The organism is Bradyrhizobium sp. BLXBL-01 (genome assembly GCF_051853025.1).
Classification (GTDB): Bacteria; Pseudomonadota; Alphaproteobacteria; order Rhizobiales; family Xanthobacteraceae; genus Bradyrhizobium.
Genome location: NZ_CP182471.1, coordinates 7514036 through 7569336, shown reverse-complemented (window position 1 = coordinate 7569336; position 55301 = coordinate 7514036). Strand labels below are relative to the sequence as shown.

The window sequence follows — 55301 nt, the reverse complement described above, 5'->3', positions numbered from 1 at the left end:
GCACCTGATCGACCAGAACTTCGAGCGTCCGCTCCTTCTGCCGATGCGGGCTCATGTCGAGCGGCGGGTAGCGCGCATCTGTCTCCAGCGACAACAACGCCGCGAGCAGCGAAGCCACCGCGATGACGTGTTCGGTCGATAGCGCAAGCAGCGCCTCGAGTTTGTCGAGCCGGGTTGCAGCGGGATCGTCCGCAGCAAAGCCCGCTGCCCGCTCCAAAAGCCCGATCACCGGATAGAGTGGGCTGGTCTGATGGTGCGGTGAGCAGTAGTGACTCAGAGGCGTATGCGGCTCATGTTCCAGTCGCCCGCGCAGCGTCCGCACGAGGCGTGACTTGCCGATACCAGGCTCGCCCCCGAGCAGGACCACCTGGCCCTCACCCTCTTTGGCGCGCTCCCAGTGCTCGAGCAGGAGGCCGATCTCGTGGTCGCGACCGACCAGCGGCGTCAGGCCTGCGCCGTGCAACGCCTCGAACCGGCTCTCGGCGGCGCCTTCGCCGACCACACGCCACGCGCGCAGGGGATCGGGAAATCCCTTTAAGATCTGCAGGCCGAGCTCGGCGAGCTCGAACAGGCCGCCAATGAGCTCTCGGGTGCGTGTGGAGATCACCACGGTGTCGGGCTCGGCCAGGGTTTGCAGGCGCGCGGCAAGGTTCGGCGTGTCGCCGACCACCGTCTCCTCGCGCGCCGCGCCTTCGCCGATCAGCTCACCGACAACGACCGGGCCGGTCGCGATGCCGATGCGGACCGCCAGCGTCTCACCATGCGCCGATGCCAGACTATGTACCGCCGCGACCGCGGCGAGGCCGGCCCGCACCGCGCGTTCGGCCTCATCTTCGTGGGCGCGCGGATAGCCAAAATAGGCTAGGACACCGTCGCCCATGTACTTCGCGACATGCCCTTCGAACCTTCCGATCGCGCCCGTCACCGCGTTCTGATAGGTCCGCAGGACTTCGGCCCTCCGGGTCGAGCCGGGCCGCGAGCGCGGTCGAGTCGACAAGGTCGACAAACATCACAGTGAGTTGGCGGCGCTCGGCCTCGGGTGTGCAAGCGAAGCGTTTCCGGGGGTGATGGTAGGGAGGGGCGCAATGGTAGTAGCCGACATTGAACCGGCGGGCAGGGCAGCAATGGCGGCGAGCAGCTTGCGGCGATGGCCGATCGAGACGACCCCAAGACCGATCAGATCCTCCGCCGTGAGGTCCATGAGGACCTCGGCATCGATGTCGTTCTCCCGGAACGCCTGCTCATACTGTCCCAGCCCCAGACCGCACAGCCAGGCCCCGATAATCCATGGGCTCCTCCCGGCTCTCGTCTTCAGCGCTAAGGTGCTCCAGTCTAGCTCAAGATCGCGCGCGCTGCGCGATGAAACGCCAAGATACGAACTCCGAGCAAGAACAACTTCTGGCCCAGGCCGGACTCGAGGCGAGTTGCGCCAAAGCGCTGCGATCGGGGGCGGAGCACCACGGACGAAGCCGCGCTAGCTACACGGTCGGCTGACGTCCTGGCCGCGTCCAGCCCTCCCGCTCGGCGAACACCCGACTGACCTCCGCCATGTGCTCCGTGCCCCATGTGCAAAGCGGTACGAGGGCCTGGGCGAGGCTGTGACCCAGCGGGGTGAGGCTATAGTCCACCCGCGGAGGCACCTCCTTGTAGTCGGTCCGCTTCACGAGGCCATCGGCCTCCAGCTCCTTGAGCTGCTGGATCAGCACCTTGTCGCTGACGTCGCGTATGGCGCGCCGGAGCTCGCCGTAACGGGTCGGTCCGTCCTGGGCGACGAAGTACAGGATCAGCGGCTTCCACTTGCCCGAGACGACCCGCAGGGTCGCGTCGAGGCCGCAGGTGAAGCCGGGCAAAGTCGGCGTGCAACGTTGGACGTCTGCTTCAGCTTGCGCCGGCGGGGAGATGGGGTCTGAACGATCTGACATTTTTTGGGTACTTACCAAAAGGTGCATACTTGTCGATAGGTGGGTACGCCGCCAGCTCAGTGCAACCTCAATGAAGGGAGCACATCATGAGCAGACTACAAGGCAAGACGGCGGTGGTGACGGGCGGCGGAACGGGCATCGGGCTCGGAGCCGCCAAACGGTTCGTCGATGAGGGCGCATTCGTCTATCTGTTCGGGCGGCGGCAGGAGCCGCTCGACGCTGCGCTCGCGCAGCTGGGGTCTTCGGCACGCGCAGTCAAGGGATCGGTCACCGACTTGTCCGACCTCGACCGGCTGTATGCGACGGTGAAAGCCGAACGCGGCAACGTCGACGTCCTGTTCGCCAATGCCGGGACCGGCGCGTTTGCGCCGCTCGGCCAGATCACGGTCGAGCATTACGACCAGATCTTCGACGTCAACGTGAAAGGGCTGGTGTTCACCGTGCAGAAAGCCCTGCCGCTGATGCGCAGGGGATCGTCGATCATCCTGACCGGATCGAGCACGGGCGTGATGGGGACGCCGCAATTCAGCATCTACAGCGCGACCAAGGCGGCGATCCGCAATCTCGCGCGCAGCTGGGCGCAGGACCTGCGCGGCACGGGCATCCGCGTCAACGTGCTGTCGCCGGGGCCGACCAAGACGGAGCTGGCGCTGGAGGTCGTGGGCGAGGAAGCATTCGATGCACTCGGCAGCGCCACGCCCATCGGGCGCGTCGGTGACCCCAGCGAGACCGGAGCAGTGGCCGCATTCCTGGCGTCCGCGGACAGCAGCTACATGACCGGCGGCGAGGTCTTCGTCGACGGCGGCTTGGCGCAGGTCTGAGACTTTTTGAGCAAGAGGGCTTCGATCCGCGGGATCGAAGCCCTCGATGCTCTGCGTGCCTAATTCAGATCCCCAGCAGCTTCCGCGCGTTCGCCTTCAGCACCTTCGGCCGGATCTCGTCGCGGATCTCGATCTTGGCGAAATCCGACAGCCAGCGGTCCGGCGTGATCACCGGCCAGTCCGAGCCGAACAGCATCTTGTCCTGCAGAATCGAATTGATGTAGCGCACCAGGATCGGCGGGAAATATTTCGGCGACCAGCCCGACAGGTCGATGTAGACGTTGGGCTTGTGGGTCGCGACCGAGAGCGCCTCTTCCTGCCAGGGGAAGGAGGGGTGGGCGAGGATGATCTTGAGGTCGGGGAAATCGGCCGCGACGTCGTCCATGTACATCGGGTTGGAATATTTCAGCCGCATGCCCATGCCGCCGGGCATGCCGGAGCCGACGCCGGTCTGGCCGGTGTGGAATAGCGCGATCGCGCCGCCATTGTTGATCTCTTCATAGAGCGGATAGGCCATGCGGTCGTTGGCGTAGAAGCCCTGCATGGTCGGGTGGAATTTGAAGCCGCGCACGCCGTATTCCTCGATCAGCTTGCGCGCCTCGCGCGCGCCGAGCTTGCCCTTGTGCGGGTCGATCGAGACGAAGGGGATGAGCACGTCGAGATGCTCGGAGGCGATCTCCAGCATCTCCTCGTTCTTGTAGCGGCGGAAGCCGGTCTCGCGCTCGGCATCGACAGGGAAGATCACCGCGGCGATGTTCTTGGAGCGGTAATAGGCCGCGGTCTCCGGCACCGTCGGCGGATGCTTGTGCGGCGACTTGAAATACTCCGCCATCTGCGCCTGGAAATCGTCATAACCGTCGTCAGGATGGGTGCCGCAGGGCTCCTCGGCATGGGTGTGGATGTCGATCGCGACGACTTTGTCGATATCAGGCAGCTGCAGCTTTGGCATGGTGTCCTCCCGACGGGTTGCCGAATTGATTATAGTATATAACGAATTTGGCAAGGCGCTGGTGGCGGCGAAAGCGCTGGCGGCGAAAGTCTTTGTGGAGCCTGACCTCCCATGCGCCGGATCGGGCCGATCCGGCCGCTTCTACTGTGCATGGGGTTGTTTTCACGGATTTGCGGGAGCGTGGGGCAGTTAACATTGACATCACCTCCCGCCATGCCTTAAGAACCGCCCCGTCCCGGGCGGCTGGTCCGCCGGCGGGGAAAATCTCATTTTGCCACATTCGCGCGTGCCGAAACGGTAGTGCCGAACACGGCCTTTCGAACGTTCAGGATTCTGCCATGAAGGTCCGTAACTCGCTGAAATCGCTGCGCGGTCGCCATCGCGCCAACCGCCTGGTCCGCCGCAAGGGCCGGGTCTATGTGATCAACAAGGTGCAGCGCCGCTTCAAGGCGCGCCAGGGCTGACCTGAGCGGCTGATCCCCGCTGGGCGCCGCTGCGCGCCCGCAAGACCACGGTCTCACATGAGTTTGACGCCGCCTTTGCTTTGCAAGGGCGGCTTTGCGCGTTTAGACTTTCACCATGGCAGTGAGATTCCGTTTCGCGCGCACCCTGTGTCTGGCCCTCGTGCTGGGAACCGTCGGCCTTGCGCCGGCCGCCCTGGCCCAGCAGGTCGAGCCTCCCGGCAAGCAGAAGAAGCTGCCCGAGGCGCCGTCAAAGCTGCCAAAGGTCGACCGCAGCAAGAATCTCGATTTCCTGTTCGGCGCGCTGAAGGCGGCGCCCGACGAGGCCAGCGCCAAGCATGTCGAGGCGCGGATCTGGGCGATCTGGCTGCAGACCCCGAGCGACACCGCCGCGCTCCTGATGTCACGCGCCAAGACCGCGGTCGATGCGAAGAAGATCGACGTCGCGATCAAGCTCCTGGATTCGGTCATCAAGCTCAGGCCCGATTACATCGAGGCCTGGAACCGGCGTGCCACGCTCTATTACATGCAGAACGACTATGGCCGCTCGCTCGCGGACATCCAGCAAGTGCTGATCCGGGAACCGCGCCATTTCGGCGCGCTAGCCGGTCTTGGCATGATCATGCAGGAGGTCGGGGACGAGAGGCGCGCGCTCGAGGCCTATCGCAAGGCGCTCGCCGTCAATCCGCACCTGGAAAAGATCCCCGATCAGGTCAAGGCGCTGACCGAGAAGGTCGAAGGCCGCGACATCTAGCTATAAGTCGATGATTTCTCGAGCGATCGCGGCCGGCGCGGATTAACCACGATCCGAGCCAAGGCGTCGCAAGCACTATTGCGGGGCCTGTTGCAGGCCTACCTGCATGGCAGGAGCGAAAGCCATGAAGCGTTTGGTGGTCGCAGCTGTATTGCTGCTCGCGTCGGGAACGGTAGGCCTCGCCGACGGACTGTTCTGGGTGGTCGGCAACCGAGCCACCGGCAAATGCACCATCGTGACCAGCAATCCGGTCATCATCGGCGACATCTGGTTCGGCGACGGTCCCTACAAGTCCAGGGCCGATGCCAAGCTTGCCCGGTCGACGATCCGCGTCTGCCCCCCGGTCACGCCCGAGCAGGAAAAAGAAGAGGACGGGGCGAACTAGCCGGTCCTCAATGCAGGACGCTGCTGCCGCGCTCGACCAGGCCGCGGTCGGCGGCTGCGGCGTAAGCTCTTGCAAGCTCCGCCTCAAGATGCTCGTTGATCAGCAGCAGCGCCCGCACGGCACCGCGCAGGTCGCCGTTGCAGCTCGCGACGATTTCGTCGATTGCAGTGTCGTTCGATCTGAAGCTCATCAAAAATTCTCCGGTTCAAACCAGGACATATCCTGCCGGTCTTTCCCGCATCCCCTAAGCTGCGAGGAGGATCGGCGCCCATCCGCGCCTAGATGGCGGAACCGACCGTGGCGATTATATGGAAGCCGCGATGACGCCTGCATGAAGCTGGTCCGAAGCTTGCGTGCCGCTTGGAATAGCTCTGATTTCGTTGAGTTTTCTCGATCGACAATTATGCACATATCCACAGCCCCTGCATTTTCAGTGGAAGCGCTGACTGCCGGCGGCGAAACTGCCGCCCGATCAGACCCGTAACTGCCCCGTGCCCAGGATCACCCGGATTCTCTCCATGATCGTGATGTCAGTCGTGACGGCGCTGGTTCTGCTGGCGCTGCTCACGCAGGCCGGGGTCGTCGCCGTGCAGCGTGCCTTTCCGCCGCAGGGCCGCATGATCGAGGTCGATGGCGCGACGCTTCATCTCGTCGACATCGGCCCACGCGATTCCGGTCCTCCGATCGTGATGCTGCACGGCGCGAGCTCCAATCTCGAAGCGATGCGGCGGCCGCTCGGCGATCTCCTCGCCAGGGATCACCGCGTGATTCTGATCGACCGTCCCGGCCATGGCTGGAGCACGCGCGCGAGCCGGCAGGATTCGACGCCGCAGATCCAGGCGCGCATGATCGACGAGGCGCTTGGCAAGCTCGGGATCGATCGCGCGGTCTTCGTGGTGCATTCCTGGAGCGGCGCGCTCGGCGCGCGCATCGCGCTCGATCATCCGCACCGCGTTGCGGGTCTCGTGATGCTCGCGCCCGTCACGCATCCCTGGCGCGGCGGCGTCGGGCGCTACAACGAGATCATCGCAACGCCAGTCATTGGCCCGCTGCTCGCCTACACGATCACGCTGCCGCTCGGCTATTTCGTCACCGAAGCCGGGGCGCGCAACGTGTTCCTGCCGCAGACGATGCCGGACGGATTCGTGCAGGACTCCGCGACGCCGCTCTTGCTGCGCCCGCGCGAGTTCATCGCCAATGCCTATGATCTGGTGACGCTGAAAGAGTCGGTTGCCGCGCAAGTCGCGCGCTATGGCGAGATCAATGCGCCGGTCACGATCATCGCCGGCGAGCCCGACAAGACGGTGAGAACCAGCATCCACGCGCGCCCGTTCGCCGCGGCGGTGCCAAATGCAAAGCTGATCGTGCTGTCCGATCTCGGCCACATGGTGCAGAACGCCGTGCCGGATCTCGTGAAGGCGGAGATCGAGACGATGATCGGAAACATCGCCCCGGCGCAGGCGGCCGCCGACTAAAGCGTTTCGAGCGAAGTGGAAACCGCTTCGCGTGAAGAAAACGCGTCAAAGTAAGAAAGCTAGAGCTTCGATTCTGATCCAATCAGAACCGAAGCTCAGCGGCGGCCTCTTGCGCGCTTACTGCTTGGTCTTTCCGTCCTTGTCGTATTGGGCAAGGAAGGCCCAGAGATTGTTGATCTCGGTCTCGTTCTTGATGCCGGCGAACGCCATCTTGGTGCCGGGGATCTTGGCCTTGGGGTCCTTGATGTATTCCTTGAACGTGGCCTCGTCCCAGGTGATGCCGGAATTCTTGTTCGCGTCCGAGTAGCTATAGCCCTCTGCCGTGCCCGACTTGCGGCCGTTGAGGCCGTTGAGCTCGGGGCCGACCTTGTTCTTGGCGCCTTCGCCGATCGCGTGGCAGGCCAGGCACTTGTTGAACGAAGTCTTGCCGGCCGCGACATCCTGCGCCATCGCGGCGGGTGCGGTGGCAATGACGGTGAGGATCGTCAGCGCGCCGAAAGTCAGTTTTGTCATAAGTGTGCTCTTCGTCTCTTCCCGGGTCAGATGGAGGGTCGTGGTTTTGGCAGGTCCATTGCAAGGGGACAAGCCGCGAAACTTTGACAGGTTTCCTGCTAGCAGACTTGCCCCAGAGAGAACTTGCGCTGCAACAAAGCAATGGGACCTTCGGAGGACCTACCCAAGGACGGCAAGACATGATTGATTTGCCGAGACAATTCCATCCGTCGGACGAGGGCTTCTTAAAATGGCCATCATGATGCCCGCCAGCGACCAGGCCGTGCTAGCGCGTCGCAGCGAAATCGTCGCCGCCTTGCGCGCCATCTTGCCGGGCGAGGGCGTGATTGATACGCCTGCCGAAATGCGGGCCTATGAATCCGACGGGCTGACCGCCTATCGGCAGCCGCCGATGGTCGTGGTGTTGCCGGATACGACCGAGCAGGTCTCGCTCATCCTGAAATATTGCGCCGCGCAGGGCATCAAGGTGGTGCCGCGCGGCTCCGGCACCTCGCTGTCCGGCGGCGCGCTGCCGCTCGAGGACGGCGTGCTGCTCGGCCTCGGCAAGTTCAAGCGCATCCGCGAGATCGATTTCGACAACCGCGTCGTCGTCACCGAGCCCGGCGTCACCAACCTCGCCATCAGCCAGGCGGTCGCGCATGCCGGCTTCTATTACGCGCCCGATCCGTCCTCCCAGATCGCCTGCTCAATCGGCGGCAACGTGGCGGAAAATTCCGGCGGCGTGCACTGCCTGAAATACGGCATGACCACCAACAACGTGCTCGGCTGCGAGATCGTGCTGATGAGCGGCGAGATCCTGCGCATCGGGGGCAAGGGGTGCGAGAATCCCGGCTATGACCTGATGGGCGTCATCACCGGATCCGAAGGCCTGCTTGGCGTCATCACCGAGATCACGGTGCGCATCCTGCAGAAGCCGGAGACGGCGCGCGCGCTGATGGTCGGCTTCGCGCAAGTCGAGGCGGCCGGCGAATGCGTGGCGCGCATCATCGGCGCCGGCATCATCCCGGGCGGCATGGAGATGATGGACAAGCCCGCGATCCACGCGGCGGAGGCCTTCGTGCATGCCGGCTATCCGCTCGATGTGGACGCGCTGCTCATCATCGAGCTCGACGGGCCCAAGATCGAGGTCGACGAGCTGATCACCCGGGTCGAGAGCATCGCAAGAGGCTGCGGCTCGGTGACGCTGCAGATCTCCAATTCCGAGGCCGAGCGCAACCTGTTCTGGGCCGGCCGCAAGGCCGCGTTCCCCGCGGTGGGCCGCATCTCGCCCGATTATCTCTGCATGGACGGTACGATCCCGCGCGGCGCGCTGCCGAAGGCGCTCGCGCGTATCCGCGAGCTCGGCGAAAAATACCAGCTCGGCTGCGCCAACGTGTTCCACGCCGGCGACGGCAATCTGCACCCCTTGATCCTCTACGATGCCAACAAGCCCGGCGAGATCGAGCGCGCCGAAGCCTTCGGCGCCGACATCCTGCGCGCCTGCGTCGAGTTCGGCGGCGTGCTCACCGGCGAGCACGGCGTCGGCATCGAGAAGCGCGACCTGATGCCCGACATGTTCAGCGAGATCGACCTCAACCAGCAGCAGCGCCTGAAATGCGCCTTCGACGCGCAGGGCCTGCTCAATCCCGGAAAAGTGTTTCCGACCCTGCACCGCTGCGCCGAGCTCGGCCGCATGCACGTCCACGCGGGCAAGCTGGCGTTCCCGGATTTGCCGCGGTTTTAGATCCGCGATGAACGAATTGCTTTCCTTTGTGAACTTCGATACCGGCTCAGTGGTGGATACGCTCAAGGTCAGAGACGCCAAAGACGTCGAAGAGGTGGTGCGCGCGGCGATTGCCAATGAGCAGCCGCTCGAGATCATCGGCCATGGCGGCAAGCGCGGCATCGGCCATGCGATGGCGACCAACGCGGTGCTCGACGTCTCCGCGCTCAATGCCGTCACCTCCTACGAGCCGAACGAGCTCATCATCACGCTCCAGGCCGGCGCGCCGCTTGCCGACGTGCTGGCGCTGATCGACGCCAAGAACCAGCAATTCGCCTTCGAGCCGATGGATACCGCGCCGCTGCTCGGCACGCCGGTATCAGGAACCATCGGCGGCATGATCGCGGCCGGGCTTGCCGGGCCGCGGCGCATCCGGGCGGGCGGGGCGCGCGACCACCTGCTCGGCGCGCACGCCGTCTCCGGCTTCGGCGACAGCTTCAAGACCGGCGGCAAGGTGGTGAAGAACGTCACCGGCTACGACCTCTGCAAGCTGCTGGCGGGGTCTTGGGGCACGCTGTCGGTGATGACGGAAGTGACGCTGAAGGTGATGCCCAAGCCCGAGGCCGAGCGGACGCTGCTGCTGCGCGGGCTCGACGATGCCGCCGCCAACAAGGCCATGACCGCGGCGCTCGGCTCGCCCTTTGACGTCTCGGCTGCCGCGCATCTGCCGAAATCGGCGCTCCGGGCCAGGACCGAGGGGCTCGGCGATCTCGCAGGGGAGGGCGAGGCGCTGACGGTGCTGCGGCTCGAGGGCATCACCGCATCTGCTGCGCACCGCGCCGGCTCGCTGCGCGAATTGCTGGCGCCGTTTGGAACCGCGACGCTGATCGAGGACGCGGCATCCGCGGCGCTGTGGACCGCCATCCGCGACGTGCTGCCGTTTGCGGCCAGTGGTTCGCTCGGCGCCTGGCCAGTCTGGCGGATCGTCTGCCCGCCGGCCTCGGGCGCGGCGCTCGGCACTCAATTGGCGCGCGAGACGGGCGGCGATGTGATCTACGATTGGGGCGGCGGCCTGATCTGGGCGGCGCTCCCGCCGAAGCCGGACGCGCATGCCGTGCTCGTGCGGGCGCGCGCGAACGCGGTCGGTGGGCATGCCACGCTGATCCGGGCGACTGATGATGTCAGGCGCGACGTCGATGTGTTTCATCCGCAGGCACCGGGTATTGCCGCGCTGAGCGAGCGGGTGCGCGCCAGCTTCGATCCGAAGACCATTCTCAACCGGGGGCGGCTCACGCGGAGCGCTGGCCGATGAAGACCGAATTCTCACTCGCGCAGCTCGCCGACCCCGATATCGCGGAAGCCGACAAGATCCTGCGCGCCTGCGTCCATTGCGGCTTCTGCACCGCAACCTGCCCGACCTATGTGCTGCTTGGCGACGAGCTCGATAGCCCGCGCGGCCGCATCTATCTGATCAAGGAGATGCTGGAGAAGGACCAGGCGCCGACCGCCGATGTCGTCAAGCATATCGACCGCTGCCTGTCGTGCCTTGCCTGCATGACGACCTGCCCCTCGGGCGTGAACTACATGCACCTCGTCGACCAGGCCCGGGTCCGGATCGAGCAGCGCTACCAGCGGCCGCTGGCCGAGCGGCTGCTGCGCCAGGTGCTGGCCTTCGTCCTGCCGGACCCGCAGCGCTTTCGCATCAGCATGTGGCTGGCGCGGCTCGCCCGTCCGCTGGGCGACTTGCTGCCGACGCCCCGGCCTGCGGCGACGCCCGGCTTGATCCAGCGCATCAAGGCGATGCTGGCGCTGGCGCCGAACCGGCTGCCGCCCGCCGGACCCGCCGCCGGCAGCGTGTTCGCGGCGCTCGGCAAGAAGCGCGGACGCGTGGCGCTGCTCCAGGGCTGCGCCCAGCAGGTGCTGGCGCCCCGCATCAACCAGGCCGCCATCAGTCTCCTGACCCGCCATGGCATCGAGGTCGTCCTTGTCAGGGACGAGCAGTGCTGTGGCGCGCTGACCCATCACCTCGGCAACGACCAGGATGCGCTGGCGCGGGCTCGCGCCAACGTCGCGGCGTGGCGCAAGGAAATGGCCGGCGAGGGGCTCGATGCCATCCTGGTGACGACCTCCGGCTGCGGCACGGTGATCAAGGATTACGGCTATCTCCTGCGCGAGGACACTGCGTTCGCGGCCGATGCGGCGAAGGTGTCGGCGCTCGCCAAGGACATCACCGAATACGTCGCCGGCCTCGAGCTCGCGACGGCGGCGAGAGCGGACGACATCGTCGTCGCCTATCACTCCGCGTGTTCGTTGCAGCATGGACAGAAAATCACAGCCCTTCCGAAAGAATTGCTTTCCAAGAATGGATTCGTGGTGAAAGATGTACCCGAGAGCCATTTGTGTTGCGGTTCGGCGGGGACCTACAACATTCTCCAGCCCGAGCTTGCGGGCCGGTTGCGCGATCGCAAGGTCGCCAACATCGCGAGCGTCAAGCCGGACATGATTGCCGCGGGCAATATCGGCTGCATGGTGCAGATTGCCAGTGGCACGTCAGTTCCGGTCGTACACACGATTGAGCTTCTCGATTGGGCGACGGGCGGGGCGCGGCCGGCACTGAACGCGCAGGTTTGAGCTTTCAGGAGCCTGAACTGTCCTCCCGAGGTGACGACTGAAGACGCCCGATCGATCATTGTTCGGCGGCAACAGGAGGACCACGATGGCGAAAGCGAAGAAGAAGAAAAGCAAGAAGGCCAAGAAGGCCAAAAAGGCCGTAGCGGCGAAGAAGACCGCGAAGAAGGCGACGAAGAAGAAGGCAGCCAAGAAGACCGCGAAGAAGTCTGCCAAGAAGGCCGCCCCGAAGAAGGCTGCCAAGAAGACAGCAAAGAAGGCGGCGGCCAAGAAGGCTGCTCCGAAGAAGGCCGCGAAGAAGGCGGCACCGAAGAAGGCGAAGGCAGCGCCTGCTCCGAAGCCGTCGGCACCGGCGGAGACCCCGGCGCCCGCCGAGACAAGCTGGGCGATGCCTTCGTCTTCTGCGGAAGCGGCGCCTGCCGAGGGACAGGGGTAGGAAGGCGACCTTTCATCGCCTTCGGACTGTCACTTCAGACTGTCACTCAGACTGTCACTTGGACTACAGCTTGGGACTGTAACAAGAAGGCCGCGGCATCCTGATGCTGCGGCCTTTTTGCATCGCCGCAAGCCAGCCGCGGCCGCCGTGCCCGGCCCAGCCTGATTCGTAAGCGCAGATGTCACGCCGCCGGGTGGTCCCCGGCTTACACGGGTCTGCCGTGCCCTCTAGAGGGCAAATGATGTGATCGAGAAGCCACACCGGCTGACAACCTTTCTTGGAATCGTCAAAACGCCCAAAAAGTCGGCAGATGCCCGCGCTTTTTGCTTCACCGTTCCGATCCACCGATCCAAATTGCCGCAGTAACGCAATTTTGCAGGTAGGCCGCATGCCCCGGGGGGCTTCCGGGGGCGACTGCTGAGTAAGAACGGGTAAATGGGGACCGAAATGAAAAAAGTGGCTTTGTTGGCAACGGCGCTGGCAATTGTGACGACGGGCTCGGCTTTCGCGGCAGACTTGCGCGTAAAGGCACTGAAAGCCCCGCCGCCGCCGGCCTTCGATCCGTGGGATATCGCCTTCGGCGCCGGCATCATGAGCGATTACATCTTCCGCGGCATCACCCAGTCCAACCATAATCCGTCGGTCACGGCCTATTTCGAGCCGCGCTACAACGTCAACAAGGACCTCCAGCTCTACATCGGTACGTCTGCCTCGAGCATCTCGTTCCCGAACCGTGCTGCGGCCGAAGTCGACATCTACGGCGGTATCCGCCCGACCTTCGGCATGTTCGCCTTCGACTTCGGTGTCTGGGGCTACCTCTATCCGGGCGGAAGCTGCTTCGGCTCACAGGGCACCCTCGCCCAGGGCAATTGCGGCAGCGACATCGATTACTCGCAGGGCGCCATCGGCCTTCCCATCAACGGCAACTTCGCCAAGAAGGACGCGAGCTTCTTCGAGGCCTATGCCAAGCTGAACGTCACCCTCAACGATCAGTGGACGGTCGGCTTCAACGAGTACTACTCGCCGAACTTCCTGAACCTCGGTGCCTGGGGCAATTACGCCTCGGTCACCGCCAAGTGGACCGCGCCGAGCACGATCTTCGGCGCCAGTGGCGTCGGCATGTACGTGTCGGGTGAGTTCGGCCGGCAGTGGCTCGGCACTTCGGACATCTTCTACGGCATCGCGGGCGATCCGGTGTATGCGAACGGCATCAAGGAGCCGAGCTACAACACCTGGAACGTTGGCGTCGGCTTCACCTACAAGGTGTTCACGCTCGATCTGCGCTACTACGACACCGATCTGAACAAGGGCGACTGCAACGCCTTCACCAGCGATCACACCGCGAAGTTCAGCAGCAGCTTCACCCCCATCAACCCGGGCGGCTTCGGCTCCAACTGGTGCAGCGCGGCTGGCGTCGCCAAGCTCTCGTTCGACCTGACGGCGATGACCAACCTGAAGTAAGTTTCTTTCCGAAACGACTTCGCGAGGGCGGCAGGGCAACCTGCCGCCCTTTTGCTTTGGGCGGCGGAGGTAGGAAGAGACGGGGCGGGCCGGCCAAGATACTACTAAGCTGCGTTAGGGGCTTGCGAACCGGCAGGACGCCGCCGCTGCCTCACACTCCGTCATTGCGAGCGCAGCGAAGCAATCCAGAGTCTTTCCGCCTAGGCAGTCTGGATTGCTTCGTCGCAAAAGCTCCTCGCAATGACGAGGCCCAAGTTGGGGCCGTCCCTCAGACCGTAAGGACAGCGGGCGAGGCCGCCTGCGCCTCAGCGCGCCGCGCTCGGCTCCGCCGCCGCCCGCTCGCCGCCGACCACGTGGATCGCGCCGTCCTTCACCAGCGTCACCTTGCGGGTGTGGAAGGCGTCGAGCGTCGAGCGGTGGCCGATCGAGACGATGGTGGCTTGCGGCAGCTTCTCCGCCAGCAGCCGGTAGAGCCGGGCTTCCGACGGCTCGTCGAGCGAGGCGGTAGCCTCGTCCAGGAACAGATAGTCCGGCGCATGCAGCAGCGCGCGCGCAAGCCCGAGACGCTGCTGCTCGCCCAGCGAGAGCATCCGGTTCCAGTGGCCGTCCTCCGCGAGCCGTTCGGCGAGATCGGGCAGCCCGACCGCGATCAGGGCGTCGCGGACCTGCGTGGCCTCGAACGCGCCGGACGCTGCCGGATAGACCACGGCATCGCGCAACATGCCGAGCGGGAAATAGGGCCGCTGTGGCAGCATCATCAGCTTGGCCTTCTCCGGGATGACAACCGTGCCGGTGCCGAACGGCCAGATGCCGGCGATGGCCCGGAACAGCGTGGACTTGCCGGAGCCGGACGGCCCGGTCACCAGCACGCGCTCCGAGGCCTGAATGGTGAAGGCCTTGGCGGCCACCAGCGGGGTGCCGTTGGGCAGGTTCACGCAGAGCTGCGCGAGATCGACATGGCGCCCGGCGACCTCCAGCGTGATGGCCGGCTCATGCGCCGGCAAATTGACGGCCGAGGCGACCGACATCTCGAAGCCATCGAGACGGGCAACGATCGAGCGCCATTCCGCCAGCGACCGGTAGGCCGTGACGAAGAACGACAGCGCACCTTGGACGCTGGAGAAGGCGGATGCGGTCTGCATCATGTCGCCGAGCTGGATCTTCTTGGCGAAGAACGCCGGCGCCACCAGCACGTAGGGAAAGAGCACGGCGGCCTGCTGGTAGCTGGCCGTGAACGCGGTGAGGCGCTTGGTCCGGCTCATGATGCCGTACCAATTGGCGATCACGAAGCCGAAGCGATCGAGCAGGCGGGCACGTTCGGCGCCTTCACCCCTGAGCAGCGCGATCTGCTCGGAATTCTCGCGCACGCGGACGAGGTTGAAGCGGAAGTCGGCTTCATAACGCTGCTGCTCGAAATTGAGGTTGACCAGCGGCGAGCCGATCCAGTGCGTCAGCGCGGTGCCGAAGATCGCGTAGATCAGCGCGCCCCAGCACAGATAGCCGGGGATCGTGACATCGGTGCCGAACAGGCGCAGCGGCGCGGCGTTGGAAAGGCCCCAAAGGATGATCACGAAGGAAAACAGCGTCACGATCGACGAGAGCAGGCCGAGCCCGATGGTCAGCGTCTGCTCGACGAAGTTCTTGACGTCCTCGGTGATGCGCTGGTCCGGGTTGTCGGCCGCATCGCCCTTGAGCTGCATGCGATAATGCGTCGAGCCCGCCAGCCACTCGCCGAGATAATGTCGCGTCAGCCATTGCCGCCAGCGGATCTGGAGCCATTGGTTCAGGTACAGCTTGTAGACAGCCAGCGCGATATAGGTCGAGGCCAGCGCGACGAAGATCCAAATCTGCGTGACGAACGCGTCCCAGTCGCTGTTCTGGAGCGCGCTGTAGAACCGGTTCTGCCACTGGTTCACCAGCACGTCGATCGCGACCAGCGCCAGCTCCATCGCGACCACCGCCGCGAGCAGGCCGCGGCCGGCCCATTTGTCCTCGGATCGGAAATAGGGGGCGGCGATTCGCCAGACGATCGCGAGCGTGGCGCTGATGTTCTTCACAGAGCAGGATCTCCTCGGGGGATGTGCACAAATGCCCGGAGCCAAAGACCTGAGGCAACGGCGAAAATGGGCGCACTTAGACTAAAGTCGCAAGGTCTGCAATTTGCGTTGGCTTGTCGCAGCTTGCAACCCTAGCATGGGCTTCGATGCCGCGGGGTGGGGTGCCCCGGGATTTCGCGACCTTGTGAGCGGCCGGGAACCGCTGCATTCACGAGGAATTCACGTCCAACGCGGGGGTTATCGCTCTCAGCGTCAAGCAGGACCGGCTCTCCACGCGGGCCGCCTGCCGCAAACATGCGTGGGAGAGGAAGACCATGTGGAATCAAATCTATGACCCGCTGCACAGCCCGGTGCTGTCGACGATCGCGGCGGCGGTGCCCGTCGTCACGCTGCTGGTGCTGATCGCGAGCGGTCGCGTTCAGGCGCACATCGCCGCCGTCATCGCCGTGATCGTGACCAACCTGATCACGATCTTCGTCTTCACCATGCCGGCGAACATGTCGATCCGCGCTTCGATGCTGGGGATCGTCACCGGGTTCTTCCCGATCGGCTGGATCGTTCTCAACGTCATCTTCCTCTACCAGGTCACGGTGACCACCGGGCGCTTCGAGCTGCTCAAGCGCGCGGTCGGCGGGGTCACCGAGGACCGGCGGCTGCAATTGCTGCTGATCGCGTTCTCGTTCGGCGCGTTCTTCGAAGGCGCCTCGGGCTTCGGCACGCCGGTCGCGATCACGGGCGCGGTGCTGATCGGGCTCGGCTTCTCGCCGCTCGCGGCCTCCGGCCTGTCGCTGATCGCCAACACCGCGCCGGTCGCCTATGGCGCGCTGGGCACGCCGATCCAGGGCCTCGCCTCGGTCACCGGCCTCGATCCCTACATCCTCGGCGCGATGGTCGGACGGCAATTGCCCTTCTTCTCGCTGATCGTGCCGTTCTGGGTGGTGTGGGCCTTCGCGGGCTGGCGGGGCATGAAGGACGTCTGGCCGGCGATCCTCGTCACCGGCGTGTCGTTCGCGATCCCGCAATACGTGATCTCGAACCACATCAATCCCTGGATCGTCGACATCGGCGCCTCGCTGATCTCGATGGGCGCGCTGATCCTGTTCCTGAAGGTGTGGCAGCCGAGGCAGCTCTGGCTGTCGCCGGCGCTGCGCGGCCGCGACGAATCGGCCGCCACGATGGCGGCGGCGAAACCGCTCGACAAAACCCCGCTGACGCAGAGTGAGCTTTTCAATGCGCTGCTGCCGTGGATCATCGTCTGCATCGTGATGCTGGTCTGGGGCAACGGCGCCTTCAAGGCCTGGGCGAACGCGATCTTCGTCTGGAACTATCCCGTTCCCGAGCTGCACCAGATGATCAACAAGATGCCGCCGGTCGCGCCAGGGCCGACGAAAGAGAGCGCGGTGTTCGCCTTCACCTACCTGTCCTTCACCGGGACCGGCATGCTGATCGCCGCGATCATCTCCGGCCTGTTGATGGGCGTCGGTCCGGGCAAGCTTTTGACCGAATATGGCCGCACCATCCGGCTCTGCGCGATCTCGCTGATCACGATCTCGGCGATGCTCGCGATCGGCACCTTGACGCGCCTGTCCGGCGTAGACGCCACGCTTGGTTTGGCGTTCGCCGCCACCGGCGTGCTCTATCCCTTCTTCGGCACGCTGCTCGGCTGGCTGGGCGTCGCGCTGACCGGATCGGACACCGCCTCCAACGTGCTGTTCGGCAACCTGCAGAAGATCACCTCCGAGCAGCTCGGCCTGTCGCCGATCCTGATGGGCGCAGCGAACTCCTCCGGCGGCGTGATGGGCAAGATGATCGACGCGCAGTCGATCGTGGTCGCCTCCACGGCCACCAATTGGTACGGCCATGAAGGCACCATCCTGCGCTTCGTGTTCTGGCACTCGATCGTGCTGGCGTGCCTCGTCGGCGTGCTCGTGACGTTGCAGGCCTATGTCTGGCCGTTCACGGCGCTGGTTCTGAAGTAGCGGACTGCGCCGCGTCCACAAATCCCCGCGAGGTTCGTCCCCGCGGGGATTTTTTGCACCTTCCGCGAACCTTCTCAACGGCACGGCTGTCCTATAGAAGGTGCCGCAAATCAGGTCGGTCGAGAGGTCTCATGGTTTCGCTTCTGCGCTTGCTGTGTGCGGCGGTTGCAATGCTCGCGATGTCCACGCTCGCGCGTGCCGAGGAGGGGTTTCCTTTCGGCACCGAGATGACGCTGGAGGCGTTGCCGCAAGCGGGCTCGAAGCGGATTCCCAACATCGAGATCGGGGACAATGGCGAGGTCGTGCTGGAGCTCTGGTGCAAGGGCGGCAAGGGCCAGTTCTCGGTCGCCGGCAACACCGTGATCTTCGTCCCCGGCCAGATCCAGGACCGCAACTGCCCGCCGGCGAGAGCGCAGGCCGATGACGAGCTCGTCGCCGCCCTCGCCAGCGTCGAGACCTGGAAGCGCCAGGGCGACGTGCTGACGCTGATCGGCCCGAAGCCGCTGCGCTTCAGGACGACGGGGAACTAAAATCGCAGGCAGCGCTCTCGTGTCCCGGACGCGGTGCGGCACGAAGTGACGCTCCGCAGAGCCGGGACCCAGGCTCTTTCTACAATCTCGTGTGTGGCCTCTGGGCCCCGGCTCGCAGCGCTTCGCGCTACGTCCGGGGCACATCAGGTCACTTCCACACCGACTTGTCGGCATCCCAGCGCTGGCCCTTCAGCTCCTTGACGAGCGCCTCGATCGAGCCGTTGTCGTCGGGCAGATCGCCTTCCTCGTCGGCCGAAGCGTCGTCCGACAGATTGAGCCTCGCCCCGCTGCCCTCGTCGGCCGTCGTCGTCGCCGGGCTGCCGATCCAGAGCATGAGCTTGTCGGTGGTGCCCGGCTTGTCGGGCGAGACCAGCCCTGCGACCTCGATCGTGTCGGTGAGCTCGAGCGCCGGGAAATCCTGGTTCGGCCGCTTGAACACCAGCTTGAGCTTACCGGTGGCGGGGTTGAAGTTCTGCGAGACCGGCTTTGCCGCGAGCGTCCTGCTCAGCACGTTCGCGACCGCCGTTGCCAGCTTGCCCTTGTTGATCTTGTCGCCCTCGCGCCAGTCCGCCGCGGTGAAGCGGATGGTGCGGTCCATTTCGGTCATGCCCGCGGTCCAGCCTGCGGCGGTGACGCCGGGCATCGCCTTGAATTTCGCCAGCAGCGCGCCGGCGCGCTCCGGATCGACCGACATGGTGATGGTCTGCTCGCCCGCGCGCAGCGCGTCGCAACCGACATTGAGGCTCGCCAGCGTCACCTCGACCTCCTGGCCCTTCAGGCTCTTCAGGAAGTCGGTCGCCGCGTCGAGCTTGACCTTGACCGCGATCGCTTCCGGCGAGACGTCGGTGAAATCCTTCGGCTGCGGCGTGATGCCGTCGTCTGAGGTCTGACTGTCCAGGAATTCCTTTTCGCTGAGATCGGAATTGTCCGGCGAGGTGACCTCGGTCACCGCCTGGCCGATCGCGATCTGGCCGCGGAATTCGAACATGTCGCCGGACTGCTTGCGCGTCAGCTTGACGCTGACCGGCGACTTCTCGCCGACGCTTTGCGTCGTTCCCGTCAGCGTCTGGCCCGCGACCTGGAGGTTGACGACGAAGCGGTCCTTGCGGTCGGAATTTTTCGCGATGGGGTAGCAGACGTCGAGCACCGCCGCGGTCACAGTCTTGCCCTGGCGCGTCTCCTTCAGGATCACGTCGGCGTTGCCGTCCATCAGCCCGTCGATCGAGGTGAAATAGCGCGTCTCGGTTCCGCCCGGCGCGGTCGCCTTCGGCGACAGCTTCATCTGGGCGGACGCCTGCGGCGGAACGGCGAGCAGGGCCGCCAGAACGGCCGTCGAACAGACCAGAAGCGCACGCATTGATGACATCCTCGCGCAACGGGCATGATCCGGAAAAGTGTGAAGCGGTTTCCCGAGAGGATCATGCCCAAACAATCGAATCGGCGCGTCACCGTAGTGGGTTTTGGCCGCTGGTTGAATCGGAAAGCGAAACAGGCAGGATCGGCAAAAAAGAAGGCCGCCCGGAGGCGGCCTTCGCAACTCTGTCACGGAACGGAGGCTTAGAAGCCGCCCATGCCGCCGCCGGGGGGCATGGCGGGCGGAGCTTCCTTCTTCGGCAGCTCGGCGACCATGGCTTCGGTGGTCACCAAGAGGCCGGCCACGGAGGAGGCGTCCTGCAGCGCGGTGCGCACCACCTTGGCGGGATCGATGATGCCCTTCTCGACCATGTCGACATAGTCCTCGTTCTGGGCGTCGAAGCCGAAGGTCTCGGACTTGTTCTCCAGGATCCTGCCGACCACGATCGAGCCTTCCACGCCGGCGTTCTCGGAGATCTGGCGGATCGGGGCTTCCAGCGCCTTCAGCACGATGTTGATGCCGGCCTGGACGTCGTCATTGGCGTTGGTGAGACGGCCGACCGCCTTCTTGGCGCGGAGCAGCGCGACGCCGCCGCCGGGGACGATGCCTTCCTGCACCGCGGCGCGGGTGGCGTTGAGCGCGTCCTCGACCCGGTCCTTCTTCTCCTTGACCTCGATCTCGGTGGCGCCGCCGACGCGGATCACCGCGACGCCGCCGGCGAGCTTGGCGAGGCGCTCCTGCAGCTTCTCGCGGTCGTAGTCCGAGGTGGTCTCCTCGATCTGGGCCTTGATCTGGCCGACGCGGGCCTCGATGTCGGGCTTCTTGCCGGCGCCGTTGACGATCGTGGTGTTCTCCTTGTCGATCACCACCTTCTTGGCGCGGCCGAGCATCTTCACCGTGACGTTCTCGAGCTTGATGCCGAGCTCCTCGGAGATCAGCTGGCCGCCGGTCAGGATCGCGATGTCCTCCAGCATGGCCTTGCGGCGGTCGCCGAAGCCCGGCGCCTTGACGGCAGCGACCTTGAGGCCACCGCGCAGGCGGTTGACGACCAGGGTGGCCAGCGCCTCGCCCTCGACGTCCTCGGCGATGATGACGAGCGGCTTGCCCGACTGCACCACGGCTTCCAGCACCGGCAGCATGGCCTGCAGGCCCGAGAGCTTCTTCTCGTGCAGGAGGATGTAGGCGTCCTCGAGCTCGGCGGTCATCTTCTCGGCGTTGGTGACGAAGTAGGGGCTGAGATAGCCGCGGTCGAACTTCATGCCCTCGACGATATCAACCTCGGTCTCGAGCGACTTGTTCTCCTCGACGGTGATGACGCCCTCGTTGCCGACCTTCTGCATCGCCTGGGCGATCATCTTGCCGATGGCGGCATCGCCGTTGGCGGAGATGGTGCCGACCTGGGCGACCTCGGAGGAGGCGGCGACCGGCTTGGCGCGCTTCTCGATGTCCTTGATGACGGCGGCCACCGCGGTGTCGATGCCGCGCTTGAGGTCCATCGGGTTCATGCCGGCGGCGACGGCCTTGGCGCCTTCGCGCACGATCGCCTGGGCCAGCACGGTCGCGGTGGTGGTGCCGTCGCCGGCGAGGTCGTTGGTCTTGGAGGCGACCTCACGCACCATCTGGGCGCCCATGTTCTCGAACTTGTCCTCGAGCTCGATCTCCTTGGCGACGGTGACGCCGTCCTTGGTGATGCGGGGGGCGCCGAAGCTCTTCTCGATGACGACGTTGCGGCCCTTCGGGCCGAGCGTCACCTTGACGGCGTTGGCGAGAACGTCGACGCCGCGCAGCATGCGATCGCGCGCGTCTCCGGAAAACTTGACGTCTTTGGCAGCCATGGTCTGCAATCCCTCGTGTTACGTGATGTGTCTTGTCTAGTCGCGGCGGAACGATGGATGCCCGGATCGCCTGGATCCGGGCATGACATTCAGCGGCCGTTCAGGCGGATGGCCTTAGGCCAGCACGCCCATGATGTCCGACTCCTTCATGATCAGGAGCTCTTCGTTGTCGATCTTGACCTCGGTGCCCGACCACTTGCCGAACAGCACGCGGTCGCCGACCTTGAGGTCGATCGGGATCAGCTTGCCGGTCTCGTCGCGGCCGCCGGGGCCGACGGCGACGACCTCGCCCTGGGACGGCTTTTCCTTGGCGGTGTCCGGAATGATGATGCCGCCCTTGGTCTTTTCCTCGGCGTCGATACGTTTGACCACGACACGGTCATGCAGCGGACGAAATTTGGATTTAGCCATGACGTTTCCCTTTGGAGGCTCGCTTCGGAAGTAGTGGGGTCGGTGGGGCGGCGCTTCCGTCCACCCTCTCGTCGAGGATCGAACGGCGCGCTTAGCAATCGGGCTTTCCGAGTGCTAATAGTGGGTCCGGAAATATGGCTTGGCCGCGATCCTGTCAAGCAAAGGTGGTTAAGCGGTTGTTGAGGCGGATATAGGATGGTGGCATTGGAAACTCGCTCGGGGCGCCGGCTTAGAGAACGACGTCATTGCTCCGGCAGCGATTTTGCGCTTGGCTGCTCGAGGGGTGCGGCCATGGTCTTGTTCGGGGGAATGCCATGATCAGTTCGGCTCACGCGCGCACGGTTGCCAATCTGGCGGCCGCCTCTTGTCTGGCGCTGCTGCTGGGCGCCTGCGGCGGCGGCTTCAGCCTGCCGTCCCTCACGTCGTCCTCGCCGCCGCCCGAGGCCGAACCGGGCGTTGCGCCCGAAATGCCGGCCACCATCCGCGGCGACGAGATCGTCGGCCGCTGGGGCCTCGCCTCGTTCCAGAACCCGGCCGACCGCGCCCGTACCGAGAAGATGGCGCGCGAGCAATGCAAGAATCCCTACGTGATCACCGCCGGCTCCTCCGGCGGCGTGATCATGCATCTCGCCGACCAGGCGACGCCGCAGGAGCTGCGGCTGAAGGGCTCGCCGAGCGGCAAGAACTACATCGGACCGGCCGGCCCGACCCCCGGCGAGCAGGATCGCGAGATCGTCTCCTTCGACGGTCGCGTCATGATCACCCGCTTCATCGACAAGGACGCCGCTACCCGCTACGGCAACATGGTCTACGTCCGCTGCGCGCCGAGGGCGTGAGGCAGCCCTTGGCCTAACGTTTCGTCATTGCGAGCGGAGCGAAGCAATCCAGACTGCCTCCTGGGAGACAGCCTGGATTGCTTCGTCGCTTCGCTCCTCGCAATGACGAAAAACAAAAAACGCCGGCCCCAAGGCCGGCGCTTTGTTATTTCTATATCGCCCCCGTTCAGTCGAACAGCGCGTCGATGTCGTCCTGCGAGGCGTGGCCGACGTCGCCGGCGAGCTTGGGGCCGTTGAGGAGCTTCTCGTCCTCGCTGCGGCTGTCGACCGGCGCCGGCACATGGGACTTGATCGCGTCGACGCCGCCCCAGATCTCCATCATCGCATTGATGTGCTGCTCGATGAACTTCATCGTGGTCATGACCTTGCTGATGCGCTGGCCGGTCAGGTCCTGGAAGTTGCAGGCTTCGAAGATCGAGATGACGCGTTCCTGGATGTCGTCGGCAAGGCGCTTCTGCTGATCGACCGAGTCCACCTTGGACATCGCGCTGGCGGCCTGGTCGATCGATTCCGCGGCTTCGAGGATCTGCTGGGTCGCCTGCTCGGTGCCGCCGACCACCGCGCCGAGCTCGCCATTGACCTTGGCCATCTCGCCGCCGTCGAAGCTCTTGCCGTGCAATGTCGCGATCTCGCGCTTGGTGCGGTCGATGGCGTCGTGGATGAGGTCGAGCTCCACCTTCAGCTTCTCGCACTGCTCGATCTGCGCCCGGTAGGTCTCGAGCATGGTGCGCGCTTCGGACAGCTCGTGGGCCGTCGACGCGTCGATCGCCGCCATGGCAGCGCTGCCGGACAGCGGGGCCGCGACGATGCCCTTCGCCATCTGGGCGCGGATCGCGCGCAGCTCGGCCATGATCTCGCTATGCATCGGGATTGCCTCTTCGGTTACGTCCAAAATCGGCATCTCGCCACCGGCGATATCCTCGACGCGAAAACGCTTGCGGTGAACAGCCATCAGGATACTCCCCCCACCTCACTCACGCGTCTTTGTAGGCAGAAGCGATTTAACACGAAGTTCACAACCGGAACTGTTGTGCGGCGTCGCGCGACGCGGTGCAAAGAAGCGATTAACCATGGCCGCGCTGCGTTCATCGAAAATAAACGCTGATCGCCAAATTGCCGGCGCGCTCGCGACGTGGTGAATCGAAACGCGCTTTCCGTTTACCAAACAAAACGGCTTTTGCTCTTTATTGACCACGTCGAAGGGCGCGGATCAGCCACCGGCTCTCCACGACGCATGTGATCTAGACGAAACAGTACAGAGTACGTCGATGTTCAAGAAAATGTCTGTCGCGCTGCTCGGCAGCGCTTGCACCATCATGGCCGGCGCGAACGAGGCCAGCGCCTTCGACAACAGCGTGCCGAACGATCCGCCTGCGGTGCTCTACCAGCCGCGCGTGCCGCCGGCGCCGGTGCGCGTCGCGTCCAATTCCAACATGGGCGGCGGCTTCATCGAATTCCTGTTCGGCGATGGCCCCGGCCGCGGCCCGGCCTACGCGCCGGAGCAGCCGGTGTATCAGCAGCAGCCCGGCTATTACGACCAGCGGCGCTTGCCGCCGATGGGCGAGCCGCAGATGCAGGGCGGCTATCAGCAGGGCGCGTCTCTCCAGCAGGAGGCGGTCGATCCGCGGCAGCGTCCGTTCGATCCGAGATTCGAGAAACAGCTCGTTGACTATAGCGGCAAGGAAAGTGCCGGCACGATCGTGGTCGATACGCCGAACAAGTTCCTCTATCTCGTCGAGGGCAACGGCCGGGCACTGCGCTACGGCATCGGCGTCGGTCGTCCCGGCTTCACCTGGTCCGGCGTGAAATCGATCACCGCCAAGCGCGAATGGCCGGACTGGACGCCGCCGGCGGAAATGCTCGCGCGCCGGCCCGATCTGCCCAGGCACATGGAAGGCGGCCCGGAAAATCCGCTCGGTGCCCGCGCGATGTATCTGGGATCGACGCTCTATCGCATCCACGGCTCCAATGAGCCCTGGACCATCGGCACCAACGTCTCCTCCGGCTGCATTCGCATGCGCAACGAGGACGTCATCGACCTCTACGGCCGCGTCAATGTCGGCACCAAGGTCGTCGTGATGTGAAGGGTCATGCGATCGATGGAGCGATCGGATCCGCGTGCCGCGTCGGCTCGACCTGCGGGGCATCGAAGGGGGCGCTGCTGCCGCCGAACGCCTGCCTGAATGGTCACGTCTACTGACGTTGCCTCGATCCAGGACGAGGGACAGCGGAGCGGCGACGGCGAGTTGATGTAGCCGAATGCGGTGCGCGAGCAAAGCGCTTCAACCGCCGCACCGACAGCTCGGCCTTCCTGAGGCGCTCGTGCAGTCCCTCCAACTCGTACAATTCGGTGATGAGATGGGTTGTGACGTCGCTCAGGTTCGCGATGCGCTGTTGAAGTGGGCTCATTCTCAAAACTCCCGACTGTAGCCAAGAGAGGCAGCCACGGCGTGTGGCATAAGCAACGTGTTCTTCCAGTTGAACACCCATGTCCAAATTTGGAAATCCGGGAGTCTACGGCAGCGTGTGTCGGAGGACGATTTCGCTCTGTATGGTGAAGTCAGGCGTACGTCGTGACGTTCTGCATGGTGCTGTCCGACAACGCATGCAGTAGTCATATTATATCCAATGGCGTCTTGGCCTGTGGTGCAGAGCAGCGCGCGTTGAGCCCTGCTTGAAAAGAAATCGGCCGCCCGGAGGCGGCCGTTTCACATCTGTCGGTCGAATGGCCTACGCGTAATCGCTGCCGCCGTCGTCATCGCCGCCGAAGTCGCTGTTGTCGGCCGCGTCGAAGCTATCGTCGCGATCGTCGCCGTAGTTCTGGTCGTTGTTGTCGCGGTCGTTCGACGCCTGGTCGAAGAAGCCGTGGCGGGACTCCCGGTTTGAGCCGACGTCGTCGAGGCCGGCATCGCGCGCGAGCGAGCCGCCGGACTGATCGCCGCCCCCACTCCAGGGACTGCGGTCGCCGAGCGCGTTGGTGTCGCCAAAAGCCTGCTGGTGCGATCCGCCCATCATGCCGCGGATGCTCGAGAGCAGCAGGGAGCCGCCGACGACGCCGGCCGCGGCCGCCGCCGCCGTGCCCAGGAACGAGCCGCCCCCACCGCCGACCGGCGGAGCGCCATAGCCCTGACCCGGACCCTGGCCATAGGCCTGCCCATAAGGCGGAGGTGCGCTGTAGCCCGGTTGGCCCTGCTGCATCGCCTGGCCGCTGTTCCACGTCGGCCGCTGCTCACGCGGCGGCACATTCGGAACCGAGCCGCGCGAGGGGCTCGAGCCGAACAGGGTGTCGCGCATGGTGTCGAGGAAGCCGCCGGACTGCGCCTGCTCGGGCGCATGGGCCGCTTCCAGCTCCTGGATGCGGGCATTGGCGCGCTTCAGCGCTTCGTCCTGGACCAGCGTGGTCTGCACCAGCGCGTAGATGGCGCCGGGCGCCTTGCGCAGGCCGTCGGAGATCGCGGCGATCGCATCGGGATCGCGCGGTGCATTTTCCAGCTTTGAAAGCCGGTCGAAAAGGTCGTCGACGAGCTGGCGTTCCTGCGGCGTCATGATCTGTCTCCTTCGCGCCAAACCAAGCGCGAAAGGAGATGTAGGGTTCCAATGTGGCCCCAACAGTGCCGGCCGGATTAAATTTCGGTATGCGACAAGCTGGCTCTGGCGCGCTTTTCGTCGTTCATCCCAGTGTCACGTTGCTGTCCGCCAGCAGGCGCGCGAAGGCATCGCCCGCGAGATAGGCGTGCTCGCGCTCGCGGACGTCGGTCATGGGATCAAGGCCGGTGAGGACATCATCGACGAAGCCGGGATGGCACATCACGAGGCCGCCATCGGGAAGGCCTTCCAGGAATTGCCGCATCAAGGCGCCGAAATCGGCGGCGCGCGTGAAATCATAGGCGCCGGCGAAACCGGGGTTGAAGCTGAGGCCCGCATGGCCGGCGCGGCGGCGGAATTGCGCGCTGAGACCATCGAGCACCAGGGCTTTCGGTGAGGCCAGCCGCTGCCGAAGCGGCAGGTCGCGGCCGCCCTGGCGCACCCAGGCCTTTGGCGCAGCCTCGGCCACCGCATCGACGAAGCCGTCGCGCACCTGCGGGAAGAGCTGCACATGCTGGTGACCGTCGACGAAGTCAGGGGCGCGTCCGAACGCGTCCATGAAGGCGGCCAGCTGCGCCTTCACTTCGTTGCGGATGAATTCACGGTCGAGCCGCCGCATCAATCCGGCGCGCAGCAGCTTGGGAAAGGCGAAGAACATGTCGCCGTCCAAGGGGCGGAAATGCATGGTGAGCGGCCGGAATGGCGCCGACAGCGTCACGTGCAATCCGATCGCGCAACGCGGGCTTTGCGTTGCCGAAGCCTGCAGCGCCTCGACGTCGCCGCGCGCGATCGCAGGCCCCACCATCATCACCGAGGTGGCGTTGAGGCGGCCGCGTTCGATCAGGTCGCGGATGGCGCGGTTGACCCCCGGGCTGATGCCGTAATCGTCGGCGCAGAGCCAGATCCGCCGCGCCCTCGCGGCCACGCTCATTCGGCTGCCGTCCTGCTCGCGGCCTCATCGGCCTTGCCGGCTTCGAAATGCTTCTCGCTGTGCTCGGCGACGAAGTAGATCGGACGCGCCTTCAGCTCGGAAAGGATCTTTCCGATATATTCGCCGACGATGCCGATCATGATGAGCTGCACGCCGCCGATCGTCATCAGGCCGACCACGAGCGAGGGATAGCCCGGGACCTGCTTGCCTGTGGTCCAGACCTCCCAGAGGATGGACAGGCCGAACAGGAAGGCGCCGCCGGCGAGAATGACGCCGAACAGGCTGGCGAAGCGCAGAGGCGCCACCGAGAACGACGTCAGGCCCTCGATCGAGAGGCCGAGCAGGCTCGCGGCGTTGAAGGTGGTGACGCCATGTGAACGCGCTGCGGGCTCGTAGTCGACGCGGATCTGGCGGAAACCGATCCAGCTGGCGAGGCCCTTGAAGAACCGGTTGCGTTCCGGCAGCTGCCTCAGCGCAGCGACCGCGCGCGGCGACAGCAGGCGGAAATCCCCGGCATCTTCGGGAATCTTCTGGCGGGCGCCCCAATTGATCAGCGCGTAAAAGCCGTGCACGGCGAGGCGGCGCAGGAATGGCTCGTTGTCGCGATGCGCTTTCGCGGTGTAGACGACGTCATAGCCGTCATCGATCCAGTGCCGCACCAGCTGTTCGACGAGCGCCGGCGGATGCTGGCCGTCGCCGTCCATGAACATGACGGCGCCGAGGCGGGCATGGTCCAGGCCCGCCATCAGCGCGGCCTCCTTGCCGAAATTGCGCGACAGCGACACCACCTGAACGTCGATTGCGTCGGCCGGCAATGACCGCGCGATCGACAGCGTCGCATCCTTGCTGCCGTCGTCGACATAAACGACCTCGCAAGACAGGCGATAGCGCTGCCGCAGGGTCCTGGCGAGCTCGCAGATGCGCTGGTGCAGGGCCGAAAGGCCCGCCGCCTCGTTATAGACGGGGATGACGATCGACAGCCCCTTCGCTGCGGCGTTGGCTGCGGTGGTCGTCATGCCGGAAACGTCAGAGCCCAGCGTCATCGATCAAGGTTCCAGAGGCGGTCAAAGGTCATCTCAACAGCATATGGTAGCAGCCGTTTGCTGTCGCTACGCTGAACGGAGCTGCTCAAAACGTCGGGCTCACCGCCGCAGGAACGCCTCGAGCTTGGCGAACAGCGGGTTCTCCCGGTCGAACACGTAGTCGAGCGAGACCACCGAGACGGTCTCGGCGCCATGCTCGCGCAGGAAGCTCGCCAGCGCGTAGAGCTGCCCCGGTGGGCAGTGCAGCGTCAGCATGCCTGACGAGGTCGGGCCGCCGAACGGCGCTTCCACGCCGAACCGGCTGTGGGCGTCGCCGAGCAGGGCGGCATCGCATTGCCGGAAGCGGGTGCGGACCTCGCGGTACTTGTTGGCCCGCGCTCGGGCTGCGATGTGGTCGAGGATGACGCGAGCCGTCTCGCGCGCCTGCGGCGACCAGTCGGCCTCCTTGGCGGCCACCAGATTGGCCTGGCTGCGCAGGATCACGCCGTCGTCGAGCACCCGCAGGCCGTTGGCGGCGAGCGTCGCGCCGGTCGTGGTGATGTCGACGATCAGCTCGGCGCTGCCGGCCGCCGGCGCGCCCTCGGTGGCGCCTGCGCTTTCGACGATGCGGTAATCGGTGATGCCGTGAGCCTGGAAGAAGCCGCGGGTGAGGTTGACGAACTTGGTCGCGACCCGCATCCGCATGTGATGCTGCTCGCGGAAGCCGGTGGTGACGTCGTCGAGGTCGGCCATGGTGCGGACGTCGATCCAGGCCTGCGGCACCGCGACGACGACGTCGGCATAACCGAAGCCGAGCCCCTCGATCAGCGACACGCGCTTGTCGGCATCGGCGATGTTCTCGCGCACGAGATCTTCGCCGGTGACGCCGAGATGGGCAAAACCGCGGGACAATTGCGAGGCGATCTCGCTCGCCGAGAGATAGGCGACCTCGACATTGTCGAGCCCTGCGATGGTGCCGCGATAGTCGCGGGCGCCGCCGGCTTTCGACAGCTTGAGGCCGGCCCGGGCAAAGAAGGCCTCGGTGTTTTCCTGCAGGCGGCCCTTGGAGGGAACGGCCAGAACGAATGGCGCGCTCATGACTTAAGCTCCCACCTTGCGGCCGATCCGGTTCAGCGCGTCTACCCAGACCGAGAAGCCGACCGCGGGGATCGGCTCGGTCGAGCCGAGCTGGGTCATCAGCCCGTCGTAGCGGCCGCCGGCGACCAGCGGCTCGGCGCCGTTGCCCCTGTGGTGCAGCTCGAATTCGAAGCCGGTGTAATAGTCGAGCCCGCGTCCGAACGCGGTCGAGAAGCGGGTCTGCTTCACATCGATGCCGCGCGCGGCCATGAAGCCGACCCGGCTCTCGAACTGATCGATCGCGGAAGCGAGATCGAGCTTCGCGTCCGTCGTGAGTGCGCGCAGCTCGGCGATGGCATCGTCGGGATTGCCCGAAATCGACAGGAAGCGCTTGAGCACGGCGATCGCCTCGCGCGGCAGCGCGCCGCCCTTCAGCGTCGATTGCTCGAGGAAGCGATCGGCGATCTCGGCCGTGGTGCGGCCGCCGACATTGGTGGTGCCGGCGATCGACATCAGATCGGTGACGAAGGCGAGCGCCGCCTTGCGGTCGGAGCCGGCAAGGGCCGCCAGCACGCCCTCATATTCGCTGCGCGTCGCGGTGGTCGCGGCCGCCAGCCGCTCCAGATCCTGCTCCAGGCTGATCTTGCGGTTGAAATCCTTGACCAGGCGGCGGCGCCAGACCGGATAGAGGTTGAGCGCGTCGAGCAGCGCATTGAACAAGGCAACATCGCCGGTGCGGATCTCGACGTCGCGGACGCCGAAGGCGGCCGTCGCCTCCAGCGCCAGCGCCAGCATCTCGGCATCGGCCGCGGCGCGGTCCTGACGGGCGAATGATTCGATGCCGGCCTGGAGGAATTCACTGGCTTGGCCGCTGCGGTAGCGGAACACCGGACCGAGATAGCTGAACCCCGCCGGCTGGCCGGCCCGGCCTGAGGCGAGATAGTCGCGCGCGACAGGAATGGTCAGGTCCGGGCGCAGGCAGAGCTCCTCGCCGGAGAGGTCGGTGGTCAGGTACAAGCTCTTGCGGATGTCCTCGCCGGAGAGGTCCAGGAACGGCTCGGCCGGCTGCAGGATGGCGGGCTCGGCCCTGACATAGCCGGCCTGCGCGAACGACAAGAGCAGCGTATCCGCCCAGGCGGCGGAGCCGGCAGCATTTGAGGTGGCAGTCGCGGTCATCTCAGGAGTCCATCGTCCCGGCGGAACCGGGCAGGGCAAGGGGAGGCGAATTGGCGCAGGCCTTAGCATGGCCCGACAGCGGTTTCGACCTCCAAAGGATCAATCGCTTAACGGGTGGGCAATGCGCAGGATCAGGTGCTCTTGCCGCCCCAATCGCCCAGCACCGCCTGCACCAGCGCCAGGGCGGCGACGGCGGCGGTGTCCGCCCGCATGATGCGGGGGCCGAGCGCCAGCCGCAGGATCTTGGGCTGGCGCAGCAGCAGCGCCCGCTCTTCCTCGGCAAAACCGCCCTCCGGGCCGATCAGCAGGTCGATCCCGTGCCTGGCCTCGCGCGCGCCTTGCAGGCTCTGAATCGGATCCTGGACCTCCGCTGCCTCGTCGCAGAAGATCAGCAGGCGATCGGCGGGACGCTGGCTCAAGAAGCGCTCCAGCGGCACCGGCTCGGCCACGCTGGCGATGCTGAGGATGCCGCATTGCTCGGCCGCCTCGACCACATTGGCGCGCATCCGCTCGGTATTGACCCGTGAGGCCTGGGTGAACCGGGTCAGGACGGGCTGCAGGGCCGCGGCGCCCATCTCGATGGCCTTCTGCACCATGTAATCCAGCCGGGCATGCTTGAGCGGGGCGAACACGTAGGTGAGGTCGGCGAGCCGGTCCTGGGGCCGGGTCTGCTGGAGGATCACGAGGCCGTCCGGCCGCTTGCGGCCTTCGATGGCGGCCTGCCACTCGCCATCCCGGCCGTTGAAGGCCAGGACCTCGGCTCCGGCGCCGAGCCGCAGCACATTGCCGAGATAGTTGCTCTGGTCGCGGTCGAGCGGCACCCTGGCGTCCTGGGCCAGGGGGGCATCGACGAACAGGCGCGGGGCGCGAAAATCGTGGGAAGGCATCGCTTTGGGGGTCCGGTTACCGGCTGTTCTTAACCGAAAGGCGCCATTCCGGGGTAAATATTGCCAATCTGGTGCGTCCCAGCGCCGCGCTCTCGCCCTATTCCACGGGTTGTTAAGCGCCGGCGGGAATCGTAAAAACGCGAACACGCTGGTCACGCTTCAATTGGGAAGCCCTGAACCCCGTAAGCTCCTGCCGGAGAGACTGTCTTGATGATCCGTCATTTGATGGTTCCGCTCGCTGCCGCCATGGTCGCCATGAGTGCCGCCGGCGCTTGTGCGCAAAGCGCCTTCCCGGCGCCACTGCCCAACCAGGCTTCGAACAGCTCGCCGTTTCCGCCCGTGAACGGCTCGGCGCCCACCGCGTCGATGGGGAGCGCGCCGCAATCGTCCTTTCCCGTCAACGGCGCTGCCCCGGTCGGCGGCGGCGCCGGCGGCTTCAGCGCGGCTCCGCCGACGCAGGCCGGTCCCGGTGAGGACTGCATGAAGGCGTTCATGCCCCTGCGCGAAGAGGCCGAGAAGCGCGGCAAGCTGATCAAGGCCGCGAGCGACCGTCATGCGCAGCCGGACGAGGCCTGCAAGCTGATCCGCAACTTCAGCCAGGCCGAGTTGAAGATGATCAAGTACATCGAGGCCAATGCCTCGAAGTGCGGAATCCCGCCGCAGATCGGCGCGCAAATGAAGGAAGGCCACAAGAACACCGAGGCCATGCAGACCAAGGTCTGCAACGTCGCGCAGCAGATGCAGAATCAGCCGCGCGGTCCGGCCGGTCCGTCGCTGAGCGAGGTGCTGGGCTCGGGCTCGGCGCCCGAGGCCAATGCCGGCAAGAAGGGCGGCAGCACCTTCGATACGCTCAACGGCAACGTCCTGACCCGATGATACACGTGCCGCCGATTTGAAGTTCCTACGGTGCTCGCCGCGAGATCCTCATAGGAACTTCAAATCGATAAGCGGCACGTGAATTTATAATTTTCTGGCTTGTGCCCTTGTAGTTTTCGAAGTTCGTACCGGAATACGCCGCGATGGAATACGAACTTCGAAAACTGGGCACTAGCACATCCGCCCGCGTTGCCGATTCCACCGGCAACTGGGTCGATACGCTCGCGCCGCATTGGGCGCGGCCTTACCTGCGCCTGTCCCGCTTCGATCGCCCGATCGGCTCCTGGCTTCTCTTGATGCCATGCTGGTGGTCGGCGGCGCTGGCCGCCGGCATGGCGCATGACGTGCGTGGTCTGCCGCTCACCATCGTGCTGTTCTTCATCGGCGCCTTCGTGATGCGCGGGGCCGGCTGCACCTGGAACGACATCACCGACCGCGACCTCGACGACAAGGTCGAGCGTACGCGCTCGCGGCCGCTGCCGTCCGGGCAGGTGACCACCAGGCAGGCGCTGGTCTTCATGATCGCGCAGGCGCTGGTCGGTCTCGTGGTGCTGCTGCAGTTCAACCGCTTCGCGATCGCAACGGGCATCGCCTCGCTCCTGATCGTTGCGATCTATCCCTTCATGAAGCGCATCACCTGGTGGCCGCAGATCGTGCTCGGGCTCGCCTTCTCCTGGGGCGCCTTGATGGGCTTTGCCGTCACCTTCGGCCGCATCGATGTCACCGCGCTCGTGCTCTATGCCGGCGCGATTTCCTGGGTGATCGGCTATGACACGATCTATGCGCATCAGGACGCCGAGGACGATGCGCTGATCGGCATCAAGTCGACTGCGCGCCTGTTCGGTGCGCATACGCGCCAGGCGCTGGTGCTGTTCTACGGGCTCGCGGTGATGTTGATCGGCGTCGCGCTGGCATCTGGCGAAGCGCGCTGGCCGGCCTGGCTCGGGCTTGCCGCCTTCGCAGCGCATCTGGCCTTGCAGATCGTGCGGCTGAAGATCGACGATCCCGGGCTGTGCCTTCGCCTGTTCAAGTCGAACAAGCATGCGGGTCTGCTGCTGTTTGCGGGATTGCTCGCGGACGCGATGATGCGAGCGCAGCTCTCGTAGGGTTGGGCAAAGGCGCTTGCGCCGTGCCCACGATCTCTCAATGATTGACAAAGCGGTGGGCACGCTTCCGCCTTCGCTCTTCGAGCTACGGCGGACAAGTCGCTTTGCCCACCCTACGGCACCATTAATTCCTCGCGATGATCTCGCGCTCGTCGCGGTGAACCAGTAGCTCGCGCGCCATGGCGGTGCGCCGGCGCATCAAGAATTTCGGACGGCGGGCGCGGATTGCGTTGGCGCGGCGGCGGCGCGGTGCGGGCTTGCGGGCGCCCTCGTCGAGCTGCGGCAGCGCGAAGATCTCGCTCCAGATCGTCCAGGCCTGCGCGATCTCGTCCGCGTCAGTGCCGATCAGCAGCGGGATGGACAGCGAGGGATCGCGGTGCACGAGAACGAGCGTCTGCGCCTCGTCATTGCCGCGCAAGGCAACGCCGGTGAAGTCGGCGACGCGCACGTTGATCGCCATCTGCATGCCGCGCACGGCACGGCGCAGCACGACGCGCTCGCGATGAAGCTCGATCTGCCTGACATGTCCGTCGGCGCGCGGGTCATGCGCATCGAAGCGGACCGGAAGGGAAAGAGGGTCGAGCCGCAACGAGCGGCTCGACCCGGCGGGGTTAGCCCCGCATGTTGCTGTTTGACGCCTCACGGCTTCGTTCTCCCCGCCGGGATTATGTTCCCGGTCGATGCGAGGACCTTAGCGCGCGGCGGTCCGAAACCGCTTAAAAAGGCTGGTTAACCCACCGTCACTGCACCTCATGATTGACAAGACCTTGGCGCGCATGATTGACGAGACGTTGCGCCGACGTCGCGAATCTGAGCTTTTGGCGGGCTGAAAATGCTTGAAGTCCGCGCTATCAGGGCACATCTGTGGGTTCCGGTCCCGAACCCCGCCCCAACAGGATTTCGTTCGTGAACTCTTCACCAAGCTCGACGCTTTCGACTACCGCCAATCGCGACCTGCTCGATCAGTCCGCGCTCTCCGATCTCGCGCAGCGGCTGGTCGAGGCAGCCAGGCGCGCCGGCGCCGATGCGGCCGATGCGGTCGCGGTGCGCGGCGTCTCGCAAGGCGTCGAGGTCCGCGACGGGCGCGTGGAGGAATCCGAGCGGTCGGAGGGCGACGATGTCGGCCTGCGCGTGCTGGTCGGCCAGCGCCAGGCGGTGGTCTCGACCAACGATGTCAGCGGCGATGCCGTCACCAAGCTCGCCGAGCGCGCGGTCGCGATGGCGCGCGTCGCGCCCGACGACAAATTTGTCGGCCTCGCCGATCCTGCGCTGCTCGCGCGCGACTTCCCCGATCTCGACCTGCTCGATCCCGCCGTGCCCACGACCGCCGAGCTCGAGCGTCGCGCGCTCGCGGCCGAAGCTGCGGCACTCGGCGTCAAGGGCGTGACCAAGTCCGGCGGCGCCTCGGCCTCCGCCGGCATCGGCGGCATGGTGCTCGTCACCTCGACCGGCTTCCACGGCTCCTACCTGCGCTCCAGCCAGGGCATTTCCGCCACCGCCATCTCGGGCGATGGCACCAGCATGGAGCGCGACTACGACTTCACCTCGGCGCCGCATGGCGCCGATCTGCTGTCGCCGGAGGTCGTCGGCCGTTCCGCCGGTGAGCGCACCGTGGCGCGCTACAATCCGCGCAAGGTCGAGACCTGCAAGGTGCCGGTGGTGTTCGATCCGCGCGTCGCCGGCTCGCTCGTCGGCCATCTCGTCGGCGCCATCAACGGCGCCTCGATCGCGCGCAAGACCAGCTTCCTGAAGGACAAGCTCGGCCAGCAGCTGTTTGCGAAAAACATCCGCATCATCGACGATCCCTTGCGCAAGCGCGGCCTGCGCTCGCAGACCTTCGACGCCGAAGGCGTCGCGGTGAAGCGGACCGCGCTGGTCGACGACGGCGTGCTGACGACCTGGCTGCTCGATTGCGCCACCGCGCGCGAGCTCGGCCTCACCACCACCGGTCACGCCCATCGCGGCGTGTCTTCCTCGCCCTCGCCCGGGCCGTACAATCTGCATCTCGAGCCCGGCACGCCAACGCCGGCCGAGCTGATCGCCGACATCAAGCAGGGCTTCTACGTCACCGATCTGATCGGCTCCGGGGTCAACGGCGTCACCGGCGATTACAGCCGCGGCGCCTCCGGCTTCTGGATCGAGAACGGCGAGATCACCTATCCCGTCAGCGAAGTGACGATCGCCGGGCACCTGTTCGAAATCTTCAAGTCGATGCAGCCGGCGAACAATCTCGAATTCCGCTACGGCGTCAATGCGCCGACGGTGCGCATCGAGGGTTTGACGCTTGGCGGACGCTGATCGAGCTGTTGCAGCTTGGCTCACCTCTCCCGTAGGGAGAGGTCGCGCCGGAGGCGCGGGTGAGGGGACCGCTCTCTCGTGGGGCCTGAGCCCTCTCACCCGATTTGCTGCGCAAATCGACCTCTCCCCGATGGGGAGAGGTGTTCTCGCCGTGCCACGCGATTGAACCCGATGGCAGCTGCTCTCGACGACACGATCCTAACCCGCGACGCGGCGCTGCTGAAGGATACGGTGCGGGAGGCGGGCGCGCTGGCGCAGTCGATGTTCCGCACCGAGCTGCGGAAGTGGACCAAGGGTGCGTCCTCGCCGGTCTCGGAGGCCGATATCGCCGTCAACGATCTGCTCGAAGCGCGCCTGCGCGCAGCGACGCCCGATTATGGCTGGCTGTCCGAGGAGAGCGCCGACGATGCGGCGCGGCTGTCGCGGCGGCTGACCTGGATCGTCGATCCCATCGACGGCACCCGCAATTATCTCGGCGGCCACGATGAATGGTGCGTCAGCGTGGCGCTGGTTGAGGACGCTTCGCCGGTGCTTGCCGCCGTGTTCGCCCCGGCCACCGACGAATTCTTCTTCGCAATGCGCGGCCAGGGCACGACGCTCAACGACAAGCCGGTGCGCGCGACGAGCGGATCCGAGCTCGACTTCGCCCGCGTCGCCGGCCCGAAGCCGCTGGTCGAGCGGCTGAAGCCGTCGCTCGGCGAGATCAAGCTGCACCGGCGAATCGGCTCGCTGGCGTTGCGGCTGTGCCGGGTCGCCCATGGCGCGCTGGATGCGGCCTTCGCGGGCGGCAACAGCCATGATTGGGACCTTGCGGCGGCCGATTTGATCGTGCAGGAAGCGGATGGTAGGATGAGCGACCTCTCCGGAGAACCCATCCTCTATAACCGCCGGGAAGTGGCGCACGGGGTGCTGGTGGCAGCGGGACGCGATCGTCATGCGGGCATTGTCGCGCATTTTCGCAATCGTCCCTTAGCCTAAGGCGCTTTCGCTCGTGCTTCTCGAACACTGCTTTGCCGGGCAGCCCGCTAGGAACAGAACTCATGCCAGATAGTGCCCCGCAACAACTGCTCCACCTCGTCATCGGCGGCGAACTCGTCGACCTCGAGCACAACACCTTCAAGAATTTGGACGACGTCGATATCGTCGGCCTCTATCCGAACTATGCCACCGCCCACGCCGCCTGGCGGGCCAAGGCGCAGAGCACGGTCGACAACGCGCAGATGCGCTACTTCATCGTCCACCTGCATCGGCTGCTCGATCCGAATCAAGAACCGGCGCGTTGAAAAAACTGCTTCGCAATACGCTGCGAAGCAGCTGGTTTCAGCGTGCCGTCGGGGTCCTGGCGGCCGAATATCTGCGTCTGGTCTGGCGGACCAACACCTTCACGATCGATCCGCCCGACATTTATGAGCGCGTCGAGCCGCAGCTCCCTGCGATCTTCGCGTTCTGGCACGGCCAACATTTCCTGACGCCCTTCATCAAGAACCAGAACAAGGCCTCCTATCGGGCCAAGGTGCTGATCTCCCGGCACCGCGACGGCGAGTTCAATGCGATCGCCGCCGAGCGGCTCGGGATCGGCACGATCCGCGGTTCCGGCGACCATGGCGGCGCGTTTCACCGTAAAGGTGGCGTCGGCGCCTTCAAGGAAATGGTGCGGACGCTCCAAGCCGGTTGTAATGTCGCGCTGACCGCCGACGTCCCCAAGCGCTCGCGCGTGGCGGGGCTCGGCATTATCATGCTGGCACGGGAATCGGGACGGCCGATCATGCCTTTCGCGATGGCGACCAGCCGCTTCGTCCGGCTCAAGAACTGGGACCGCACCACCATCAATTTGCCATTCGGGCGGGGCGCATTGGTCGGCATCAAGGAAATCCACGTTCCCGCAGATGCCGACGCCGCCATGATGGAGACGTTGCGGCAGGAGCTGGAAGACACCCTGAACGAGGCGACCCGCCGCGCCTATGCGCAGCTCGGCCGTCCGGGACCGGAAGATGCCTAAGTCGCTGCCCATTGCGCTGCCGATCACGCTGCGGATGTACCGGCGCCTGGCCGCCGGCCTGGTGCCGCTTGCGCCTGCGCTGATCAAGCGGCGGCTGAAGCAGGGCAAGGAGGATCCCGCGCGCGTCGGCGAGCGGCGCGGCCTGTCCCGCGACGTGCGCCCGCATGGCCCGCTGGTCTGGATCCACGGCGCCAGCGTGGGCGAGGTGCTGGCCTCGGCGGCGCTGATCGAGCGCCTGCGCGAGCTCAATCTGCGCATCCTGCTCACCTCGGGCACGGTCACCTCGGCGGCGGTCGTCGCCAAACGCTTTCCGCCCGACGTCATCCATCAATACGTGCCGTATGACTCGCCGCGCTACGTCGCGCGCTTCCTGGATCATTGGAAGCCGTCGCTGGCGCTGTTCATCGAATCCGATCTGTGGCCGAACCTGATCCTCGCCGGCGCGGCGCGCCGGGTGCCGATGGTGCTGATCAACGGACGGATGTCGCCGCGTTCGTTCCCGCGCTGGCGGCGCATGCACGGCACCATCTCGGCGCTGCTGTCGCGGTTCGACATCTGTCTTGCACAGTCGAAGACCGACGCCGAGCGCTTTGCCGCGCTCGGCGGCCGCGACGTCGTCACGACGGGGAATCTCAAGCTCGACGTGCCGGCGCCGCCGGCCGATCCCGCCAAGCTCGAACGGCTGATGGCCATGACGCGTGGGCGTCCGATCATCGTTGCGGCCTCGACCCATCCGGGCGAGGACGAGATGCTGATCGCGGCGCATCGCAGCCTGGTCGGCTTCTTCCCGCAGCTTCTCACCGTGATCGTGCCGCGGCATCCGGATCGCGGCTCCTCGATCGCAGGCCTGGTCACCGCATCCGGGCTGAAGCCCAGCTTGCGCTCGCGCGAAGAGCTGCCGACGGCGACGACCGACGTCTATGTCGCCGACACGATGGGCGAACTCGGCCTGTTCTATCGGCTCTCGGAAATTGTCTTCATGGGCGGATCGCTGATCCACCATGGCGGGCAGAATCCGATCGAGGCGATCAAGTTGGGCGCCGCGATCGTCCACGGTCCGCACGTGTTCAACTTTGCCGACGTCTATGAGGCGCTCGATACGAACGGCGGGGCGCGGCAGGCCGACACGCAGGAAGCGCTGGTCAAGCAGCTCGGCCAGCTGCTGGCCGATCCCACTACGCGCGACAAGATGCAGCGCGCAGGCACGGGCGTGGTCGAGCAGCTTGGCGGTGCGCTCGATCGCACCATGACCGCGCTCGAGCCCTATCTGTTGCAGTTGCGGATCGAGATGGGGGCCGCCAATGCGTGAGCCGGCCTTTTGGTACCGGCCACGCCCCCTTCAATCGTATGCGCTATGGCCGCTCGGTGCGCTCTACGGCGCGATCACCGCACGGCGCATGCTGCGCCAGGGCTTTGACGCCGGCATCCCCGTGATCTGCGTCGGCAACTACCATGTCGGCGGTGCCGGCAAGACGCCGACCGTGCTGGCGCTGACGAAGCTCCTGCGCGAGCTCGGCGAGACGCCTGTCGTGCTCAGCCGCGGCTATGGCGGGCGCCTGAAGGGTCCTGTCATGGTCGACCGCGCGCGCCACGATGCGTCCGACGTCGGCGACGAGCCCTTGATGATGTCGCGCGACGTCCAGGTCGCGGTCGCGCGCGACCGCCTCGACGGCGTCGCGCTGGCGAAGTCGCAAGGCGCGACCGTGATCCTGATGGATGACGGCTTCCAGAACCCTGCTCTGTTCAAGGACGCCTCGCTGATCGTGATCGACGGCGAGCGCGGCCTCGGCAACGGCAAGGTGTTTCCCGCGGGCCCCCTGCGCGCACCGCTCGAGGTGCAGCTCGCGCGCACCGACGCGCTGGTGCTGATCGGCGACGGCAATGCCGCCAACGATGTCGCGGCGGAGATCGCGAAGCGGAACAAGCCCGAGCTGCGTGCGCGCCTGAAGCCGGATGCGGCCTCGCTCGCGCAGCTCTCCGGCAAGCGGGTGTTCGCCTTCGCCGGCATCGGCGATCCCGAGCGCTTCTTCCGCACCCTGCGTGCGAGCGGCGTCGAGGTCGCGCGCACGCGCGCCTTCGCCGACCACCACATGTTTTCGCAGGACGAGATCGCAGCGCTCGCAGCCGACGCTCAGCGCGAGCAGCTCACGCTGGTGACCACGGAGAAGGATCTTGCACGCTTGCGCGGCCGCGAAGGCGTGCCTGACGGCATCGTGCCGTTCGCCGTCCAGCTCGAGTTCGATGACCCGGCAAAGCTGCGGCAATTGATCAGCGATCATCTGTACAGAGCGCGCGAGCGAAGGTTCAGCGCGCGCTGATCTCGCAACGTGAGGCAACGTCTCTGCCCTAGTCGCAAAACGCGAAGTGTCGTGGCTGGCGAATCTTCTTCCGCGCGTTCGGCAGTTGATGTAGCCTTGCATGAGAGCCGTCACCGGGACGTGCCGAAGTCCCGGGAATCATCGACGGCGTTGATGCCCACGGCGGGCAATGAATCTTCATCATGTCAGGTGCAGCGGCCGTAACGACCAGTTCGCAACGGCACGGAGAATTATTGCCAACAATTCAGAGGAGAACTTGCCATGCATTTTTGCCTCACCGGACAATACACGCCACGCGCTCTCAATGCCATTTTGGAGAATCCCACGACCAATCGCCAGGAGGCAGCTCGAAAGCTCATCGAAGCGGCCGGCGGAAAATTGGTCTCGATGTACAGCGTCGCGGCCGACGGCCCCGGCGTGCTCGTGATTTTCGATGTGCCTGATCCCAGCGCGGCTCCGGCCATTTCCGGCCTGACCGTGACGGCCGGTACGCTGCAGAACGTGAAGCTGGTTCGGTTGTTCACGCAGGACGAGATCAAGCAGGTCCGCCAGAACGCGGCGAAGCTGCGTCCGTCGTATTCGCCGCCGGGCAGCTGATCTCCGGACCCAGGGCGCAGCCGCCGTTGTCGGACGACGCGGCGGCTGTACTCATGTTTAAAGCCGAAATCATGTCTGCGACGCGCCGAAGGGGCATGCTCACCACGCGCCGGCGGCCATCAATCCGATGATGGTCAGGCACGACATGCAGGCCACGACGACGGTGTAGCATTCGGGTGTATTCATTGCCGTCTCCCAAACTGTTGCCAATTGCTTGGTCACTGCTACGCGGGAGTGATCGCCGGTCTTGCAGCCGCTTCAATTCGGCAGGCCGTGACCGGACTTGCTGTATGCGTCCGTCGTCTCGTCGTCCACTTGCGTCGCAGGATGATAATCTGCTGCGATAGCTTCTGCGCGCTCAGCTGCGATCAGAAGCTGTTTGCGCATTTCAGCGAGACGGGCGCGGCAATATTCACGATAGAGCAGTTCGAAAATGGCGGGCATGATCACCCCCATCGACTGACTTTGGATTACAGATATTCCACCGCGAATTTTCAAGGTGATCGGTAGCCCGTCGGGTGGCTCTTCGATATGAGCCCGTTCACAGACCGCGCCAATTCCAATGCTCGATGGCTGTTTGGTTGACCTGATCGTCCGTGCGATAAAAGAACAGGGCCAATTACCTAACATGCACTATAGCAGTGCTTTGTTTCAGCAGAACTTCATCAAACAACTCTAAGGCGCCGAACCGCAACAAAAAATCCAACCACAACGCGAAACGACTCACCAACGGCTGCAACGAATGTAGAACGCAATCGACCCGCACGGCAGAGACCATCTTGCCGAATTGCCGGCAATGCGGCGCGGGCACATCGCCCTTTTCCTTCGCGCGGCAAAGCCGCCTGCCGGCAACCTCAACTCGGAAAACATGCACGCGCGGTCAGCGTCACCGGGGACAGGTTGATGATCTGCGGAAACTCGAATGAATAGGTCGCGCTGACCTGGTTGCCGCACGCGGCCGTGGCAAAGGTGAATGTTCCCGGAGGGAGCGTGAGGCCGAAGGCCTGCTGGGCAGCGTAGGTCGTGATCGCACTGCTGCTCGGGCAGAGCGTGTTGTTGACGGTCGCGCAGCGCGCCGCCATTTCGCTGCCATGCTGGATTCCCAGCTGGGTCCAGAACAGCAATCCGCATTCGACGATCCCGAATATGAACAGGAAGAACACGGGAGCGGTCAGCGCAAATTCCAGTGCCGAGGCGCCGCACGTGTCTCGCCATAGTGCGGTGAGCTTCACTGCAGCCTCGTGGTGGACTGCGCGGTGTAGGTGTAGGTGGCCGCCACGATCTGATAATCGATGATCGTATAATACGTCGCCCGCGCCGAGACCGTCGTGTATGTTCCGGCCGGCGCACCGCCGGTGCAGACCGTTCCGCAGCTGGTGGCGCTGACTCCCGCACTCGTTGGACATCCGCAGAATTGGACCGGCGGAGGTGAAGCGGTGATGTTGGTCGCGCTGGTGGCGCTTGCGACCGCGTTCGCGATGCCGTTCGTGTCGAAGCCGCGCGCGATCGCGTACTGGGCTCCCGCTTGCGCGGCATTTTCGAGCTGCATCTTGCGATAGAGGGCAAGCCCGATGTCCGTGACCGAGACGACCATCAGAGACAGCAGGGGAATCAGGATGGCGAATTCGGCTGCCGCGACGCCCCGTTGATCGCCGGCAGCATTGCGCACGTGCCGCGCCAGAGAACCAAGCCATCGACGGCCGAACATGGATGAGAAATTCTGGATTTGCATCGCTCCAAACCTCATTCGACGAGCTGCGCGGTTTGCGATCCGATCGTCGCGGTGCCGAGCGCGGTGCAATTGACCTGCAGGTTCGACGTGCCGCTGAACGTCAGCGTATCCGCGATGATCTTGGTGCAGGATGTGCTGGTGCCGTTGCCGCCGCTGAAGCTGAGATTGGCCTTCGGCAGGTAGATGGCGCCGCCGAAATTCTGCGTGCTGCCGCCCGTCAGATTGAAATTGGTCCCGGCCGGCATGTTGCGGTCGCCGTACATGACGATGCCCTTCGTGGGGCCGCTGGTCGGCCCGGTCAGGTCGACGGTCGCGTTGCTGCCGATCGAGGCGGTGCCCCAGTCGCTTCCGGAGCCGGTGAACACCAGGGTGACGCCGCTGCCGGTGATGGTGGCATTTCCGGCGACGCTCAGGCTGGCCCCGTCCAGATAGTAGATGCCCGGATTGAGGTTCAGGACTGCGCCGGCATTGACCGTGATGCTGCCCATGTAGCAGCCGGGGTCGAGCGAGTTTGTTTTTCCGTTGGCGTTGACGGTGATCTTGGCATTGCTGCAGCTCGGCCGCGCCGGCGGAGAGACGTCGGCGTAGGGATCGGCGACCGGCGTGATGTGCGTCTTGACCCCGTTGGTCGCCGTGATGCTGCTTGCGCCGGAGACGTCGCCGACCACGCCGACCTGGTTTGCCGCGACCGAGGCGCTGCCGGCGACATTGAGCGAGGGGCTTGCGCTCGAATTGCTGTAGAGATTGCACTTGATCAGGTTGAGCTGGTTGCCGCCGCTGACGTTGACGGCGGGGCTTGCGCTCGCGTTCAGCGCAAGCACGCAGCCCGTCCCGGAATTGGGCAGCGCGACCGAGCGCGCGGTGATTGGCACGCGGTCCGAGCCGAACAAGGCCGACAGCAGCCGGCGCTGCGGTTGGCTGACGATGACTTCGATGGCCTGCGCGTTCGACGCTTGACTGCCTGTTTTTGGCGGCTGGTTCACCGTGACCGTGACGTCGTTCGCCCCGTCGGTGTAACCATAATTTGCCGCAACCGCCTTGGCTTCGGACGAGGGGTCGCCGCCGACACTGGCAGCCGTCGCAGCGCTGACCGCGCCGGAATCTGCAACGCTCTGCATGTTCTTGTGCTTGTAGTACCACCAGCCCACTTCCGTTCCGAGGCCGGCGGTGCCGACCAGGACCGGCATGAGCACCGCGGAAATCAGCACGTAGCTGCCCGACTCATCGCGGATGAACCGTTCGAGCACATGATGCTTTGAGCTCGAAGGTGCACCGAACGAACGGCTGAAAGTTCTCCGGAGGTCCATGCGTTCCTGCCCGTTGCCACTTTATCCCGAGGCAATGTGGTGCGGGGCGGCTTAAATGCGCCCCAATGGAAGCCGGACAATTTTAAACATCGGCGAACATTCAGCCGGCATTCATGGCCGAAATCTTATCGATGAAGCCGCGTCCAGGAGAGCCAGATGAAATTGCGGTCTGCACTTCTTAACCCCAGCCTCATAGGCCTGCCGGTTTTGCCCGCCACGGAGCAGTGACAGTGCGATGCCGTGCGGTGGGCAAGGCGAAGTCTCGTAGGGTGGGCAAAGGCGCAAAGCGCCGTGCCCACCATCTCTTCGCAATCGCGACGCCCAAGGTGGGCACGCTTCGCTTTGCCCACCCTACGAGAGTCATGAGAGCCGAGGGATCACGGCTGCTTCAGCGCACCGGGAAAATGCCGCTGCAGAACCGCGGCGGGCGTGGAATAGGCTTCCTGCAGATCCACGCTCCAGTACTTCAGCTCGTCGAGCGGGATTCGGGCGTCGGTGATCGCGCAGCGCACGAAGGTGCCCGGCGAGATCACGCGGAAATCGCCGTCGAGATATTGCACCTGCGCTTCGCCATGGCCCGAAGGGCCGAACTTGTTCAGCACGGTCGAAAGTCTCCGCGGAAGGCCTCTCCATGGAAACCCGTGGAAGGCACGATGTGTTGGACGGGATGTAGCATAGATGGGGTGGCTTGTCCGCCCGTTAAACCCACCGGTTCGTGATGATTTGCCGCCGTTTTCGCGTGATAGGACTTCAGTCGAAGGACCGCTGGTTCCGGCACCTCCTGCGGCAGAGTCCGATGCGCCTGCGCCTCACCGCTGTGTTCCTGACGCTGCTGATGTCGGCCCCGCACGCCGGCCCGGCGCCGCAGCCGGTCGAGATTCCGCTCGCCTCCGGGGTGCTCCATGCCCAGCTCTACAAGCCCGAGGGCAAGGGGCCGTTTCCGGCCGTGATCGCGCTGCACGGCTGCGGCGGGCTCGGTAGCCATTCCGATCCCGTGCTGCCGCGCTATCGCGATTGGGCCGAGCGCCTGCTCAAGGCCGGCAATGCCGTGCTGCTGCCCGACAGCTACGGCTCGCGCGAGCTCGGCCCGCAATGCCGCGTCAAGGAGATGCACGTCAAGGCGCGGCGCGAACGCGTCGCCGATATCGCGGCCTCGCGCGCCTGGCTGATGCAGCAGCCTTTCGTGGCGCAGGACCGTGTCAGCCTGATCGGCTGGGCCAATGGTGCGAGCGCGCTGCTCTGGGCCGTGCGTCCGCAGAGCGCGGGACGCGATCTCGGTCCGGACTTCCGCGCTGCCATCGCGTTCTATCCGGATTGCCGGATCTCGGCGGGCCTCGGCTGGAGCACGCGGGTGCCGACGCTGGTCTTGATCGGCGCCGATGACGAGGTGTCGTCGCCACCGGCCTGCCGCCAGATGGTGGATGGTGCGCGCGGCCGCAGCGCGCTGGCGCGCATCGTGGTCTATCCCGGCGCCGATCACGATTTCGACCGCGCCACCCCGCCGCTGCACGCCGCCGCCGCGCCCGATTCCACCGATGCCGAGGCCCGCGCCGCCTCGCAGAAGGACGTCGCACAATGGCTGGCGCGGTGATGGTGGTGCCGCCGCGCATGGCCGCGCCATCATTCGACCACGATGTCGATTCAACGCATCTCATATGCGCAACCGCATCACACTCTTCGCCTCCGCCCTGATCGTCTTCACCGTCGCGATCCTGCTGTTCGAAGCCCAAGCCGGCGCCCCGCAGCCGGACCATTGCGGTTTCTGGACCACAATCGACGCCGGCTTGTCGTGCCGCTGAAGTAGATTTTGAATGGGCGACGCGCTGCCTCCACGTCGTCATTGCGAGCGCAGCGAAGCAATCCAGAATCCCTCCGCGGAAAGACTCTGGATTGCTTCGCTGCGCTCGCAATGACGAGTTTGTGGCAAGGCGCGTTCCACACACTCGGTGTTATCGCCCGGCTTGACCGGGCGATCCAGTACGCCGGGGCGGCTGTGGGTCATCGAGAAGCCGCGGCGTACTGGATTCCCCGCTTTCGCGGGGAATGACAGCGAGGGCGGAGCACCGTCCTCGCCTCTCAGAACAAGCTGCCCTGGTCCACCGGCTTGGCCAGGCGCCTCAGTGCCGGCTTCGTCTCCGTAGCCGGCTTCGCCTGCGCCGGTGCGGGCTTGGCCGCGGGCGCCACACGATCCGCATCCGCCGTCGCGCCGACACGGCCGTCCGCGAACTCGATCTCGAGGCGCGCGCCGGGGCCGATCGCATCCGCTGCATGCAGGGGATGCCCGGCCTCGTCGCGCACCAGGGCAAAGCCGCGCGCGAGAACGCTGCGATAGGACAGCGCGGAGAGCAGCTTGCCGCTGTTCTCGACCCGGGCCTCGAGCCGGTGCATCAGCGTGACAAGCGCGCGCTCTGCCCGTTCGGCCAGACGATGCGTGCGCTCGCGCTGGCGGAGAATCGCGTTGCGCTGGGCCTGCGCATTCGCAAGCTTCGAGGCGCGCAGGCGCACCTCGAGCCCGGCAAAGCGGTCGCGCCGCTGCCGCAGCAGCGAGCGTGCAGACAGGCCCAGCCGTTCGCCGCAAACGGTGAGGCGATGATCGGCCTGCGATATCTGGCCGTGCAGCACGCGCAGCGTCAGCTTCGAGCTCGCCGCGGTGAACCTGCGGAAATGCGCATGCGTATTGGCCTTGAGGCAGCGGGGCAGAGAGCTGCCCGCCGAATCCAGCCGCTGCCGCGGAATCGCCAAGAGATCGCCGGCCGCCGGCAGCGCGCGCGCGGCGGCGCGCAGCTCGCTGCGGCGGCTCTCCTGGGCGCGTTGCCAATAGGCGCGGGTGCGGCGCCCGAGATCGCCCACCTCGACGAACAAGTCGCTGCGCACGGGAACGGCCATCTCGGCCGCCGCCGTCGGCGTCGGCGCGCGCTTGTCGGCGACGAAATCGATCAGCGTGATGTCGGTCTCGTGCCCCACCGCCGAGATCAGCGGGATCATGCTCTCGGCTGCGGCGCGAACCACGATCTCCTCGTTGAACGACCACAGATCCTCCAGCGAGCCGCCGCCGCGCGCGACGATCAAGACGTCGGGCCGCGGAATCCTGCCGCCCTCGGGGAGCGCGTTGAAGCCGCGGATCGCGGCCGCGACCTGCTCGGCCGAGCCGTCGCCCTGCACCTTGACCGGCCACACCAGCACGCGGCGGGGGAAGCGGTCCTCCAGCCGATGCAGGATGTCGCGGATGACGGCGCCGGTCGGCGAGGTCACGACGCCGATCACCTCCGGCAACCACGGCAGCAGCTGCTTGCGCGCCTCGTCGAACAGGCCCTCAGTGGCGAGCTTCTTCTTGCGCTCCTCCATCAGCGCCATCAGCGCGCCGATGCCGGCCGGCTCCAGCGCCTCGATCACGATCTGATATTTCGAGGAGCCCGGATAGGTCGTCAGCTTGCCGGTGGCGATGACCTCGAGCCCCTCCTGGGGCTTGAAGCGCATCCGGCTATGTACGCCCTTCCAGATCACCGCCTCGATCTTGGCGCTCTCGTCCTTCAGCGCGAAATAGCAATGGCCGGAGGAATGGGCGCCGCGAAAGCCGGAGATCTCGCCGCGGACGCGGACATGGCCGAAGGCGTCCTCGACCGTCCGCTTCAGGGACAGCGACAGTTCGGAGACGGTGAATTCGGGCGCGTTGAGCAGTTGTTCCGCAGGCGGCATCTCAAAAACGATTCGGCATTTTGGGGTCAGGCCCGACGTTAAGGATTTTCGCAGGCCAGCGCCAATCCCCGGGTTGATCGGAAGAGTACTCTGTAGTATAGAGTTCTCTATTGATTAATGAGTTTGAGGAGTGATCCATGGCGATCCGGTTGCTGCGCGGCGTCTTGAACAGCCTGAAATGGGCTCTGTGCGCGGTCGGCGCCGTGGCGCTGATCCTGGCTGCGATGATCGCAACGCCACTGCAGCGGCCGCCTGAGATGCGGTCGGTCTCCGACTCCACCAAGGGCATCGACTGGTCCACGCTGCCCCCGCTCGAGCGCTTTCAGGCCCGTGACGGGACCTGGATCGGCTATCGCCACTATTCGCCGAGCGGCTCCGCGACCGGCGGCGGGGCAGTCTTCATCCACGGCTCCTCCGGCTCCAGCGGCGCCGTCAACCACGCCCTGACGCATGCGATCGCCGCGCGCGGCGTGGAGACCTGGGCGCTCGACATCCGCGGCCATGGTGGCTCCGGCACACGCGGCGACATCGGATATGTCGGCCAGCTCGAGGACGATCTCGTCGATTTCGTCGCCCACCTGCGCAAGACCGCGCCCGACCTGCCGCTGACCCTGATCGGCCATTCCGCCGGCGCCGGTTTCTCGCTGCGCGTCGCCGCGACACCGATCATGCAGGACATGTTCGTGCGCACCGTGCTGCTCGCGCCGTATCTCGGCTATGACGCGCCGACCAACCGGCCGAGCAACGGAGGCTGGGTCAGTGCCGACATTCCACGTTTCATGGGCCTGGCGGCGCTGCGCAAGCTTGGGATCGACTGCTGTTCCCAGCTTCCGGTGCTCGCCTTCGCGGTGCCGGTGAGCTCGGCGAAGTATCTCACCTCCACCTATTCCGACCGCCTGATGCGCAACTTTGCCACGCACGGCTATCGCATCGATCTTCCGGCGACGACGCGTCCGATCACGATCATCAGTGGCGCCGATGACGAGATGATGATCTCGGACAAATACGCGGAAGCCGTGCACGCAGTGAAGCCGTCGGTCGACGTCAGGATCATCGACGGCGTCAACCACATGGGCATGGTGACGAGCCCGAAGGCGGTCAACGCCATCGCCGAGGACGTCGCCACGCGCGGGAGCGGGCAGTCATGATGCGACCCGCTGACGGCAAAGCAATCGCAGATGGAAGCGGCGTCTCCGCGGCCATCCTTCGAGACGCCCGCCTGCGGCGGGCCCTCAGGATGAGGACCGAGCTTGCGGCACTCGCCTCAACGGACATCGGTGCCACTGAGCCTCATCCAAAGGCAAAGCTGCCACTGAGCCTCATCCTGAGGAGACCGCCACCGGGTCCGCGCAAAGCGCGGCCTGATGACAGGCTCCGCGGTCGTCTCGAAAGCCTCATCCTGAGGAGACCGCGAAGCGGTCGTCTCGAAGGACGAGGCGCTTGCTCAGATCCCACCGCGAGTCATTTGCGATAACGGGCATAAAGAGGACGACATGATCGACAGCAGAGAGGCCAGCGCAGCGCTGGCCGACATCGACGACATCGTCCAGCGCGTGAAGCAATCGCAGCTCTATGAGCTCGCGAGCCTCGCCGCGATGTGGTGGGGCGTGCTGGTGTTCGCGGCCAATCTCGTAACCTGGCTTTGGCCGGTCTATGCGGTGTATGCCTGGGTTGCCGTGGACGTCCTCGGCGTCGGCGGGCTGGTCTTGCTCCGCTTGCTGAATCCGCCGCAGCACACCAACAGCACCGCGGCCAGCATCAGGATGCTCCTGGTGCTCGTGCTGTTCTTCGCCTTCGGCTATCTCTGCACCGATGTGATCGGCCATTTCGGCCCGCGCCAGCTCGGCACGTTCTGGCCGCTCTATTTCATGCTGTTCTATACGCTGGCGGGCCTGTGGTTCGGCTCCGCCTTCGTGGCGATCGGCCTCGGCATTGCCGCGCTGACATTGATCGGCTTCTTCTACATCGGCGAAGCGTTCCCGCTATGGATGGCGTTCGTCAACGGCGGCGGCCTGATCCTCGGCGGCCTCTGGATGCGGCGGATCTAGCGGGATGGCCGAGCTCGACGACATCATCCACCAGCCGCTACGGCTGAAGATCATGGCGGCGCTGAACGCACTGCCCGCGACGGCCGGCCTGGAGTTCGCGCGGCTGAAGAAGCACACCGGCGCCACCGACGGTAATCTCGGGGCACATATCGAGACCCTCGCCAAGGCCGGCTACGTCTCCGTCGACAAGGCTTTCGTCGGCAAGAAGCCGCAGACCACCGTCACCGTTACCGCCACCGGCCGCGGCGCCTTCGCGCGACATGTCGCGACGCTGCAGGAGATCATTGCGGGGAAGCAGGTGTAGCCTCCCTCGTCATTCCGGGGCGCGCCTCTTGGCGCGAGCCCGGAATCCATACTCACGATGGTGGTTATGGATTCCGGGCTCGCGCTACGCGCGCTCCGGAATGACAGGGAGAGGAGGCGCCAGCCCCACTGAGTTCGAAAGCGCCTTCGCGCAACCCTGCGGTACCGCATCGTGACAACCCCTCTGTCCGCGAAAATATCGTATTCACTTCAGAGGTGCAGTTCAGTGCACTAAGCTATGTCAACTGATGCTTCGGCTTTGGAATTTAGTGCACTGTCCGCGCAATTCTGAGTTCGATCCCGGGCCAAGCCCAAGGTTAACCGCGATTCGTCAGGGGTTTTGCGGGTTCTTCAGCAGGCTGCTAGCGCTTCCGTGCTCGCCGTTCTTGCGGAACCAAAGCGAGCAACAAGAAATGCCCTTGCAGCCAATCGATCACGTAAGTTGAGATCGACCGGTTTGATCCACGCCAAGGGTCTCCCTGCACGAATGTAGACATAATCGCTGACACGTCGTCGGACGATCTCTCCGCAATCAGCTGCTCAAGAAGGTACCCCAGAGCAGCTTGTTTTAATACCCAAGGCAATTTTTCATCGAGCCAAATTTGGATGCTAGCTCCAAGAGCGACTTGGGCATGCGAGGCCAAGTCTGCCTTTTTTCCACCAAGACGCGACGCCAATTTTTTGAATGCGGCTGGAAGGGTGAGATCATTCACGCCTTTCAGGGAAGAAACCAACAAGTCTTGGCTAATTGAAATAAATTCGAGCCCTGAATCGATGAGTTGGGCGATGAAGGCGAGGTATTCGTCTTGGGTAATAATTTTGAGGCTCAAGGCTCGCATCAACACGGGCTGTAACCATGTTCCCGGAACCTGAAAATCGAGTTGTGCGGATTGGCGTAATAACTGATCTTCGCAGACAAGCAGCCTACCGCTGCCCTGCGCGGCACGAAGGTCGTCCAAGAATCCGGCGCCGAATTGAGCTATGACTGGTCGCCAGTTTGGGGACAAGTCCATCTTACCCTCGGCGGGCAGTATGGTGGCGTTTTGCTCAATCCAGCCGCGGTCCGCCTCTGCGAGTTCTAGCGCTTGTCTCTTTTCCTCTGGCGTTATCTCGGTTCGATAGTACTGACCATCGCGGTATGAGATCGACATATCCGGCTCGTCAAGGCGCTCGCGAAGTTCTTGCGTACGACGCTGATAGTGAAGCGCGGTCCGAGCGACAATGCCGATTGGCCCGCACACTGCGGTAACGGTCTTTTCGAGGCCGAGGCGCCTTACGATATGAAGGGTCGTCAAATCGACAACGCAACCCTGTGCGGCATTGTTATTGATCGCCGCAAAAGCCGTGGCCCGTTCCAGATGGGTGCCGTCGCAGGAGCGAATGCGTATCCCGAAGCCCGCGATGCCGACCAAAGCCTCAATCGGATCGCAGCCAAGCGCCTTTCCGGCGAGGGCAAGCGGGAGCGTCCCGGCTTCGTAAAGCTTGTTTACCTCCTCAATCGCATCGTGCCGGTCGCGCACCTTGGATAGCATCGGCTCCAGGCCGTCGTCTTTCCCAAAATCGACCCTCACTCGTTGAAGTCCGCGCATTTCGGGGAAGCGGTTACCGAAATTTTCAAGGAGATCGTGCAAAGCATGGAGCTGCTTGGGCTTGATCCACGAAATCTTACCCGGTGACGTGTCCGGCATAATGATTTCGTCACCCTTGCTTTTTCCGATAAGGAGACCGGCAACCCGATGGTCTGGCGCGATGTGTTGGGGCGTCGAACGAAGCCCGGAATCCGGTTCGATGATAAAGACGGGCCTCGTGCCGTCATCCAATTCTATTCCCACCGCCATGCCAGGGCCGATTTTTTCTGGAACTATTTCCATTCCGCGTGAATGACCAGGCCGCAGGAACAGGCCGACGTAGCCCATCGCGACCGTCTGGCTGTTGGGGTTGTCGAGAAGAGTTTTGTAACCGAGCTTGTGCGCCTCGCGCCAATCCGCAAAATCATCCATGAATTGCGCGAGCTTCATGAAGTCCTCTGGTTCCCCCTTGAAGGCGGACCACGGCTTCGCTGTTTCGATCCGAAGCTCTTTGAGATTGTTCTGCCTGAACAGTGCCGCAAGCAAAAGCAAATGCAATTCGAGATTGGCAGGATCAGAGGCAAGGAATGCGCGGATGAGTTTCTCGGCAGCCGGAATGTTGCCTGCTCGGCTTTCCAAGGCGATGCGCGATTTCCGGTAGAACGCCTGTTGCCCGACCGCCGCAGGAACTTGGTCGAGAATTTCGCGTGCCAAGACGCGTCGATCGGAATTGATCGCAGCACCCAAAAGAGCACGAAGCGCAGGAGAGTCAATCTGCCGTGAGGTCGCCCCGTTAAGCAACTCTGCAACGTCGTCGAACCTGCGAGCAGAAGCTAGAGCATCTGCGAGAAGAAAACGTGTTGGAAATTCCGTGTTGCTGTCGACAAGCGCAAGCGCCTCATCAAGGGCCGCTCCTGCATCAGCGGCACCTTGCGCTTGGCGCACGCGGAACAGAGCCAGCGGGCCTTGCGGATGTGCTGGCAAAGCTGTTTTTAGCCGCAGCGCCTCGTCTTTTGCTTCCTCATAGCGCCCCTGCTTAACGAATGTCTCGATCACGACCAGAGCTGCGGGCACAATGTCGTTGATTCGGTCGAATGTCACCCGATCCGATAGGATCGCGCGCGCGGCTTCTGGGTCCACCTCCGCGCACAGGTCCGCGCGAATGATTTTGCTCATTGGGCTATCGTCGAGCTTCTCGGCAAGCTTGCGGGCTTCGTCGCGTTGACCGTTACGCCGATACAGCATTATGCGGTTATGACGCGATACGTTGTCGTCGAGCCCGCCTGCTATGGCAGCATCGAGCAACTCAGCGGCGCGTCGGACGTCACCCAGGAGACTCCATGCCAACGCAGCATTATGCGCGCAAGCAGCCTTGGCGGGCGTTTCTTTCCCCGTCGAGGCACGATAGGCCGCTTCGAGGGTTTCTGCCGCGGCCTTTAGTTCAGCCTGTGATGGCGCAACAGCGGACCGCGCACCGACCCCACCGGGATCGATGCTCTGAAAGGATTGAACAACGGCTTCAGCATGTAGAATCTTGATGCCTTCGTCTTCTGGGAATGCCTTAAGCGCTTCTGCGACAGCGTTAGTCCAGCGGTCATCTTGCGCTTCTCGTAACAGCGCTATGCGGATGGCATAACCTTGCGGACTACTCTTTGCCTTTTCCGGTATAGTACTCCATACCGTCTCGACATCTTCGTTTGCTGCAAGAGCTTGTAACCGCTGCTGCCCGATTTCTGCATGATCCGGATGGGCGGCAATCGCGGCAACTGCCGCCGCGTGTGCTTCGGCCTTGCGCCCTTTTATGAGGAGAGCAGCAATTTTGTTCGATATGCCTCCTGGATCGGACGGATCAATTTCTGCCGCTTGAAGAAGCCAGTCCGCCGCGTCCTCGTATTCTCCTAGGTTGAAGTGCGCAGCGCCGATGTTGGCCACTATGCGATAGCGAATGCGCGTTGACGCAGTCGCCCAAACTCTCTCCTTCATTCTCATCAACAAACCAAGCGCCGTCCGTGGCTTGTCGGCGCGAAGCAAATCGTCGCGGTACCCATCAATCTGACTGTTGAACTCTGCATCGAGTGCGTCATTGCTGCTCGATTTGTCGCTGGCAATCGATGGAAGCAGAGCCGTGATGCTAGCAAGTTGCGCTTCGAGTCCAGCAAGCTTCCCAAGCGCCGCGTCGCCCGTCTGTTGAACAAGGCGCTGCGTTTCACGATTGGCGTCCAGTATCTTTCCGGTAAATGGGGTTGCGTCGGGATGGAATATCTCGATTGCTTGCGGAAAGAGGTTGATCTCTTGTTGGACGCGATCCCATCCCCAGACCTGAATGGATAGCGTCCGCCCTTTGGCTCGAAGCTCCGCTTCTAAAAGTCGCGCGGTCCTTTGAATAGTCGCGTCGGTTTGGACCGTCGTTATGAGAATGAATTCATCAAGTGCAGGAACAAACTTGCCGGTCTTCTCGACCTCATCGCGTAGTTCTTTTTCGGTGACCTTTTTCCCGTAGTCGCCATTCTTGCCTTTGCATTGCACGCCGACGAGGGGGCCGGCCCCACCGCCTCGCCTGCCGAAGATGTCGACGCCGTGCTGGCGCTGACCTGATGATCCGTTGTTCTGCGCAGCGGGATCATTCAGCGATAGTTGGAAGAGCAGTCGCGCGTTGCGCTCAAAGGCCTGCCAGTCAGCGGGCGGCGATATGGATACGGAAGTATGATCAGTCATGAATAATACCGTGAGGGGCAAATCGCCGCGTCTCCCACGGAGGTGGTAACAAGGAGAGACCGGCGCACCAGTATATAGTGCACGGAGCAACTCGTTCGGCGGGAAGAAAAGTATTTAACATCTTTGCGGCTTTAAGCAGGGGTTGTAAGCAATCAAAATGGACGATTGGGCCGTTTCCGCCCTCTGAAACATCGCGTCGTGCATTTTTGCTTGAGGAGGCCCCCTTCACATACGCCCCGATTCGTGCGACCTCCGCCCCAGCAAAACCCCTCATCCTGAGCCTTCGATGCACATTCTCCTGCTCGGTTCCGGCGGCCGCGAACATGCCCTGGCGTGGAAGATCGCAGCCTCTCCCCTGGTGACCAAATTCTGGTGCGCGCCCGGCAATGCCGGCATCGCCAGGGAGGCGGAATGTGTGGCGCTCGATGTCGCCGACCATGGCGCCGTGATCGACTTCTGCAAAAAGAACGCGGTCGCGCTCGTGGTGGTCGGGCCGGAGACGCCGCTCGCGGCCGGCATCGTCGATGATCTCACCAAAGCCGGCATCAAGGCGTTCGGCCCGAGCAAGGTGGCGGCCCAGCTCGAAAGCTCCAAGGGGTTCACCAAGGCGCTGTGCACCGAGTTCGGCATTCCGACCGGCGCCTACAAGCGTTTCACCAATGCCAATGATGCGCGCGCCTATGTGCAGAGCCAGGGCGCGCCGATCGTGGTCAAGGCCGACGGCCTTGCCGCCGGCAAGGGCGTCGTCGTTGCCAAGACCGTGCGCGAGGCCGAGGACGCCATCGCCATGATGTTCGAGGGCGCCTTCGGCGAGGCCGGTGCTGAGGTCGTGATCGAGGAGTTTCTGCCGGGCCGCGAGATCAGCTTCTTTGCGCTGTGCGACGGCGAGACGGCGATCCCGCTGGCCTCCGCCCAGGACCACAAGCGCGTGTTCGACCACGATGTCGGCCCGAACACCGGCGGCATGGGCGCCTATTCGCCGACGCCGCTGGTGACGCCTCAGGTCCACGACGCGATCATGGCCAGGATCATCCTGCCGACGGTCGCGGGCATGAAGCAGCGCGGCACGCCGTTCCGCGGCGTGCTCTATGCCGGCATCATGCTGACGACGCAGGGGCCAAAGCTGTTCGAGTTCAACGTGCGCTTCGGCGATCCCGAGTGCCAGGTGCTGATGCTGCGCATGATGAGCGACATCGTGCCGGCGCTGCTCGCCTCCTGCGACGGGCAGCTCAAGAATTTCGACCTGCGCTGGTATCCGGAATCCGCCATTACCGTGGTGATGGCGGCGAAGGGCTATCCCGGCGACTACCAGAAGGGCACGCGCATCGGCGGGCTGGAGGAGGCCTCAGAGGTCGACACCGTCGAGATCTTCCACGCCGGTACGGTTGAGAAGGACGGCGCGATCCTCGCCAATGGCGGCCGCGTGCTCAATGTCTGCGCGCTAGGTGCGACCGTGACGGAAGCGCAGCGCCGCGCCTATCAGGCCGTCGACCGCATCGACTGGCCGGACGGCTTCTGCCGCCGCGACATCGGCTGGCAGGCGGTGGAGGC

At 64.7% G+C, this 55301-nt stretch carries 54 protein-coding genes (2 of these 54 running past the window's edge); 29 read left to right on the top strand and 25 right to left on the bottom strand.

Translation table 11 applies throughout. The features are described 5' to 3' along the window. From ACNJYA_RS35045 to ACNJYA_RS35035, 3 genes are all read right to left on the bottom strand, one after another. Positions 1-925 carry the 5' portion of an AAA family ATPase gene (locus ACNJYA_RS35045; protein ID WP_439401589.1) on the bottom strand. 2120 nt of this gene lie to the left of the window's left edge, so the window shows 925 of its 3045 coding nt (coding positions 1-925); the start codon lies at positions 923-925; the stop codon falls past the left edge of the window. 84 nt (positions 926-1009) lie between these two features. Continuing rightward, complete coding sequence (locus tag ACNJYA_RS35040; protein WP_439403507.1) at positions 1010-1255, bottom strand: SAM domain-containing protein; 246 nt, start codon at positions 1253-1255, stop codon at positions 1010-1012. Between the two features lie 223 nt (positions 1256-1478). Further along, positions 1479-1850: a winged helix-turn-helix transcriptional regulator gene (locus ACNJYA_RS35035; protein WP_439403506.1), complete on the bottom strand. Its 372-nt coding sequence runs from the start codon at positions 1848-1850 to the stop codon at positions 1479-1481. 158 nt (positions 1851-2008) lie between these two features. On the opposite strand from ACNJYA_RS35035, the gene ACNJYA_RS35030 reads away from it, so the two are divergent. Continuing rightward, complete coding sequence (locus ACNJYA_RS35030) at positions 2009-2743, top strand: SDR family NAD(P)-dependent oxidoreductase (RefSeq protein ID WP_212259311.1); 735 nt, start codon at positions 2009-2011, stop codon at positions 2741-2743. Positions 2744-2807: 64 nt separating this feature from the next. Here the strand turns inward: ACNJYA_RS35030 and ACNJYA_RS35025 are convergent, their stop codons facing one another. Continuing rightward, positions 2808-3692, bottom strand: a complete 885-nt coding sequence (locus tag ACNJYA_RS35025; protein ID WP_439401588.1) for an amidohydrolase family protein — start codon at positions 3690-3692, stop codon at positions 2808-2810. A 338-nt stretch (positions 3693-4030) separates the two neighbouring features. On the opposite strand from ACNJYA_RS35025, the gene ykgO reads away from it, so the two are divergent. From ykgO to ACNJYA_RS35010, 3 genes are all read left to right on the top strand, one after another. Beyond that, on the top strand, positions 4031-4156 hold the full coding sequence (ykgO, locus tag ACNJYA_RS35020; protein WP_006611362.1) for a type B 50S ribosomal protein L36: 126 nt from the start codon (positions 4031-4033) through the stop codon (positions 4154-4156). 115 nt (positions 4157-4271) lie between these two features. Then, positions 4272-4907, top strand: a complete 636-nt coding sequence (locus ACNJYA_RS35015) for a tetratricopeptide repeat protein (RefSeq protein ID WP_439401587.1) — start codon at positions 4272-4274, stop codon at positions 4905-4907. Positions 4908-5031: 124 nt separating this feature from the next. After that, positions 5032-5292, top strand: a complete 261-nt coding sequence (locus tag ACNJYA_RS35010) for a hypothetical protein (protein WP_439401586.1) — start codon at positions 5032-5034, stop codon at positions 5290-5292. A gap of 7 nt (positions 5293-5299) precedes the next feature. Here ACNJYA_RS35010 and ACNJYA_RS35005 read toward each other — a convergent pair whose 3' ends face one another. Further along, positions 5300-5482, bottom strand: coding sequence for a hypothetical protein (locus tag ACNJYA_RS35005; RefSeq protein ID WP_172787133.1), 183 nt, complete (start codon positions 5480-5482; stop codon positions 5300-5302). A gap of 328 nt (positions 5483-5810) precedes the next feature. Between ACNJYA_RS35005 and ACNJYA_RS35000 the strand changes: the two genes are divergently transcribed. Further along, a complete protein-coding gene (locus ACNJYA_RS35000) occupies positions 5811-6767 on the top strand; it encodes an alpha/beta fold hydrolase (protein WP_439401585.1) in 957 nt (318 codons plus the stop codon). A gap of 117 nt (positions 6768-6884) precedes the next feature. On the opposite strand, the gene cycA is transcribed toward ACNJYA_RS35000, so the two are convergent. Beyond that, the gene (gene cycA, locus ACNJYA_RS34995; protein ID WP_439401584.1) at positions 6885-7280 is read right to left on the bottom strand and encodes a cytochrome c-550 CycA; all 396 of its coding nucleotides are present in this window, start codon (positions 7278-7280) and stop codon (positions 6885-6887) included. 229 nt (positions 7281-7509) lie between these two features. Between cycA and ACNJYA_RS34990 the strand changes: the two genes are divergently transcribed. The 5 genes from ACNJYA_RS34990 (at position 7510) to ACNJYA_RS34970 (ending at position 13507) form a co-directional block, all read left to right on the top strand. Further along, a complete protein-coding gene (locus ACNJYA_RS34990) occupies positions 7510-9003 on the top strand; it encodes an FAD-linked oxidase C-terminal domain-containing protein (RefSeq protein ID WP_439401583.1) in 1494 nt (497 codons plus the stop codon). 52 nt (positions 9004-9055) lie between these two features. After that, a complete protein-coding gene (locus tag ACNJYA_RS34985) occupies positions 9056-10294 on the top strand; it encodes an FAD-binding protein (RefSeq protein WP_439403505.1) in 1239 nt (412 codons plus the stop codon). Further along, positions 10291-11613, top strand: coding sequence for a glycolate oxidase subunit GlcF (gene glcF / locus ACNJYA_RS34980; RefSeq protein WP_172787137.1), 1323 nt, complete (start codon positions 10291-10293; stop codon positions 11611-11613). Before ACNJYA_RS34985 ends, glcF begins: the two co-directional genes overlap by 4 nt. 85 nt (positions 11614-11698) lie before the next feature. Then, positions 11699-12046, top strand: a complete 348-nt coding sequence (locus ACNJYA_RS34975) for a histone (protein ID WP_260381026.1) — start codon at positions 11699-11701, stop codon at positions 12044-12046. A 447-nt stretch (positions 12047-12493) separates the two neighbouring features. Further along, positions 12494-13507: a TorF family putative porin gene (locus tag ACNJYA_RS34970; protein ID WP_172787139.1), complete on the top strand. Its 1014-nt coding sequence runs from the start codon at positions 12494-12496 to the stop codon at positions 13505-13507. A gap of 305 nt (positions 13508-13812) precedes the next feature. On the opposite strand, the gene ACNJYA_RS34965 is transcribed toward ACNJYA_RS34970, so the two are convergent. Further along, complete coding sequence (locus tag ACNJYA_RS34965) at positions 13813-15564, bottom strand: ABC transporter ATP-binding protein/permease (RefSeq protein ID WP_439401582.1); 1752 nt, start codon at positions 15562-15564, stop codon at positions 13813-13815. Between the two features lie 314 nt (positions 15565-15878). Between ACNJYA_RS34965 and ACNJYA_RS34960 the strand changes: the two genes are divergently transcribed. Next, entirely contained in the window at positions 15879-17543 is a 1665-nt protein-coding gene (locus ACNJYA_RS34960) for an L-lactate permease (RefSeq protein WP_172787141.1), read from the top strand. A 131-nt stretch (positions 17544-17674) separates the two neighbouring features. Beyond that, the gene (locus ACNJYA_RS34955; protein WP_439401581.1) at positions 17675-18073 is read left to right on the top strand and encodes an META domain-containing protein; all 399 of its coding nucleotides are present in this window, start codon (positions 17675-17677) and stop codon (positions 18071-18073) included. A gap of 148 nt (positions 18074-18221) precedes the next feature. Here the strand turns inward: ACNJYA_RS34955 and ACNJYA_RS34950 are convergent, their stop codons facing one another. The 3 genes from ACNJYA_RS34950 to ACNJYA_RS34940 form a co-directional block, all read right to left on the bottom strand. After that, positions 18222-19430, bottom strand: a complete 1209-nt coding sequence (locus tag ACNJYA_RS34950; RefSeq protein WP_439401580.1) for a hypothetical protein — start codon at positions 19428-19430, stop codon at positions 18222-18224. A 200-nt stretch (positions 19431-19630) separates the two neighbouring features. Beyond that, positions 19631-21262 carry a chaperonin GroEL gene (gene groL, locus ACNJYA_RS34945; RefSeq protein WP_212259319.1) on the bottom strand — a complete coding sequence of 544 codons (1632 nt, stop codon included), beginning with the start codon at positions 21260-21262 and terminating at the stop codon, positions 19631-19633. A gap of 114 nt (positions 21263-21376) precedes the next feature. Continuing rightward, positions 21377-21673 (bottom strand): co-chaperone GroES, encoded by a 297-nt coding sequence (locus tag ACNJYA_RS34940; RefSeq protein WP_025033779.1) that lies wholly within the window; start codon positions 21671-21673, stop codon positions 21377-21379. Between the two features lie 314 nt (positions 21674-21987). Between ACNJYA_RS34940 and ACNJYA_RS34935 the strand changes: the two genes are divergently transcribed. Continuing rightward, a complete protein-coding gene (locus ACNJYA_RS34935) occupies positions 21988-22509 on the top strand; it encodes a hypothetical protein (protein WP_212259320.1) in 522 nt (173 codons plus the stop codon). 166 nt (positions 22510-22675) lie between these two features. On the opposite strand, the gene ACNJYA_RS34930 is transcribed toward ACNJYA_RS34935, so the two are convergent. After that, positions 22676-23461, bottom strand: a complete 786-nt coding sequence (locus tag ACNJYA_RS34930; protein ID WP_172787146.1) for a protein phosphatase CheZ — start codon at positions 23459-23461, stop codon at positions 22676-22678. Positions 23462-23777: 316 nt separating this feature from the next. Here ACNJYA_RS34930 and ACNJYA_RS34925 point away from each other — a divergent pair, with 316 nt between their 5' ends. Next, the gene (locus ACNJYA_RS34925; protein WP_439401579.1) at positions 23778-24593 is read left to right on the top strand and encodes a L,D-transpeptidase family protein; all 816 of its coding nucleotides are present in this window, start codon (positions 23778-23780) and stop codon (positions 24591-24593) included. Between the two features lie 646 nt (positions 24594-25239). On the opposite strand, the gene ACNJYA_RS34920 is transcribed toward ACNJYA_RS34925, so the two are convergent. From ACNJYA_RS34920 to ACNJYA_RS34895, 6 genes are all read right to left on the bottom strand, one after another. Continuing rightward, positions 25240-26055, bottom strand: coding sequence for a DUF2076 domain-containing protein (locus ACNJYA_RS34920; RefSeq protein WP_439401578.1), 816 nt, complete (start codon positions 26053-26055; stop codon positions 25240-25242). A gap of 124 nt (positions 26056-26179) precedes the next feature. Beyond that, positions 26180-27025 (bottom strand): ChbG/HpnK family deacetylase, encoded by an 846-nt coding sequence (locus ACNJYA_RS34915; RefSeq protein WP_439401577.1) that lies wholly within the window; start codon positions 27023-27025, stop codon positions 26180-26182. Next, positions 27022-28068: a glycosyltransferase family 2 protein gene (locus ACNJYA_RS34910; protein ID WP_439401576.1), complete on the bottom strand. Its 1047-nt coding sequence runs from the start codon at positions 28066-28068 to the stop codon at positions 27022-27024. The genes ACNJYA_RS34915 and ACNJYA_RS34910 overlap by 4 nt, the downstream gene beginning before the upstream one ends. A gap of 99 nt (positions 28069-28167) precedes the next feature. After that, complete coding sequence (gene hisG, locus ACNJYA_RS34905; RefSeq protein ID WP_439401575.1) at positions 28168-29145, bottom strand: ATP phosphoribosyltransferase; 978 nt, start codon at positions 29143-29145, stop codon at positions 28168-28170. A 3-nt stretch (positions 29146-29148) separates the two neighbouring features. After that, positions 29149-30300 (bottom strand): ATP phosphoribosyltransferase regulatory subunit, encoded by a 1152-nt coding sequence (locus tag ACNJYA_RS34900; protein WP_439401574.1) that lies wholly within the window; start codon positions 30298-30300, stop codon positions 29149-29151. A gap of 131 nt (positions 30301-30431) precedes the next feature. Next, positions 30432-31187 carry a 16S rRNA (uracil(1498)-N(3))-methyltransferase gene (locus ACNJYA_RS34895; protein ID WP_439364687.1) on the bottom strand — a complete coding sequence of 252 codons (756 nt, stop codon included), beginning with the start codon at positions 31185-31187 and terminating at the stop codon, positions 30432-30434. Positions 31188-31397: 210 nt separating this feature from the next. On the opposite strand from ACNJYA_RS34895, the gene ACNJYA_RS34890 reads away from it, so the two are divergent. Both ACNJYA_RS34890 and ubiA read left to right on the top strand, forming a co-directional pair. Next, positions 31398-32063: a hypothetical protein gene (locus tag ACNJYA_RS34890; protein WP_212259326.1), complete on the top strand. Its 666-nt coding sequence runs from the start codon at positions 31398-31400 to the stop codon at positions 32061-32063. Between the two features lie 143 nt (positions 32064-32206). Continuing rightward, positions 32207-33169, top strand: coding sequence for a 4-hydroxybenzoate octaprenyltransferase (gene ubiA / locus ACNJYA_RS34885; protein WP_439364686.1), 963 nt, complete (start codon positions 32207-32209; stop codon positions 33167-33169). Between the two features lie 124 nt (positions 33170-33293). Here ubiA and ACNJYA_RS34880 read toward each other — a convergent pair whose 3' ends face one another. Beyond that, positions 33294-33812 (bottom strand): DUF6101 family protein, encoded by a 519-nt coding sequence (locus tag ACNJYA_RS34880; protein WP_212259328.1) that lies wholly within the window; start codon positions 33810-33812, stop codon positions 33294-33296. Positions 33813-34075: 263 nt separating this feature from the next. Here ACNJYA_RS34880 and ACNJYA_RS34875 point away from each other — a divergent pair, with 263 nt between their 5' ends. The 7 genes from ACNJYA_RS34875 to ACNJYA_RS34845 all read left to right on the top strand — a co-directional run bounded on the left by ACNJYA_RS34875 (position 34076) and on the right by ACNJYA_RS34845 (position 40381). After that, entirely contained in the window at positions 34076-35467 is a 1392-nt protein-coding gene (locus ACNJYA_RS34875; protein WP_212259329.1) for a TldD/PmbA family protein, read from the top strand. Positions 35468-35638: 171 nt separating this feature from the next. Then, positions 35639-36445 (top strand): 3'(2'),5'-bisphosphate nucleotidase CysQ, encoded by an 807-nt coding sequence (locus ACNJYA_RS34870; protein WP_439401573.1) that lies wholly within the window; start codon positions 35639-35641, stop codon positions 36443-36445. Positions 36446-36507: 62 nt separating this feature from the next. Next, positions 36508-36750 carry a DUF4170 domain-containing protein gene (locus tag ACNJYA_RS34865; RefSeq protein WP_027575891.1) on the top strand — a complete coding sequence of 81 codons (243 nt, stop codon included), beginning with the start codon at positions 36508-36510 and terminating at the stop codon, positions 36748-36750. Continuing rightward, on the top strand, positions 36747-37466 hold the full coding sequence (locus ACNJYA_RS34860; RefSeq protein WP_260381016.1) for a lysophospholipid acyltransferase family protein: 720 nt from the start codon (positions 36747-36749) through the stop codon (positions 37464-37466). The genes ACNJYA_RS34865 and ACNJYA_RS34860 overlap by 4 nt, the downstream gene beginning before the upstream one ends. Next, positions 37429-38775 (top strand): 3-deoxy-D-manno-octulosonic acid transferase, encoded by a 1347-nt coding sequence (locus ACNJYA_RS34855; RefSeq protein WP_439401572.1) that lies wholly within the window; start codon positions 37429-37431, stop codon positions 38773-38775. Before ACNJYA_RS34860 ends, ACNJYA_RS34855 begins: the two co-directional genes overlap by 38 nt. After that, positions 38768-39784 (top strand): tetraacyldisaccharide 4'-kinase, encoded by a 1017-nt coding sequence (gene lpxK / locus ACNJYA_RS34850; RefSeq protein ID WP_439401571.1) that lies wholly within the window; start codon positions 38768-38770, stop codon positions 39782-39784. The genes ACNJYA_RS34855 and lpxK overlap by 8 nt, the downstream gene beginning before the upstream one ends. Positions 39785-40045: 261 nt before the next feature. Next, positions 40046-40381: a GYD domain-containing protein gene (locus tag ACNJYA_RS34845; protein ID WP_172787163.1), complete on the top strand. Its 336-nt coding sequence runs from the start codon at positions 40046-40048 to the stop codon at positions 40379-40381. A 258-nt stretch (positions 40382-40639) separates the two neighbouring features. On the opposite strand, the gene ACNJYA_RS34840 is transcribed toward ACNJYA_RS34845, so the two are convergent. The 5 genes from ACNJYA_RS34840 to ACNJYA_RS34820 form a co-directional block, all read right to left on the bottom strand. Next, positions 40640-40825 (bottom strand): hypothetical protein, encoded by a 186-nt coding sequence (locus ACNJYA_RS34840; RefSeq protein WP_246708894.1) that lies wholly within the window; start codon positions 40823-40825, stop codon positions 40640-40642. Positions 40826-41235: 410 nt separating this feature from the next. Further along, complete coding sequence (locus tag ACNJYA_RS34835) at positions 41236-41613, bottom strand: TadE/TadG family type IV pilus assembly protein (RefSeq protein ID WP_439401570.1); 378 nt, start codon at positions 41611-41613, stop codon at positions 41236-41238. Further along, the gene (locus ACNJYA_RS34830; RefSeq protein ID WP_257187558.1) at positions 41610-42050 is read right to left on the bottom strand and encodes a TadE/TadG family type IV pilus assembly protein; all 441 of its coding nucleotides are present in this window, start codon (positions 42048-42050) and stop codon (positions 41610-41612) included. The genes ACNJYA_RS34835 and ACNJYA_RS34830 overlap by 4 nt, the downstream gene beginning before the upstream one ends. A 74-nt stretch (positions 42051-42124) precedes the next feature. Next, positions 42125-43420 (bottom strand): TadE/TadG family type IV pilus assembly protein, encoded by a 1296-nt coding sequence (locus tag ACNJYA_RS34825; protein WP_439401569.1) that lies wholly within the window; start codon positions 43418-43420, stop codon positions 42125-42127. A gap of 377 nt (positions 43421-43797) precedes the next feature. Next, positions 43798-44022 carry a DUF2093 domain-containing protein gene (locus ACNJYA_RS34820; protein WP_260381011.1) on the bottom strand — a complete coding sequence of 75 codons (225 nt, stop codon included), beginning with the start codon at positions 44020-44022 and terminating at the stop codon, positions 43798-43800. A 194-nt stretch (positions 44023-44216) separates the two neighbouring features. Here ACNJYA_RS34820 and ACNJYA_RS34815 point away from each other — a divergent pair, with 194 nt between their 5' ends. Both ACNJYA_RS34815 and ACNJYA_RS34810 read left to right on the top strand, forming a co-directional pair. Next, positions 44217-45011, top strand: a complete 795-nt coding sequence (locus tag ACNJYA_RS34815; protein ID WP_439401568.1) for a dienelactone hydrolase family protein — start codon at positions 44217-44219, stop codon at positions 45009-45011. A 64-nt stretch (positions 45012-45075) separates the two neighbouring features. Beyond that, complete coding sequence (locus tag ACNJYA_RS34810) at positions 45076-45219, top strand: hypothetical protein (protein ID WP_212259339.1); 144 nt, start codon at positions 45076-45078, stop codon at positions 45217-45219. A 277-nt stretch (positions 45220-45496) separates the two neighbouring features. Here the strand turns inward: ACNJYA_RS34810 and xseA are convergent, their stop codons facing one another. Continuing rightward, complete coding sequence (xseA, locus tag ACNJYA_RS34805) at positions 45497-47116, bottom strand: exodeoxyribonuclease VII large subunit (protein WP_439401567.1); 1620 nt, start codon at positions 47114-47116, stop codon at positions 45497-45499. A gap of 137 nt (positions 47117-47253) precedes the next feature. Between xseA and ACNJYA_RS34800 the strand changes: the two genes are divergently transcribed. The 3 genes from ACNJYA_RS34800 (at position 47254) to ACNJYA_RS34790 (ending at position 49468) form a co-directional block, all read left to right on the top strand. Continuing rightward, positions 47254-48264 carry an alpha/beta hydrolase gene (locus ACNJYA_RS34800; protein ID WP_439401566.1) on the top strand — a complete coding sequence of 337 codons (1011 nt, stop codon included), beginning with the start codon at positions 47254-47256 and terminating at the stop codon, positions 48262-48264. 345 nt (positions 48265-48609) lie between these two features. Then, positions 48610-49164, top strand: a complete 555-nt coding sequence (locus tag ACNJYA_RS34795) for a hypothetical protein (protein ID WP_439401565.1) — start codon at positions 48610-48612, stop codon at positions 49162-49164. 4 nt (positions 49165-49168) lie between these two features. Further along, on the top strand, positions 49169-49468 hold the full coding sequence (locus ACNJYA_RS34790; RefSeq protein WP_439401564.1) for a winged helix-turn-helix domain-containing protein: 300 nt from the start codon (positions 49169-49171) through the stop codon (positions 49466-49468). A 361-nt stretch (positions 49469-49829) separates the two neighbouring features. Here the strand turns inward: ACNJYA_RS34790 and ACNJYA_RS34785 are convergent, their stop codons facing one another. Continuing rightward, complete coding sequence (locus tag ACNJYA_RS34785; RefSeq protein ID WP_439401563.1) at positions 49830-53750, bottom strand: PIN domain-containing protein; 3921 nt, start codon at positions 53748-53750, stop codon at positions 49830-49832. A gap of 286 nt (positions 53751-54036) precedes the next feature. Here ACNJYA_RS34785 and purD point away from each other — a divergent pair, with 286 nt between their 5' ends. Beyond that, positions 54037-55301, top strand: partial view of a phosphoribosylamine--glycine ligase gene (gene purD, locus ACNJYA_RS34780; protein ID WP_439401562.1) — the 5' portion only. The gene runs 19 nt beyond the window's last position; only the first 1265 of its 1284 coding nucleotides appear in the window; its start codon is at positions 54037-54039; its stop codon lies beyond the right edge, outside the window.

What these genes read in the sequence shown, in the direction of transcription:
- ACNJYA_RS35030 (WP_212259311.1), top strand. Translation starts at nt 2,009, where the DNA reads ATGAGCAGACTACAAGGCAAGACGGCGGTGGTGACGGGCGGCGGAACG.
- ACNJYA_RS35025 (WP_439401588.1), bottom strand. Translation starts at nt 3,692, where the DNA reads ATGCCAAAGCTGCAGCTGCCTGATATCGACAAAGTCGTCGCGATCGAC.
- ykgO (WP_006611362.1), top strand. Translation starts at nt 4,031, where the DNA reads ATGAAGGTCCGTAACTCGCTGAAATCGCTGCGCGGTCGCCATCGCGCC.
- ACNJYA_RS35015 (WP_439401587.1), top strand. Translation starts at nt 4,272, where the DNA reads ATGGCAGTGAGATTCCGTTTCGCGCGCACCCTGTGTCTGGCCCTCGTG.
- ACNJYA_RS35010 (WP_439401586.1), top strand. Translation starts at nt 5,032, where the DNA reads ATGAAGCGTTTGGTGGTCGCAGCTGTATTGCTGCTCGCGTCGGGAACG.
- ACNJYA_RS35005 (WP_172787133.1), bottom strand. Translation starts at nt 5,482, where the DNA reads ATGAGCTTCAGATCGAACGACACTGCAATCGACGAAATCGTCGCGAGC.
- ACNJYA_RS35000 (WP_439401585.1), top strand. Translation starts at nt 5,811, where the DNA reads ATGATCGTGATGTCAGTCGTGACGGCGCTGGTTCTGCTGGCGCTGCTC.
- cycA (WP_439401584.1), bottom strand. Translation starts at nt 7,280, where the DNA reads ATGACAAAACTGACTTTCGGCGCGCTGACGATCCTCACCGTCATTGCC.
- ACNJYA_RS34990 (WP_439401583.1), top strand. Translation starts at nt 7,510, where the DNA reads ATGGCCATCATGATGCCCGCCAGCGACCAGGCCGTGCTAGCGCGTCGC.
- glcF (WP_172787137.1), top strand. Translation starts at nt 10,291, where the DNA reads ATGAAGACCGAATTCTCACTCGCGCAGCTCGCCGACCCCGATATCGCG.
- ACNJYA_RS34975 (WP_260381026.1), top strand. Translation starts at nt 11,699, where the DNA reads ATGGCGAAAGCGAAGAAGAAGAAAAGCAAGAAGGCCAAGAAGGCCAAA.
- ACNJYA_RS34970 (WP_172787139.1), top strand. Translation starts at nt 12,494, where the DNA reads ATGAAAAAAGTGGCTTTGTTGGCAACGGCGCTGGCAATTGTGACGACG.
- ACNJYA_RS34960 (WP_172787141.1), top strand. Translation starts at nt 15,879, where the DNA reads ATGTGGAATCAAATCTATGACCCGCTGCACAGCCCGGTGCTGTCGACG.
- ACNJYA_RS34955 (WP_439401581.1), top strand. Translation starts at nt 17,675, where the DNA reads ATGGTTTCGCTTCTGCGCTTGCTGTGTGCGGCGGTTGCAATGCTCGCG.
- ACNJYA_RS34950 (WP_439401580.1), bottom strand. Translation starts at nt 19,430, where the DNA reads ATGCGTGCGCTTCTGGTCTGTTCGACGGCCGTTCTGGCGGCCCTGCTC.
- groL (WP_212259319.1), bottom strand. Translation starts at nt 21,262, where the DNA reads ATGGCTGCCAAAGACGTCAAGTTTTCCGGAGACGCGCGCGATCGCATG.
- ACNJYA_RS34940 (WP_025033779.1), bottom strand. Translation starts at nt 21,673, where the DNA reads ATGGCTAAATCCAAATTTCGTCCGCTGCATGACCGTGTCGTGGTCAAA.
- ACNJYA_RS34935 (WP_212259320.1), top strand. Translation starts at nt 21,988, where the DNA reads ATGATCAGTTCGGCTCACGCGCGCACGGTTGCCAATCTGGCGGCCGCC.
- ACNJYA_RS34930 (WP_172787146.1), bottom strand. Translation starts at nt 23,461, where the DNA reads ATGGCTGTTCACCGCAAGCGTTTTCGCGTCGAGGATATCGCCGGTGGC.
- ACNJYA_RS34925 (WP_439401579.1), top strand. Translation starts at nt 23,778, where the DNA reads ATGTTCAAGAAAATGTCTGTCGCGCTGCTCGGCAGCGCTTGCACCATC.
- ACNJYA_RS34920 (WP_439401578.1), bottom strand. Translation starts at nt 26,055, where the DNA reads ATGACGCCGCAGGAACGCCAGCTCGTCGACGACCTTTTCGACCGGCTT.
- ACNJYA_RS34915 (WP_439401577.1), bottom strand. Translation starts at nt 27,025, where the DNA reads ATGAGCGTGGCCGCGAGGGCGCGGCGGATCTGGCTCTGCGCCGACGAT.
- ACNJYA_RS34910 (WP_439401576.1), bottom strand. Translation starts at nt 28,068, where the DNA reads ATGACGCTGGGCTCTGACGTTTCCGGCATGACGACCACCGCAGCCAAC.
- hisG (WP_439401575.1), bottom strand. Translation starts at nt 29,145, where the DNA reads ATGAGCGCGCCATTCGTTCTGGCCGTTCCCTCCAAGGGCCGCCTGCAG.
- ACNJYA_RS34900 (WP_439401574.1), bottom strand. Translation starts at nt 30,300, where the DNA reads ATGACCGCGACTGCCACCTCAAATGCTGCCGGCTCCGCCGCCTGGGCG.
- ACNJYA_RS34895 (WP_439364687.1), bottom strand. Translation starts at nt 31,187, where the DNA reads ATGCCTTCCCACGATTTTCGCGCCCCGCGCCTGTTCGTCGATGCCCCC.
- ACNJYA_RS34890 (WP_212259326.1), top strand. Translation starts at nt 31,398, where the DNA reads ATGATCCGTCATTTGATGGTTCCGCTCGCTGCCGCCATGGTCGCCATG.
- ubiA (WP_439364686.1), top strand. Translation starts at nt 32,207, where the DNA reads ATGGAATACGAACTTCGAAAACTGGGCACTAGCACATCCGCCCGCGTT.
- ACNJYA_RS34870 (WP_439401573.1), top strand. Translation starts at nt 35,639, where the DNA reads ATGGCAGCTGCTCTCGACGACACGATCCTAACCCGCGACGCGGCGCTG.
- ACNJYA_RS34865 (WP_027575891.1), top strand. Translation starts at nt 36,508, where the DNA reads ATGCCAGATAGTGCCCCGCAACAACTGCTCCACCTCGTCATCGGCGGC.
- ACNJYA_RS34855 (WP_439401572.1), top strand. Translation starts at nt 37,429, where the DNA reads ATGCGCAGCTCGGCCGTCCGGGACCGGAAGATGCCTAAGTCGCTGCCC.
- lpxK (WP_439401571.1), top strand. Translation starts at nt 38,768, where the DNA reads ATGCGTGAGCCGGCCTTTTGGTACCGGCCACGCCCCCTTCAATCGTAT.
- ACNJYA_RS34845 (WP_172787163.1), top strand. Translation starts at nt 40,046, where the DNA reads ATGCATTTTTGCCTCACCGGACAATACACGCCACGCGCTCTCAATGCC.
- ACNJYA_RS34840 (WP_246708894.1), bottom strand. Translation starts at nt 40,825, where the DNA reads ATGCCCGCCATTTTCGAACTGCTCTATCGTGAATATTGCCGCGCCCGT.
- ACNJYA_RS34825 (WP_439401569.1), bottom strand. Translation starts at nt 43,420, where the DNA reads ATGGACCTCCGGAGAACTTTCAGCCGTTCGTTCGGTGCACCTTCGAGC.
- ACNJYA_RS34815 (WP_439401568.1), top strand. Translation starts at nt 44,217, where the DNA reads ATGCGCCTGCGCCTCACCGCTGTGTTCCTGACGCTGCTGATGTCGGCC.
- ACNJYA_RS34810 (WP_212259339.1), top strand. Translation starts at nt 45,076, where the DNA reads ATGCGCAACCGCATCACACTCTTCGCCTCCGCCCTGATCGTCTTCACC.
- xseA (WP_439401567.1), bottom strand. Translation starts at nt 47,116, where the DNA reads ATGCCGCCTGCGGAACAACTGCTCAACGCGCCCGAATTCACCGTCTCC.
- ACNJYA_RS34800 (WP_439401566.1), top strand. Translation starts at nt 47,254, where the DNA reads ATGGCGATCCGGTTGCTGCGCGGCGTCTTGAACAGCCTGAAATGGGCT.
- ACNJYA_RS34795 (WP_439401565.1), top strand. Translation starts at nt 48,610, where the DNA reads ATGATCGACAGCAGAGAGGCCAGCGCAGCGCTGGCCGACATCGACGAC.
- ACNJYA_RS34790 (WP_439401564.1), top strand. Translation starts at nt 49,169, where the DNA reads ATGGCCGAGCTCGACGACATCATCCACCAGCCGCTACGGCTGAAGATC.
- ACNJYA_RS34785 (WP_439401563.1), bottom strand. Translation starts at nt 53,750, where the DNA reads ATGACTGATCATACTTCCGTATCCATATCGCCGCCCGCTGACTGGCAG.